The sequence below is a fragment of the Paenibacillus sp. 2TAB23 genome (genome assembly GCF_052115165.1).
In the GTDB taxonomy this organism is placed as follows: domain Bacteria; phylum Bacillota; class Bacilli; order Paenibacillales; family Paenibacillaceae; genus Pristimantibacillus.
The window spans coordinates 1-57,671 of record NZ_JBFRGD010000034.1 but is presented as its reverse complement, the minus strand read 5'-3'; the positions used below and the strand labels follow the sequence as shown (position 1 = coordinate 57,671).

The 57,671-nt window shown below is 48.8% G+C and carries 56 protein-coding genes, 1 other RNA gene and 1 riboswitch (1 of these 58 running past the window's edge); of the genes, 22 read left to right on the top strand and 35 right to left on the bottom strand.

The annotated features are described in order from the left end of the window. The 10 genes from dnaX to rpoE form a co-directional block, all read right to left on the bottom strand. A protein-coding gene (gene dnaX / locus AB4Z29_RS30175; RefSeq protein WP_441946610.1) for a DNA polymerase III subunit gamma/tau crosses the window boundary here: on the bottom strand, nt 1-359 show its start. The gene continues 1,435 nt to the left of window position 1, outside the view; only the first 359 of its 1,794 coding nucleotides appear in the window; it begins with the start codon at nt 357-359; its stop codon lies off the left edge, out of view. Between the two features lie 319 nt (nt 360-678). After that, nucleotides 679-947, bottom strand: an RNA gene (gene ffs / locus AB4Z29_RS30170) — signal recognition particle sRNA large type. Nucleotides 948-1,017: 70 nt separating this feature from the next. After that, the gene (locus tag AB4Z29_RS30165) at nt 1,018-1,437 is read right to left on the bottom strand and encodes a hypothetical protein (protein WP_441946609.1); all 420 of its coding nucleotides are present in this window, start codon (nt 1,435-1,437) and stop codon (nt 1,018-1,020) included. Nucleotides 1,438-1,520: 83 nt separating this feature from the next. Then, nucleotides 1,521-1,718: a 50S ribosomal protein L31 gene (gene rpmE, locus AB4Z29_RS30160; RefSeq protein WP_441946608.1), complete on the bottom strand. Its 198-nt coding sequence runs from the start codon at nt 1,716-1,718 to the stop codon at nt 1,521-1,523. A gap of 143 nt (nt 1,719-1,861) precedes the next feature. Then, nucleotides 1,862-3,115, bottom strand: a complete 1,254-nt coding sequence (locus AB4Z29_RS30155; protein ID WP_441946607.1) for a radical SAM protein — start codon at nt 3,113-3,115, stop codon at nt 1,862-1,864. Between the two features lie 21 nt (nt 3,116-3,136). Then, nucleotides 3,137-4,471 carry a transcription termination factor Rho gene (gene rho / locus AB4Z29_RS30150; RefSeq protein ID WP_183571057.1) on the bottom strand — a complete coding sequence of 445 codons (1,335 nt, stop codon included), beginning with the start codon at nt 4,469-4,471 and terminating at the stop codon, nt 3,137-3,139. Between the two features lie 123 nt (nt 4,472-4,594). Continuing rightward, nucleotides 4,595-5,857 (bottom strand): UDP-N-acetylglucosamine 1-carboxyvinyltransferase, encoded by a 1,263-nt coding sequence (locus AB4Z29_RS30145; RefSeq protein ID WP_441946606.1) that lies wholly within the window; start codon nt 5,855-5,857, stop codon nt 4,595-4,597. Between the two features lie 373 nt (nt 5,858-6,230). Further along, nucleotides 6,231-6,629 (bottom strand): response regulator, encoded by a 399-nt coding sequence (locus AB4Z29_RS30140; RefSeq protein WP_183571061.1) that lies wholly within the window; start codon nt 6,627-6,629, stop codon nt 6,231-6,233. A 157-nt stretch (nt 6,630-6,786) separates the two neighbouring features. Then, a complete protein-coding gene (locus AB4Z29_RS30135) occupies nt 6,787-8,388 on the bottom strand; it encodes a CTP synthase (RefSeq protein WP_441946605.1) in 1,602 nt (533 codons plus the stop codon). Between the two features lie 467 nt (nt 8,389-8,855). Then, complete coding sequence (gene rpoE / locus AB4Z29_RS30130; RefSeq protein WP_441946604.1) at nt 8,856-9,428, bottom strand: DNA-directed RNA polymerase subunit delta; 573 nt, start codon at nt 9,426-9,428, stop codon at nt 8,856-8,858. 461 nt (nt 9,429-9,889) lie between these two features. Between rpoE and AB4Z29_RS30125 the strand changes: the two genes are divergently transcribed. Then, entirely contained in the window at nt 9,890-11,026 is a 1,137-nt protein-coding gene (locus AB4Z29_RS30125) for a S8 family peptidase (RefSeq protein ID WP_441946603.1), read from the top strand. Between the two features lie 28 nt (nt 11,027-11,054). Here AB4Z29_RS30125 and argS read toward each other — a convergent pair whose 3' ends face one another. The 8 genes from argS to AB4Z29_RS30085 form a co-directional block, all read right to left on the bottom strand. Further along, the gene (gene argS, locus AB4Z29_RS30120) at nt 11,055-12,734 is read right to left on the bottom strand and encodes an arginine--tRNA ligase (protein WP_441946602.1); all 1,680 of its coding nucleotides are present in this window, start codon (nt 12,732-12,734) and stop codon (nt 11,055-11,057) included. Then, a complete protein-coding gene (locus AB4Z29_RS30115) occupies nt 12,731-13,198 on the bottom strand; it encodes a DUF1934 domain-containing protein (RefSeq protein WP_441946601.1) in 468 nt (155 codons plus the stop codon). The genes argS and AB4Z29_RS30115 overlap by 4 nt, the downstream gene beginning before the upstream one ends. A 79-nt stretch (nt 13,199-13,277) precedes the next feature. Beyond that, on the bottom strand, nt 13,278-13,787 hold the full coding sequence (locus tag AB4Z29_RS30110) for a DNA-deoxyinosine glycosylase (RefSeq protein ID WP_441946600.1): 510 nt from the start codon (nt 13,785-13,787) through the stop codon (nt 13,278-13,280). Nucleotides 13,788-14,220: 433 nt separating this feature from the next. Further along, nucleotides 14,221-15,240, bottom strand: coding sequence for a tyrosine-protein phosphatase (locus AB4Z29_RS30105; protein WP_441946599.1), 1,020 nt, complete (start codon nt 15,238-15,240; stop codon nt 14,221-14,223). 35 nt (nt 15,241-15,275) lie between these two features. Then, nucleotides 15,276-16,115, bottom strand: coding sequence for a phosphonate ABC transporter, permease protein PhnE (gene phnE / locus AB4Z29_RS30100; protein WP_441946598.1), 840 nt, complete (start codon nt 16,113-16,115; stop codon nt 15,276-15,278). Next, nucleotides 16,115-16,906 (bottom strand): phosphonate ABC transporter, permease protein PhnE, encoded by a 792-nt coding sequence (phnE, locus tag AB4Z29_RS30095; protein ID WP_441946597.1) that lies wholly within the window; start codon nt 16,904-16,906, stop codon nt 16,115-16,117. The genes phnE (AB4Z29_RS30100) and phnE (AB4Z29_RS30095) overlap by 1 nt, the downstream gene beginning before the upstream one ends. A gap of 2 nt (nt 16,907-16,908) precedes the next feature. Then, on the bottom strand, nt 16,909-17,709 hold the full coding sequence (phnC, locus tag AB4Z29_RS30090; RefSeq protein WP_441946596.1) for a phosphonate ABC transporter ATP-binding protein: 801 nt from the start codon (nt 17,707-17,709) through the stop codon (nt 16,909-16,911). A gap of 32 nt (nt 17,710-17,741) precedes the next feature. Further along, on the bottom strand, nt 17,742-18,704 hold the full coding sequence (locus AB4Z29_RS30085; protein WP_441946595.1) for a phosphate/phosphite/phosphonate ABC transporter substrate-binding protein: 963 nt from the start codon (nt 18,702-18,704) through the stop codon (nt 17,742-17,744). Between the two features lie 192 nt (nt 18,705-18,896). Here AB4Z29_RS30085 and AB4Z29_RS30080 point away from each other — a divergent pair, with 192 nt between their 5' ends. After that, nucleotides 18,897-19,544, top strand: a complete 648-nt coding sequence (locus tag AB4Z29_RS30080; RefSeq protein ID WP_441946594.1) for a GntR family transcriptional regulator — start codon at nt 18,897-18,899, stop codon at nt 19,542-19,544. 93 nt (nt 19,545-19,637) lie between these two features. Here AB4Z29_RS30080 and speB read toward each other — a convergent pair whose 3' ends face one another. Both speB and speE read right to left on the bottom strand, forming a co-directional pair. Next, on the bottom strand, nt 19,638-20,507 hold the full coding sequence (gene speB, locus AB4Z29_RS30075; protein ID WP_076271583.1) for an agmatinase: 870 nt from the start codon (nt 20,505-20,507) through the stop codon (nt 19,638-19,640). A 38-nt stretch (nt 20,508-20,545) separates the two neighbouring features. Further along, the gene (speE, locus tag AB4Z29_RS30070; RefSeq protein ID WP_183571079.1) at nt 20,546-21,373 is read right to left on the bottom strand and encodes a polyamine aminopropyltransferase; all 828 of its coding nucleotides are present in this window, start codon (nt 21,371-21,373) and stop codon (nt 20,546-20,548) included. A 551-nt stretch (nt 21,374-21,924) separates the two neighbouring features. On the opposite strand from speE, the gene AB4Z29_RS30065 reads away from it, so the two are divergent. The 7 genes from AB4Z29_RS30065 (at nt 21,925) to AB4Z29_RS30035 (ending at nt 30,029) form a co-directional block, all read left to right on the top strand. Next, the gene (locus AB4Z29_RS30065; protein ID WP_441946593.1) at nt 21,925-24,033 is read left to right on the top strand and encodes a transglycosylase domain-containing protein; all 2,109 of its coding nucleotides are present in this window, start codon (nt 21,925-21,927) and stop codon (nt 24,031-24,033) included. 183 nt (nt 24,034-24,216) lie between these two features. After that, nucleotides 24,217-24,498 carry a hypothetical protein gene (locus tag AB4Z29_RS30060; protein WP_441946592.1) on the top strand — a complete coding sequence of 94 codons (282 nt, stop codon included), beginning with the start codon at nt 24,217-24,219 and terminating at the stop codon, nt 24,496-24,498. 341 nt (nt 24,499-24,839) lie between these two features. Further along, entirely contained in the window at nt 24,840-25,829 is a 990-nt protein-coding gene (cyoA, locus tag AB4Z29_RS30055) for a ubiquinol oxidase subunit II (RefSeq protein WP_441946613.1), read from the top strand. A 62-nt stretch (nt 25,830-25,891) separates the two neighbouring features. Further along, nucleotides 25,892-27,862: a cbb3-type cytochrome c oxidase subunit I gene (locus AB4Z29_RS30050; protein WP_183571087.1), complete on the top strand. Its 1,971-nt coding sequence runs from the start codon at nt 25,892-25,894 to the stop codon at nt 27,860-27,862. Next, a complete protein-coding gene (cyoC, locus tag AB4Z29_RS30045) occupies nt 27,862-28,491 on the top strand; it encodes a cytochrome o ubiquinol oxidase subunit III (protein ID WP_441946591.1) in 630 nt (209 codons plus the stop codon). Before AB4Z29_RS30050 ends, cyoC begins: the two co-directional genes overlap by 1 nt. Nucleotide 28,492: 1 nt before the next feature. Then, on the top strand, nt 28,493-28,825 hold the full coding sequence (gene cyoD / locus AB4Z29_RS30040; protein ID WP_441946590.1) for a cytochrome o ubiquinol oxidase subunit IV: 333 nt from the start codon (nt 28,493-28,495) through the stop codon (nt 28,823-28,825). A 172-nt stretch (nt 28,826-28,997) separates the two neighbouring features. Beyond that, nucleotides 28,998-30,029: a GNAT family N-acetyltransferase gene (locus AB4Z29_RS30035; protein ID WP_441946589.1), complete on the top strand. Its 1,032-nt coding sequence runs from the start codon at nt 28,998-29,000 to the stop codon at nt 30,027-30,029. A gap of 173 nt (nt 30,030-30,202) precedes the next feature. On the opposite strand, the gene AB4Z29_RS30030 is transcribed toward AB4Z29_RS30035, so the two are convergent. From AB4Z29_RS30030 to AB4Z29_RS30010, 5 genes are all read right to left on the bottom strand, one after another. Further along, nucleotides 30,203-30,895, bottom strand: a complete 693-nt coding sequence (locus AB4Z29_RS30030; protein ID WP_441946588.1) for a hypothetical protein — start codon at nt 30,893-30,895, stop codon at nt 30,203-30,205. Next, nucleotides 30,892-32,064, bottom strand: a complete 1,173-nt coding sequence (locus tag AB4Z29_RS30025) for a hypothetical protein (protein ID WP_441946587.1) — start codon at nt 32,062-32,064, stop codon at nt 30,892-30,894. The genes AB4Z29_RS30030 and AB4Z29_RS30025 overlap by 4 nt, the downstream gene beginning before the upstream one ends. A gap of 26 nt (nt 32,065-32,090) precedes the next feature. Further along, the gene (locus AB4Z29_RS30020) at nt 32,091-32,669 is read right to left on the bottom strand and encodes a zf-HC2 domain-containing protein (protein ID WP_441946586.1); all 579 of its coding nucleotides are present in this window, start codon (nt 32,667-32,669) and stop codon (nt 32,091-32,093) included. After that, nucleotides 32,666-33,325, bottom strand: a complete 660-nt coding sequence (locus tag AB4Z29_RS30015; protein ID WP_441946585.1) for an RNA polymerase sigma factor — start codon at nt 33,323-33,325, stop codon at nt 32,666-32,668. The genes AB4Z29_RS30020 and AB4Z29_RS30015 overlap by 4 nt, the downstream gene beginning before the upstream one ends. A 100-nt stretch (nt 33,326-33,425) precedes the next feature. Further along, complete coding sequence (locus AB4Z29_RS30010; protein ID WP_441946584.1) at nt 33,426-33,950, bottom strand: YwhD family protein; 525 nt, start codon at nt 33,948-33,950, stop codon at nt 33,426-33,428. Nucleotides 33,951-34,055: 105 nt separating this feature from the next. Here AB4Z29_RS30010 and AB4Z29_RS30005 point away from each other — a divergent pair, with 105 nt between their 5' ends. From AB4Z29_RS30005 to AB4Z29_RS29985, 5 genes are all read left to right on the top strand, one after another. Next, nucleotides 34,056-36,071 (top strand): M1 family metallopeptidase, encoded by a 2,016-nt coding sequence (locus tag AB4Z29_RS30005; protein WP_441946583.1) that lies wholly within the window; start codon nt 34,056-34,058, stop codon nt 36,069-36,071. Nucleotides 36,072-36,098: 27 nt separating this feature from the next. Continuing rightward, a complete protein-coding gene (locus AB4Z29_RS30000; protein WP_441946582.1) occupies nt 36,099-36,914 on the top strand; it encodes a hypothetical protein in 816 nt (271 codons plus the stop codon). Nucleotides 36,915-37,044: 130 nt separating this feature from the next. Continuing rightward, a complete protein-coding gene (locus AB4Z29_RS29995) occupies nt 37,045-37,629 on the top strand; it encodes a hypothetical protein (protein WP_441946581.1) in 585 nt (194 codons plus the stop codon). A 359-nt stretch (nt 37,630-37,988) separates the two neighbouring features. Then, nucleotides 37,989-38,140, top strand: a riboswitch (cyclic di-AMP (ydaO/yuaA leader). 3 nt (nt 38,141-38,143) lie between these two features. After that, a complete protein-coding gene (locus AB4Z29_RS29990) occupies nt 38,144-38,620 on the top strand; it encodes a C40 family peptidase (protein ID WP_441946580.1) in 477 nt (158 codons plus the stop codon). A 160-nt stretch (nt 38,621-38,780) separates the two neighbouring features. Next, entirely contained in the window at nt 38,781-40,124 is a 1,344-nt protein-coding gene (locus AB4Z29_RS29985) for an FAD-binding domain-containing protein (protein ID WP_441946579.1), read from the top strand. Between the two features lie 133 nt (nt 40,125-40,257). Here AB4Z29_RS29985 and AB4Z29_RS29980 read toward each other — a convergent pair whose 3' ends face one another. After that, nucleotides 40,258-41,499 (bottom strand): MFS transporter, encoded by a 1,242-nt coding sequence (locus AB4Z29_RS29980; RefSeq protein ID WP_441946578.1) that lies wholly within the window; start codon nt 41,497-41,499, stop codon nt 40,258-40,260. A 117-nt stretch (nt 41,500-41,616) separates the two neighbouring features. Between AB4Z29_RS29980 and AB4Z29_RS29975 the strand changes: the two genes are divergently transcribed. Continuing rightward, the gene (locus AB4Z29_RS29975) at nt 41,617-42,138 is read left to right on the top strand and encodes a GNAT family N-acetyltransferase (RefSeq protein WP_441946577.1); all 522 of its coding nucleotides are present in this window, start codon (nt 41,617-41,619) and stop codon (nt 42,136-42,138) included. Here the strand turns inward: AB4Z29_RS29975 and AB4Z29_RS29970 are convergent. Together AB4Z29_RS29970 and AB4Z29_RS29965 are read right to left on the bottom strand one after the other, a co-directional pair. Further along, nucleotides 42,135-43,367: an EAL domain-containing protein gene (locus AB4Z29_RS29970; RefSeq protein ID WP_441946576.1), complete on the bottom strand. Its 1,233-nt coding sequence runs from the start codon at nt 43,365-43,367 to the stop codon at nt 42,135-42,137. The genes AB4Z29_RS29975 and AB4Z29_RS29970 overlap by 4 nt on opposite strands. Before the next feature lie 132 nt (nt 43,368-43,499). Then, nucleotides 43,500-43,793, bottom strand: a complete 294-nt coding sequence (locus AB4Z29_RS29965; protein WP_441946575.1) for a hypothetical protein — start codon at nt 43,791-43,793, stop codon at nt 43,500-43,502. 181 nt (nt 43,794-43,974) lie between these two features. Here AB4Z29_RS29965 and motA point away from each other — a divergent pair, with 181 nt between their 5' ends. Continuing rightward, nucleotides 43,975-44,775: a flagellar motor stator protein MotA gene (motA, locus tag AB4Z29_RS29960; RefSeq protein ID WP_183571181.1), complete on the top strand. Its 801-nt coding sequence runs from the start codon at nt 43,975-43,977 to the stop codon at nt 44,773-44,775. After that, nucleotides 44,759-45,607 carry a flagellar motor protein MotB gene (locus AB4Z29_RS29955; RefSeq protein WP_441946574.1) on the top strand — a complete coding sequence of 283 codons (849 nt, stop codon included), beginning with the start codon at nt 44,759-44,761 and terminating at the stop codon, nt 45,605-45,607. Before motA ends, AB4Z29_RS29955 begins: the two co-directional genes overlap by 17 nt. 70 nt (nt 45,608-45,677) lie before the next feature. Here AB4Z29_RS29955 and rluF read toward each other — a convergent pair whose 3' ends face one another. Genes rluF through AB4Z29_RS29940 form a run of 3 tightly spaced genes read right to left on the bottom strand, consistent with a single transcriptional unit; the run spans nt 45,678 to nt 49,039 of the window. Next, nucleotides 45,678-46,379 carry a 23S rRNA pseudouridine(2604) synthase RluF gene (gene rluF, locus AB4Z29_RS29950; protein ID WP_441946573.1) on the bottom strand — a complete coding sequence of 234 codons (702 nt, stop codon included), beginning with the start codon at nt 46,377-46,379 and terminating at the stop codon, nt 45,678-45,680. 7 nt (nt 46,380-46,386) lie between these two features. Beyond that, nucleotides 46,387-47,169 carry an NAD-dependent epimerase/dehydratase family protein gene (locus AB4Z29_RS29945; protein ID WP_441946572.1) on the bottom strand — a complete coding sequence of 261 codons (783 nt, stop codon included), beginning with the start codon at nt 47,167-47,169 and terminating at the stop codon, nt 46,387-46,389. A gap of 43 nt (nt 47,170-47,212) precedes the next feature. Continuing rightward, nucleotides 47,213-49,039: a PAS domain S-box protein gene (locus AB4Z29_RS29940; RefSeq protein ID WP_441946571.1), complete on the bottom strand. Its 1,827-nt coding sequence runs from the start codon at nt 49,037-49,039 to the stop codon at nt 47,213-47,215. Between the two features lie 200 nt (nt 49,040-49,239). Between AB4Z29_RS29940 and tadA the strand changes: the two genes are divergently transcribed. Further along, nucleotides 49,240-49,704, top strand: a complete 465-nt coding sequence (gene tadA, locus AB4Z29_RS29935) for a tRNA adenosine(34) deaminase TadA (protein WP_441946570.1) — start codon at nt 49,240-49,242, stop codon at nt 49,702-49,704. A 9-nt stretch (nt 49,705-49,713) separates the two neighbouring features. On the opposite strand, the gene AB4Z29_RS29930 is transcribed toward tadA, so the two are convergent. Next, nucleotides 49,714-49,905: a Spo0E family sporulation regulatory protein-aspartic acid phosphatase gene (locus AB4Z29_RS29930; protein WP_183571126.1), complete on the bottom strand. Its 192-nt coding sequence runs from the start codon at nt 49,903-49,905 to the stop codon at nt 49,714-49,716. Between the two features lie 311 nt (nt 49,906-50,216). On the opposite strand from AB4Z29_RS29930, the gene AB4Z29_RS29925 reads away from it, so the two are divergent. The 4 genes from AB4Z29_RS29925 (at nt 50,217) to AB4Z29_RS29910 (ending at nt 54,931) form a co-directional block, all read left to right on the top strand. Then, entirely contained in the window at nt 50,217-51,098 is an 882-nt protein-coding gene (locus AB4Z29_RS29925; RefSeq protein WP_441946569.1) for a LysR family transcriptional regulator, read from the top strand. A 263-nt stretch (nt 51,099-51,361) separates the two neighbouring features. Further along, entirely contained in the window at nt 51,362-52,549 is a 1,188-nt protein-coding gene (locus AB4Z29_RS29920; RefSeq protein ID WP_441946568.1) for a carboxylate--amine ligase, read from the top strand. Between the two features lie 43 nt (nt 52,550-52,592). Beyond that, nucleotides 52,593-54,062 carry a UDP-N-acetylmuramoyl-L-alanyl-D-glutamate--2,6-diaminopimelate ligase gene (locus AB4Z29_RS29915; protein WP_441946567.1) on the top strand — a complete coding sequence of 490 codons (1,470 nt, stop codon included), beginning with the start codon at nt 52,593-52,595 and terminating at the stop codon, nt 54,060-54,062. 152 nt (nt 54,063-54,214) lie between these two features. Beyond that, complete coding sequence (locus AB4Z29_RS29910) at nt 54,215-54,931, top strand: aspartate/glutamate racemase family protein (RefSeq protein WP_441946566.1); 717 nt, start codon at nt 54,215-54,217, stop codon at nt 54,929-54,931. Between the two features lie 73 nt (nt 54,932-55,004). Here the strand turns inward: AB4Z29_RS29910 and AB4Z29_RS29905 are convergent, their stop codons facing one another. The 3 genes from AB4Z29_RS29905 to AB4Z29_RS29895 form a co-directional block, all read right to left on the bottom strand. After that, nucleotides 55,005-55,418: an organic hydroperoxide resistance protein gene (locus AB4Z29_RS29905; protein WP_441946565.1), complete on the bottom strand. Its 414-nt coding sequence runs from the start codon at nt 55,416-55,418 to the stop codon at nt 55,005-55,007. A 295-nt stretch (nt 55,419-55,713) separates the two neighbouring features. After that, a complete protein-coding gene (locus AB4Z29_RS29900; protein WP_441946564.1) occupies nt 55,714-56,820 on the bottom strand; it encodes a tetratricopeptide repeat-containing glycosyltransferase family 2 protein in 1,107 nt (368 codons plus the stop codon). Nucleotides 56,821-56,886: 66 nt separating this feature from the next. Continuing rightward, a partial coding sequence (locus AB4Z29_RS29895) for a BclA C-terminal domain-containing protein (RefSeq protein WP_441946563.1) occupies nt 56,887-57,671 on the bottom strand: 785 nt, incomplete at its 5' end.

The window sequence follows — 57,671 nt, the reverse complement described above, 5'->3', positions numbered from 1 at the left end:
AACCGCACTTCCGAAGGTGCATATCGCACTTTGTCACGGATATCGCGAATTTCATCAATTCCACGATTAGAAGCAGCATCGATCTCGATTACATCCATAATATGACCAGCGGTAATCCCTATGCAAGCATCACATTCATTACAAGGTTCCTCAGCCGGACCGCGTTCACAGTTAACCGCTTTCGCTAATATTTTGGCAGCGCTGGTCTTGCCTGTTCCCCTTGGCCCGTTAAAGAGATAAGCATGTGACACTCGTTGTTCACGAATGGAATTCTGCAGCGTTTGGATAATGTGCTGTTGTCCAACCATGTCCTGAAACGTCTGCGGACGCCAGGCACGGTATAAAGCGATATGTGACACGCAGACCTTTCCTTTCATGTTGCCTTTTATTGCAATAAAAATTGCCGCATTCCTATTATACAACAACTGTGTAGCAAGCAAAACTTTCTTTTGCCTGCCAAATCCATATTCTATTACAAGAAGAAACGGCTTCGCCGTACTCTGCAGAAGGAGGGTATACGTTTCTCGTAGAAATAGAAGAATACCTTATCGCGTGAAACATATAAAGTCTTATATCTAAACAAAAACACCTGCTTCCGCTATTTCCGACTAGAGCATCGAACAGCGTAACCAGGTGTTGCTTCTGTTATTGAAATTCATGGTTTAAAAATGGTTAGTACCGTGCACCTACTCCTGATAAATGCGACCCAGGCGACATCCTTGCACTACAGCTCGAGTCAGGCACTCCCCCGGCACATGAACTAATTTGCTTATGGCTGCTTCCTTCCGGACCTGACCGGGTTCACAAACGTCCATTGCGGAGGACCCAACTGTCAACACTGCTCGCAAGTGCCAAGACCCTACATCAGCATAACCTCAAATAGGAATTCAACCTCGCTACAGCGGATTGCGAGTTACAGGGCACCGCTACCTCCCCATCTAGCACGGCAAAAATAAGTATAGCCGATTCGAGCACAAAGCGCAACTCGTACCGTTAATTGGAACCATATGGCGATTCTTATCGTTTGGCTTCCACATGAACGTTATACCGCGGCATATTATGCTGCACAACAGACTGAGCCTTCGCCCGCAGCTGCTCAACTTGCCCGTCCGATAAAGAACCTGCCACATCCAAGTTCACATGCAAGTCCGTACCGTTGAAATAAATTCTCGTATGCTCTATTCCGCTAATAGGCTTAAGCACCTGCTCGATCATATCGCCATCTGCGTTATAATTCAGATATTGAAGGCGGTTCGGCAAGTTTGGGTTGCTGTTCGAATACCCCATATAACCATCATGACCATATGTTTTCATTTTGTCCTGCTTGCTGCTGCCGCATGCCGAAAGCGTTGCGGCTAACAGCAGCACGAGTAACAGCATTAGCGATATTCGATATGAAGCCAATCGATCCGTAAGAACCGTTCGTTTCTTTTCCAATCAAAAAACCTCCCTTCTAACCAATAGGATGGCTGAGGGAGGCTCTTGTATTCTGCCAAATAAAGGCGGAACGATTGAATGGATTAAATACCGTATTTCTTCTTGAAACGATCGACGCGGCCGCCAGCATCCAGGAACTTTTGCTTACCCGTGTAGAATGGGTGGCATTGGGAACAAACCTCTACGCGAAGGCTCGATTTAATCGAACCAGTCTCGAAGGAATTTCCACAAGCGCAAGTTGCTGTAATGATGTGGTATGTCGGATGAATAGCTTGTTTCATCTCGTTCACCTCTTTCTGCCCTGAGTCGCATGCGGACCCAGAGTTAAATCACACATCTCGGATTATAGCATGAACTCTTTTACAGTTGCAATGAATAATCGCTCATATGTTAATATTAGCTAAAATTACCGAATAAGGAACTCTTATCGGCGCAAGGCGGCAGGCGGGACATGTGTATAGGAACCAATCACAACATCCGGTAGCTCCTCGCGAAAAATCTCCAGCATTTGCTTCATCCCATAAATTTCACCCTGGGCCTTTGGAATAATAGCCAAATAACTCTCGGGATCGATATTCAGATTACGCATTTGGATGAGCTTAAGTCCTGTTCGCTTGACGAAGCCGATCATCGCTTCAATTTCTTCCTCGCGATCGGTAACCCCTGGAAAAATCAAATAGTTAATAGAGGTATATACTCCATTATCAGACGCATATTTCAGCGATTTCTCAACATTCTTCAAGGTGTAGCCACGCGGCTTGTAATAAGCGTTGTAGTGGTCATCGAGGGCGCTAATCGTACTTACCCGCATCAGGTTTAGCCCAGCATCTACGATAGCACGCATGTAATCAGTCAAACCTGCATTGGTATTGATGTTGATATAGCCAAGCGAGTTCTGACTGCGAACGCGTTTCATCGCTTCCACAATAATTCTAGCCTGCGTTGAAGGCTCCCCTTCGCAGCCTTGTCCAAAGCTGATAATCGATTCCGGCTCACGAAGATGCTCCAGCATGATCTCAACAACCTCTTCAACGGTCGGTTTAAAGTTCATGCGAGTCTGCGGAGCGACAAAGCCGCTATCGTCAGGCTGCTCCGATATACAGCCAAAACATCCAGCGTTGCAAGAATAGGACACCGGAACGGCTCCTTCCCATCTGCCAAGGAAGGTGTTCGAGGAGGTCAGGCATTCGTAACCCAATGCACAATTGGATAAGTGCTTATACAGCCGATTTTCCGGGTATTTGGCAAGTATGCGTTCGACTTGGATGCCTAATTCGCCGCGGTCGCAATTGAGCGGATCCCATCTTTCCGGATCATCGCATTGCTCCGCCGTAACGTAAAAGCCTCCATCCTTCCACACCACTGCCGTATATCCGAACAAAGGCAGCTTCTCATTCTTATCGGCCTTCACGTACCCCGGCAGACATAGACGGGTAAAACCTTGCGGCAGCAGCGCGCCAACCGCTTGCGCGCCGCCAGGCAGCATTTGCATTTCGCCGGAATCCGGATTAAGACCAATCGGCCTAGTGAAAGGCAGGCTAACTAAAGTCGCGCCATTAGGAAGAGGGATCAATTCCTCCTCCATAATCTCGACAATCATATCGCCGCTTCTTCCAAGTGCTATAAAATCGGGATGGTCAAAAACATTGCCGTTCTCATCCGCATATACGAGATTCATGTTGTTCTCCCTCCTGCGGCCTTACGATCCGTGCGTCGTTCTAGGCGTTGGCCGCCTGCTGGTCGCTGTCGTGCTGCTTTTGATGCCGGACCGCTCCGGCTTCGCTTCTACCGTTGTATCGAGAGACATAAGGAACTGTTCGTTGTTCTCGCTGTCTTTTAGTTTTTTCAAAAAGTTATCGACATAGTCAGGCGTATCCGTCATGCCCCTGCGGATGGCCCAAACCTTCTCAAGCTCTTCCTTAGTAAGGAGCATTTCCTCCCGTCTTGTGCCTGATCTGCGTAGATCGAGCGCAGGGAAAATACGTCGTTCGGAAAGCTTCCTGTCGAGATGGAGCTCCATATTGCCCGTACCTTTAAATTCCTCATAAATAATATCATCCATACGCGAGCCCGTTTCGATTAGCGCTGTTGCTAGAATCGTCAAGCTGCCGCCTTCCTCAACGTTGCGGGCCGAACCGAAAAACCGCTTCGGACGGTGGAACGCAGCAGGATCGATACCGCCGCTAAGCGTACGTCCAGATGGAGGAATAACTAAGTTGTAGGCTCTCGCTAGACGAGTAATACTATCCATTAAGATGACTACATCCTTCTTATGCTCAACCAAGCGAAGAGCCCTCTCGAGAACTAGCTCCGCTACTTTAATATGATTCTCCGGCAGCTCATCAAAGGTCGATGCGATTACCTCGCCCTTCACTGAGCGCTGCATATCCGTTACTTCCTCGGGACGTTCATCAATAAGCAGGACAAACAATTTAATATCAGGGCGGTTCTCTGAAATGCTGTGGGCAATTTCTTTGAGCAGCAATGTTTTACCCGTCTTCGGAGGAGCAACAATTAAGCCGCGTTGCCCAAGCCCAACAGGAGCGAGTAAATCCATCATGCGTGTGGATAGCTTCGACGATGTCGTCTCCAGAACCAGTTTCTTTTCTGGATAAAGAGGAGTAAGCGCAGGAAAATGCAGCCGTTCCGATGCTGTCTCCGGATTCTCGCCATTTACAGCATTCACCTGGAGAAGGCCGAAGTAACGCTCGTTTTCTTTGGGCGGACGACACTTTCCGGATACAAGATCGCCGCTCCGCAGATCGAACCTGCGGATCTGTGAAGCCGAAATATAGATATCTTCCTTGCTCGGCAAATAGTTGATAGGCCGTAAAAATCCGAAGCCCTCCGGCAATATATCGAGTACGCCTTCCATGAACATGAGGCCGCTCTTCTCCGCTTGGGCACGCAAAATGGCGAAAATCAATTCCTTTTTCTTGAGCGTTCCGTAATAGGGAACCTGAAACTGCTTCGCTAATTTGTATAAATCAGTTAACTTCATCTCTTCTAGATCCGCGATCTGAAGGTCTGTCATGTTCTCACCACTTTATTCAATTTTCATTATGATTTCGTATATCTAGTAAAATCATAGAACTGATTAATCATCATTGCCGAATTAGACGCCGTCTATTCCACAGCGTCCGCATCATCCTATTCCTTAGGAGGTGGCTTCTGTCTCACGCCACACTTCAGCACCTAATCGGCATAGATTTTCTACTAGATTATCATAACCTCGGTCAATATATTCAACGCCTGTAATTTCAGTAACACCTTCATCTACTGTCAATGCAGCAACAACTAACGCAGCTCCCGCACGCAAGTCTGCAGCCTTTACTTTAGCTGCATTCAGCTTGCCGCCCTCAATAACGGCGGAACGGCCTTCAACACGGATGTTAGCGCCCATGCGAGATAGCTCCGGCACATGCTTAAATCTTGTGCCGTACACGTAATCCGTTAGAATACTTACTCCTGTCGCTTGCGTAAGCAGCGTGGTCATGGGAGATTGAAGATCGGTTGGAAAGCCCGGATACACGAGCGCTTTCACATCAATGGATGAATACTCTGGTCCACCAATAATGCGGATCGACTCATCCATCTCAATAACTTGAACGCCCATTTCTTCCAGCTTCGCTGTCATAGCTTCTAAGTGCTTCGGGATAACATTATCAATAAGGACATCGCCGCGAGTAGCCGCAGCAGCTATCATATACGTACCGGCTTGGATTCGATCAGGAATAATGGAATGGCGGCAACCGTGAAGCCGATCGACCCCTTCAATCCGGATCGTCTCAGTTCCCGCGCCTTTGATTTTTGCGCCCATAGCATTGAGGAGAGTGGCTACATCTATAATTTCAGGCTCTTTGGCCGCATTTTCAATAACGGTCAGCCCTTTAGCCCTGGATGCAGCAAGCATAATATTAATCGTAGCACCGACACTAGACACATCGAGGTAAATCTTCGCACCGCGCAGCTCTTTCGCTGAGATTCGTATAGAGCCGTGGTCATTGGTAACTGTTGCTCCAAGTGCTTCAAAACCTTTGATGTGCTGATCGATCGGTCTTGGCTCAAAGTTGCAGCCTCCAGGCATGCCAATCGTTGCTTCTCCGAATCTTCCGAGCATAGCTCCCATTAAATAATAAGAAGCGCGCAGCAGCTTTACCTTCCCATTAGGCATTGCCTTCGAAACAAGCTGAGATGGATCAATGCGCATCATATCCCCGTCGCGTTTCACAACTGCGCCAAGCTCCTGCAAGATTTCTCCATAAACGGCTACATCACTTATTATAGGCAAATTGTCGAGCACAACTTCCGATTCCGCCAGAATCGCTGCAGGCACAAGTGCAACCGCGCTATTCTTTGCCCCGCTGATCTGGACAGTTCCTCGAAGCGGCCGTCCGCCTCGTATCATTAATTTCTCCATCTAATTATATTTCCTCCCGTAGATTGGAAGAGAATAAAGGAAGAACCGCCAAAGCAAGCGAGTGTTCAACCACTGGCCGGTTTGAGGCGGTTTGATTCCTTTACTCCTGTTATTGCGCTTGAATATGACTATTAAGACAAGCGTATGGCTTCATTGAATACCAGCCTTCTTCGCATCGCGTAAGGGCTGAACATATATGCATCGTTCAAGTACTTTGCCTTTGAGCATAAAAAAAATCAAGGGTGCTGCTTGTCATTCTGAGCCATTATACCATACTGGAACTTGAAATAGTAACGCTTGTTTTCACGCTTCCAAAAAATGAAAAAAACGACACCGCCCCAAGCAAGCGACGATGCCGTTTTTATTGTCTGAATTAGGAACCTATTGCAAAGCGACTTGTAGAGTTTCCTCCGCGCAGCTGCATATTAACTGCAATTCGCATCTCGTCGATGTCGAAAGGCTTCGTAAAGTGCATCAATGCGCCGAGATCTGTCGCTTCTTTAATCATATCAAGTTCACCGTATGCCGTCATCATGATGACTTTAATGTTCCGGTCAATCGTTTTCACATGCTTTAAAATTTCCAGACCATCCATGCCAGGAATTTTCATATCCAGCAGTACAAGATCGGGAGACTCGTTCTTCACGATTTCCAAAGCCAGCTTGCCATTAGACGCTTGGAACGTATTGTAGCCTTCGCTGCTGAACACTTCCATTAGCAATACGCGAATACCGTTCTGATCATCAACGATCAACACTTTCTTCTTATCCAATTCCAAATCCCCCCGCGACTGAGTCCACCTACAAAAATGGCCAACTCTTCCATAATCGTTAATATATTCGCTAGGTGGGGTATATAATCCTTCTCACTCCGAGAAAAAGTTATCAGTTGCTGTTATGGAATATGTCATAAGCATTAGCGATGGTTAATTATTCGGAATAGCTAAGCGCAGCCTGTACGAATCCGCGGAATAAAGGCTGCGGACGGTTCGGTCTAGACGTGAATTCCGGGTGGAATTGAACAGCTAAGAACCATGGATGGTCAGCCATTTCCACCATTTCGACAAGACGTCCGTCAGGTGAAGTACCCGAAATCGTCAAACCTGCTTTCTCAATCATCTCGCGGTATTCATTATTGAACTCATACCGGTGACGGTGACGCTCATAAACAAGCTCATCGCCATACTCGCGTGCCGCAAGCGTGTCCGCTTTCAGCTTGCACGGATATAGTCCAAGACGCATCGTACCGCCCATATCTTCAATGTCCTTCTGATCCGGCAGCAAATCGATAACCGGATACGGCGTGGACGAGTTAATTTCAGAGCTGTTCGCATTAGCTAGTCCAGCTACGTTGCGAGCATATTCGATTACAGCAACTTGCATGCCTAAGCAAATACCGAAGAACGGAATTTGTTTTTCGCGCGCATACTTGATCGCCGTAATTTTGCCTTCGATACCGCGATCTCCGAAGCCGCCAGGCACAAGAATACCGTGAACGCCTTGCAGCTGTTCCCCAACATTCTCTTCCGTAAGCTCATCGGCGTGCAGCCAGCGAATCTTCACTTCTGAATCAGAAGCAATGCCCGCGTGCTCCAGCGATTCCACAATGCTCAAATAAGCGTCATGCAGCGCAACATATTTGCCGACAATCGCGATTTCCGTTTTCTTGTGAAGCGATTTGACACGCTTTACAAGCTCTTCCCACTCGCGCATATCCGGCGGATCGGTTTTTAGCTTCAGATGGTTCACGACGATCTCGTCAAGACCTTCCTCGCGAAGCATTAACGGAACCTCATACAAAGTCGAAGCATCACGGCATTCAACTACGGCATTAGCGTCGATGTCGCAGAACAAGCCAATCTTGCGTTTCAAATCATCGGCAAGCGGATGCTCTGTGCGGCAAACAATGACGTTTGGCTGAATGCCGATACTGCGCAGTTCTTTAACGCTGTGCTGGGTAGGCTTGGTTTTCACTTCGCCCGCAGCCTTGATGTAAGGGATAAGCGTAACGTGGATATACATCACGTTGTCACGGCCGATATCGCTTTTAATTTGGCGAATCGCCTCAAGGAATGGCAAGCTCTCGATATCTCCTACCGTGCCGCCGATTTCTGTAATGACAACATCGGAGCCCGCTTCTTTGCCCGCGCGGAATACACGATCCTTGATTTCATTCGTAATATGCGGGATAACTTGAACTGTTCCACCCAAATAGTCGCCGCGGCGTTCTTTGGTAATGACGTTGGAGTAAATTTTGCCGGACGTTACGTTATTGTTTTTGGAGAGATTAATATCGATGAAACGCTCATAATGCCCGAGGTCCAAATCCGTTTCTGCGCCGTCGTCGGTAACGAAAACTTCTCCGTGCTGGTATGGACTCATCGTTCCCGGGTCCACGTTGATATAAGGATCGAATTTCTGAATTGTTACTTTGAGGCCCCTATTCTTCAGCAATCTGCCGAGCGAGGCTGCCGTAATCCCTTTGCCCAAGGACGACACTACGCCGCCGGTTACAAATATATATTTGGTCACTGTGATGATACCCTCCAAGCTCCTATGGTTAATGTTTAGGTTTGCCCATTTACTCGATAAACATGGATGCGGATAAGCTCTGCTCGTCCATCCAGTTTGTGGGAATGCATCCTACAGACCCATCCCTCACAAACAAAAAAAGTGACACCCGTAGTAACGGGGCACTTTTCCATTTTGGCATATATAAAAATATAAGGAGCATTTGTATGGCATGCTGCTGCGCTTATATTTCGCCGCGCTGCGAGCTGACTGCCTCAATTGTACGGCACCCGTCGCCTGCGCATGTATGCATTATTAGTTAACCGAATCTTTAGCCCATGAGATAGTTTACTCTGCGCTTGCAGCACCTGTCAAGCTAAACCGACAGGATGCAACGCGTATCCGTGTTAATTGCTAGAGCCAAAGCTCGTACGAACAAAAAGGATAGACATAAACGAGCTGATTACGCTGACTTGGCAGCCTGCAGCCTACTTATCGTCGCTATCGTCGTCTTCGAAATCCTCATCGTCGGAATCCTCGTCATCCGCATCCAATTCGCCGTCGACCTCTTCCTCGTCCAGCTCCTCGTCATCGATGCCGACTTCCTCGTCCACTTCAGCTTCCTCTTCCGCTTCTTCGAAGTCCTCGCGGTCTTCGTCAAATACGTCGTAGTCCTCTTCGGCTTCAGCGTAAGTATCCTCTTCCTCGTCTGCGAACACGTCATCATCCTCAAGATCATCGTCATCGTTAATGATCCGGGTACGCTTCGCATTGCCTACAGGATCCTCGGAACGCTCAACAGGATACCAGCGTTTCAGTCCCCACATATTGCTGCCGACACAAGCAAAACGGCCGTCAATGTTGATCTCCGTATATACCTGTGCGATGAACTGGTTGATTCCCTCCGCGTTAAGACCGCGTATTTTAGCGATCTCCATCATGAGATCGCGATAGTAATAAGGTGTATTAGCCGCTTTCAGCACTTCAAAGGCCAAATCGACCATAGGCATTTCCTTCATACGTTCAGGATCCAGCTTTAACGTAAAATTGCTGCTGCTCATATGGACACATCCTCTCTTGCCAATCAAATTATGTACGCGTTCATTCCATTAGAAATGTAAGGACCGTGTACGTTTTCCTCGTATACACCGCTCACATATCATTGCGCGACGAGCGGTTGCTGCCAGTAGATGGCACCCGTCGATTACGCTAGTCAAAGTATAGTAAAACCTATTTCCTCTAAAAAAGCAAGCGGCCCTTGCCGCACCCATACAGCTTGGACTTAAATGCAAAAAGCGAAAGGATCATCCTTCCGCTTTGACTGTATCCATCCGGCCATGACACGAGGTAACGCACCTTGGACGTAAGAGCCCCTGAGAACTCTTTGTTCATGGTATGTCGCCAAGCGCATTTTGACACGGATTGTTGCCTAATTATGTGAAAAAAGGCAAGTGGCTCATGCGATATGGAGCGCTCGGTCATACAATAGTGCAGCACGGTCCGTCGGGAGGGGAAGCCAAGTTTGGACACCGCCGCTTTTATCCGCTTGTTGCAGGATACAACGGCTTGCACGGACAGATCAACTGTGAAACGAATCATTCGTTTCCAGCGTGCGAGCGACTACCGATACTTCCTGGAACAATTGCCGCAGGTCGCTTCGTCATCATCGCCACATAAAAGCATAAGACAAATGCCAAGCATTCGCGGAATTGCTTGCCGATTGCATCCCGAGGAGACGCTGGAGCGTTTCGCTGGCCGGGTGTGGATCGAAAAAGATTGCAAAATCAGCGTTCATTCTTCATCGCAAAAATCGATTACTGTAGATAAAGGCATTCCCTGGGGCGTTAATCAGATCAAGGCTCCTCAGGCTTGGGGCACAACAACCGGCCATCGCATCAAGATTGGCGTCATCGACACGGGGGCTGATTTCAGTCATCCCGATCTTCGCCATTCGCTCTCGCGGGGCATTAACCTATTGAACCGCAGCATGCTTCCTCATGATGATAACGGACATGGCACGCATATCGCGGGCACGATCGCAGCTGCCAATCAGCTCCAGGGCATGATCGGCGTAGCGCCTCGCGCTTTGATTTCGCCCGTGAAAGCATTCGACCATAATGGGAGCGCCTTCGTGTCTGATATCATTCTCGGAATCGAGTGGTGCATCCGAAATCGCATGAACGTGATCAATATGAGCTTCGGCATGAAAACTAGAAGTAAAGCCTTGCTCGGCGCGGTCAACAACGCCCATAATGCAGGCATCATTATCGTGGCCTCCTCCGGCAATGACGGAAAACGGCGATCGGTCGATTATCCGGCGCGCTATCCGCAAACCATTGCGGTCGGCGCAACCAATAAGCTGCGCCGCGTGGCGGCATTCAGCAACAGGGGAGCGTACATTGATGTCTACGCGCCAGGCGATAAAATCGTTTCGGCGTGGCTTCGCGGCAAATACAATGAAATGAGCGGCACATCAATGGCTACCTCGCATGTCAGCGGAGCGATCGCGCTGCTGCTTGCGCATAAGCCTGGGCTTACGCCAACTGAGATTAAGTCGATCATCAAACGCTCCGTACAGCCCCTTAGAGGCAACAAAGCCCGCCGAACGATCGGCGAGCTCGATGTGATGCGTATGATGCAGGCCGTGGACAAATCATGAGTCCATGGCTTGTTTTATGTGGATTATGTTACATCCGCTCCGGCGCGGATACGCCAACTAGGCGTAAAACGTTAGCAAGAGAGATACGTACGGCAGCCAGCAAGGCAAGGCGCGCATGAGACTGCTCGACATCCTCTGTGATGACGCGCTCTGCTCTATAGTAGCTGTGGAACTGGGAGGCCAGCTCATATACGTAACGGATGAGGCGATGCGGCGCATATTGCGCGGCAGCTTCCGTAATTTCCTGCGGCAGCTCGCCGATTTTACGCAGGAGGTCGAACTCGCCTTCCGCTGTCAGCTTGCTGAACTGAATCTCGTCGGCCGGTTTCAGCGCCAAGCCCTGCTCCTCGGCTTGCCTGAAGATGCTGCAAATACGGGCATGCGCGTATTGTACATAAAACACCGGGTTCTCATTGGAAGTCGAGATAGCGAGGTCCATATCGAAATCAAGATGCGAATCCATGCTCCGCATGGAGAAGAAATAACGGATCGCATCAATGCCGACCTCGTCCATCAGATCCTGCATCGTCACGGCTTTCCCCGTACGCTTGGACATCTTCATTTTCTCGCCGTTCTGGAACAGGCTCACCATCTGAGCGATTAAGACGGTCAGCTTCTTCGGATCATTGCCGAGCGCCTCCATGGCCGCCTTAACGCGCGGAATGTAGCCATGGTGATCGGCTCCCCATATGTTGATCATTTGATCGAATCCACGACCGTATTTGTCCCGGTGATAAGCAATATCCGGCGTCAAATACGTATATGAGCCGTCATTTTTTACGAGCACGCGGTTTTTGTCGTCACCGAAGGTCATTGTCGAAAGCCAGGTTGCGCCTTCTTCCTCATAGACATGCCCTGTCGCTTTCAACGCTTCAAGACCTTGCTCGACTTGCCCGCTTTCGTAAAGCGCGGTCTCGCTGTACCATACGTCGAATCCTACGCGGAACCTCCCTAGATCCCGTTTGATCTTGTCGAGCTCACGCTCCAATCCGAATTGCCGGAAAAACGCAAACCGCTCTTGATCAGGCAGTTCCAGCAGTTTGTCGCCTTCTTGCTCTACCAGCAGCTTTGCAAAACCAATAATATCTTCGCCGTAGTATCCGTCCTCCGGCATGTCCGCTGCTTGTCCCAGTGCTTGACGATAACGCGCCTCAATTGAGACTGCGAGATTCTCTACCTGCTTGCCGGCGTCATTGATATAGTACTCCCGCGTCACTTCGTAGCCTGCGTAATCAAGCACATTGCATAGTGCGTCGCCTACAGCAGCACCGCGTGCATGGCCAAGGTGCAGACTGCCTGTCGGGTTCGCGCTCACGAATTCGACCTGTACGCGTTTACCGTTGCCTACCAACGTCCGGCCGTAGTTTTCGCCTGCTTCAATTGCCGCGGCTACTACGGGATAAAGATAGCTGTTATCCATGCGGAAGTTGATAAAGCCTGGTCCTGCAATCTCAGCAGACTGAATCGATGCTTCCTTCGTATTCAAATGCTCGATAATCGCCTCTGCGATTTGGCGAGGATTTTTCTTCGCCAGCTTCGTTAGCTGCATAGCTGCGTTTGTCGCCAAATCGCCATGCGTTTTGTCCTTCGGCACTTCGATTACGAACGCGGGAAGCTCTTCCCGCGACGCAAGTCCTGCCGCTACCGCTGCATCCGCGATAGCTGCCTTAACCTGCTCGTACATGTTTTCCAATACATTTGCGCTCATTGATTTTTATCCTCCTGTATATGGAGCCTGATATGGAAACGGCCCGACTTTTGTTCTCCTACATGCATCTCGTATTCCCACTCCAGCGTAAAAGGCAGCCGATCCGGCAGCGATTCATCGTTCCTGCCCGGATTGTCAGGCTCCTTCAGCGATAGCTGCAGCGTATCCGTTTCAAGTGTAAACGAGGTCATCGAAGATTGATATTTCCCCGTTCTTCGGAGACCGGGCACGAACAGCTGCTCCGACTCAATCACGCCGCGCCTCGTAATAGACAGCTCGCCCTGCCTATATTTCACGAGCGTTCGCACCTCGCCGGCGTTCGGATCGCCTTCTACAGCGGGCTCAACGTATCGGATAAAGATGGACCGCTCCTTGCGGAACCATTCGCCCCCATAAACGTGAACGTGCGAGCTTCCATCCTGCATGCTCTCCAATGTAATTCGCACTTTCCTGTTCTCTGCCATTATCTTGCTCCTGTTATCAGTCTAATCTTATGTAACTACTATATACAGGTAGACTCCTAATTTCAACGATAGAACGCGGTTAGTTTGTCGCATATGGCACGATGGCGCTCCATGCGCCTACGCGATCCTCCAGCGTTCGCATTTTTGGTGTAGGAATCGGACTGGAAGAAGGAAGCTTCAGCAGCGTGATTTGCTTAAAGCTCTCATGCCCCCGATAAAACTTATGAAAGGTGTCATATGCCTTCGCTCCGTTAAAAGCAAAACAGCGCAGCTCCGGATAATCAGCAACAAGCTCCGGCAATTTCTGCGGCACTTCCGCGCGTATATTCACGTCCAAGCTGCCTTCACGCTCGCAGGACTCAATGACGTCCCAAAGCGCTAAACGATGCTCTTTTAGAAAAGCAAGGCGGTTTTCATACACGGGGTCCATATCCGAATCATTGAACAATCGATATATAATCCGCCACATAAAGTTTTGAGGATGCCCGTAAAACTGCTGGTGCTCAAGTGATTTCACGCTTGGTGCCGTCCCTAAGATAAGCACGCGCGCACGTTCATCAATAACGGGGGGAAACGAATATATGCGCATAATGATTCTCCTTTATGTTCGTTCTTACTAAGATTCATGCAATAGAAGTTCATTAAATCCCTGTTTAGTGTACACATTGGAATCTTTCCTTAATCTTATAAACGCCAGATCAGACCGGCGAGCCGTATCAGAAAATATCAAAGAGGCTGTCCTCCTCCGGCATTTCGCCTTTTGCGACAGCCGCATTGGATCAACGGACGCTACGGTTAGGCTGAAGCTGTCGTGATTCGAATCTCATATATTAGCTTGTGTTCTTCAGATAATTATAGCACGTCGACTTCAGCTGCTCTTTAAGCTTTAAGCTCATCCGCCGTGCGAACAAGCAGAATGCTCATTCGATGATTTCGAAAGTGAATGGCGAATCTTGTCGAACGAATCAGGGCAATGCAAAAAACCGCTCGGCTGCTGCCGGCGGTTATGATCTTTATCGCCTTTATGAGGTGAGGTACATATATTGAAGCTTCTCCCGATCTGCCGGGGTGAGACCCAGCCCCTGCTCCCAGTATTGCTCGAAACCGCCATAGCGCGCGTCGATTTCATCAAAGGATGCCTGCAGATACGCCGGCCTTGCTTCCATGAGCGCTTGCGCTACTTCAGGCGAGAGCCTGCTTATCATCGACGAATGAGCTTGGCTAGCGCCCTGCATTTGCTCTTTGAAGCGATCGGCGAACATATTCGTCATTGCATAGTCATTCAGAACCGTGCTGCGCGGAACGCCTATCGCTTGCAGGATGACAGCAGACACAAAGCCCGTTCTGTCCTTGCCTGCCGCGCAGTGGAATAAGGCTGGAGCCCCGCCGCCCTCGATCAGCTTTTGCAGAATAATAGCCGTAATCTCTGTGTTGCTCACCATATGGCGGTTCATATCAACCAGCATCGATTCCGTTATGTCATTCATTGCTGCCATCAGATCCGGATTGGCAGTCGGCATGAAGGACAAATTATCATTCCGTTCCGAACCAATTTGCGGGCTCGGGCTAAGCGCGACCTCTGCGGCCGTGCGCAAATCACAAATCCATTGAATGCCCAGCTCCTGCAGATAAGGCAAGTCGCTTTGCGACAAGCGCGACAAGTCAGCCGAGCGGAACAGCGCGCCCCATTTCACTCTTCTTCCATCCTCTGTTACGTATCCGCCCATATCACGGAAGTTCAGAGCACCCTCCAGCGGCAACACGCGATCCGCAACGGCTATGATCATGCTCTCGCTGAACTTGACATAATAATAGCCTCTCGCGTTCGGCTTTGGATCCTGGAACGTCCACTGGCTCCCCTGCGTTACGACCGCGATGAGATGCGACTCTGCTTCATTAAATGTAGGAGCTGCGCTTCTGTAAATAGCAACCTTCTCCAGTTTGACCGGCGGATGCCATGAAACTTGAATTTGATTTTGTCCGATACGCACCATTTTTAATTCGATCGACTGAGCGTTGATTTCCGTCTGTTGAAGATTCATCCTTGCTCTCTCCCTGTCTTTGAGAACATGCCGCGTTAGGCACGCTTTCTCATTTTTAATTTAAGTCGGTTAGACACAATCTCCACGCTGAACACCATCAGGAAAATAACAAGGCCTACGAATAACGCCTGGTCAAAATGATAGCTTCGCATCGCATGCGTCAGCTCAAATCCGATACCGCCCGCGCCAACCGCGCCTAATATCGTCGATTCAGCAAGATCCCCCTCAAAACGCATGACGCACCATGCAAGCAGTGCCGACAAGGCACAAGGCAGCACCCCTTGCAGCACGATTTGCAGCCAGCTTGCCCCTGTAGCACGCATGGCCTCGATAACCCCTTCATCTACTTCCTCAAGCGACTGGGCGAACACCTTGATCAACCCGCCGACCGCATGCACCATAATCGCAAGCACTCCGGGCAGCGGCCCCATGCCAACCGCAACGATAAAAATCAGCGCCCATATTAGCGTCGGAATGGCCCTAAGCAGAGAAGCAAAGCTGCGAATCAGCCAGCTAACCATTTTGTTAGGCGCGATGTTGTCGGCTGCCAGAAAGGCGAGAAAGAAAGCAATGACAATACCAATAACGGTGCCTAGTATCGCAACCTGAATCGACTCCACGGCAGCCAGCAGCACATGCTTCCACTGCGAGGCATCAGGAGGGAACATAAGACCTACTGTCTTCGCGAACTTCCCGATTCCCGGCAGCAAGCGGCTGTAATCGAGCTGCAGCTGAACCAGGCTGAAGACAAAAAACAATGCAGCGAATATACCGTACAGCTTGAGCGTCCGATTCCTTTTTGATTGAATCCGCACACTTCGCGCCGGCCTTGCCTCCTGCTTGGATAATTCATCCGGCCGTATCACAGTAGCCATTAAATAATCCGCTCCCTAATCCGATTCGTCATAAATTCCGTCACGAGTACAATGGCCAGAACAAGAAGCACGGCCATGCTTACTTCTTTGTATTGGAACAGCTTCAGCCCCGACTGAATCGTAAAGCCTAATCCGCCACCGCCTACCATGCCCACAATCGTGGACGCCCTAACGTTAATTTCAAGATTATAAAGCGACCAGCCAACAAAGCTTGGCAGAAACTGCGGAAGCACCGCTTGTGTCATGACCTGCGCATAGCTGGCGCCCGTTGCCCGCAGCGCTTCTACCTGTCCCATATCAATTTCCTCCAACGACTCCGCAAAACAGCGCACCAGCATCCCAATTGACACAATAATGAGCGATAATGTACCGACTAGCTTGCCGAGGCCAAAGGAAGCAACGAGCAGAATCGTCCAAATAATAACCGGGATATTGCGAAACAAAGCCGAGGAAGCACGGAGCCCGATTTGCAGAATAGGATGCGGCGACGTCGTCGCTGCGGCAAAAATCGACAGAAAACCCGCTACGACTGCGCCAATGACCATGGCTACGAAGCTCATATAGATCGTATCAAGTGCCGGCTCGATCAATCCAGGGAATGAAGCTGCTTCGGGCGGCATTAAATCGACGAACAAAAATGTTGCGCCATCGCCAATGCCGCCCCAGAGCGCGCCTGGTGTGAAGTCCGTGCCAACCGCAGACCAAACGGTCAGCGCAGCCAAGAACAGGGCTATGACGATGAGTTGATTCCGCTTGCTGCGCTTTACCATCCGAAGCTGCTCTGCGTTCATGCTTATGCCGTCTCCTTCTGCTGCCTATTAATAGGTTCCTCATGCGCTATGTTAGCTTTCTTATTCTGGTTATATATAAGATCAATCATATCGTCGGTCAGTTGCTCCGGCGTGCCGTCAAACACCTTTGTTCCTTTGTAGATGCCTATAATGCGAGTCGCGTATTTTTTGGCCATATCGACCTGATGAAGATTGCACACGCAGGCAATGCCGTCCTCCTTGCAAAAGGTATACAAGCTGTTCATGACGATATCCGACGACGCTGGGTCCAGGCTTGCTATCGGTTCATCTGCCAAAATCAGCTTCGGCTTCTGCGCGAGCGCTCTAGCGATCCCGACCCGCTGCTGCTGTCCGCCGCTAAGCTCGTCAGCTCGCTTATGCACTTGTTCGCCTAGACCTACTCGCTCCAAAAGTCGAGTCGCCTCCCGCACATCCGACTTGGCGTACATGCCGAGCGCCCCCCGCCAGCTGCTCATATAGCCGAGCCTGCCATGTAGGACATTGGTGAGAACGGACACACGCTCAACCAAGTTAAATCCTTGGAAAATCATGCCCATTTCCCGGCGTATGCGCTGCAAACTGCGATTGCCCGCTCCGATTGTATCTGTTCCTTGGAACAGCACCTTGCCCGAGGACGGCTGTACCATCTGGTTCAAGCATCTGAGCAGCGTACTCTTACCCGCTCCGCTCGGTCCAATCACGACGATGAATTCGCCTGCTTCCACCTGCATATCTATACCGCTTAACGCAGCCGTACCGTCGGCGTACACCTTTTTCAAGTTCTCAACCTGAAGCAATGCCATGTCACTTATCCTCCTTCATCCTCGCTCGATCTCTATTTCAGCATTTCCTCTGGCGACATCTCAAGCAGCTTCGCTACCTCGCGAACGCCATCGAATTCCGAATCCTCCGCAGGGAAGAAGCCGGCTGCTCCCATCGCTTTGAAATACTCCTGATGCTCCTTGCTGTAGCCAAGCGCGAACTCGCGCATTTTCTCAACAAGATCCTCCGGCAAGCCATCGCGGTAGGATAACGCTCCGCCACCCGCAATCGGGTCAGATTCCGCAATAACGCGTACGTCTTCTTCTTTAATCAAACCAGCATCCGCAATCATTTTGATACACTGGCTGCATGTGGCTGCCCCATCGGCATCGCCATTCGCAATGGCAAGGAGCGATTTGTCATGACCGCCAGAGAACGATACGCTGCTGAAGTAGGTTTCGATCTCGTCTTTGGTGATGCCCAGCTTCTTCATTAATGTCGCACGCGGATACAAATGTCCGGTCGTAGAAGCCGGATCAGCGAACAAGAAGCTCTTGCCCTTCAAATCTTCAACCGTTTGGGCCGGGGAATCCTTCGGCACGACGATTACGCTGGTGCCTTCGGTACCGGGACCGTTGTTCATCGCGGCGAGCAGCTTGGCACCGCTTCTCTCAACCGCAATGATGTAACCGAAGGGGCCAAACGTCGTAACATCTATTTTTTTGGAGCGCATCGCTTCAATCATCATATTGTAGTCCTCGCCCTCGAACGTCTCCACCTTGATGCCAAGATACTCGCCAAGATCCTTGGCAAATTGATCAGCGTTTCGGGAGGATTCACCATCCTCCATGGGAAGACTTCCAATTCGCAGCACTTCCGGCCATTTAGTCGAGGCTGACGCTTCTTCCGCGTTCGTTTTCCCATCCGCACTTACGCTGCCGTTATCCGTGTCGTTCGATTTCTGCCCGCACCCTGCAAGCACCAACATTAACGCTGTTATCACAAGAGCCATGTGTACACCTGTTTTCTTTAGCACCGTATAGCCTCCTATTTTCTATTAAACATTCATCTGGTACACAACTAGAATACAAGTTGAATGTCAATGCAATGTTCGCGCAGTTTTGAGATATTGTTAAATTCGAATTCATATTGCGGAGGGGAAAGCAGGACTGTTAAGATGGGGTTAACCAAATGAAAAGCAATTATGAACGTGAAAGGAAGCAACGCCATGACATCGCAATCGCTCATGAATACGGCATACACGACACTGCGTCAGAGAATCGTAGGCGGAAGCCTGATGCCAGGAACGCTATTATCGGAAAACGAACTGGCAGAGGAACTGCAGATGAGCCGCACGCCCATCCGGAACGCCATTACCCATTTGGAATCGGAGGGCTTCGTCGTCTCGCTCAAAAACCGCGGCGTGCTGGTAAAGGAAATCAGCGGCAAAGAAATGCTTGATATGTATGAAGCGATGATGTCCTTGCTCGTCTACGCCATAGACGTTAAGACGGAAAGAAACAGCAGCATAGACATGGCGAAGCTGGAGGATTGCTTGGAGCATCAATTCAAAGCGGAGCAAGAAGATGATTATTTCACGTATATCCAAAACAACTTTATGTTTAATCGCATCATCGTATCCTCTATCAACAACCACGCGATGATTGCAATTATGGACATGTACGTCGATAAATTGGCTATGGCCTCTTATATCAATTACAAATTAACCCCTCATATTAAGCATTATTCGGCCAACAAGCTGAACAAATCGATTTATGACGCCTTGAAAGCTGGGGACGATGAAGAAGCCAAGCTTATGGCGAAGGGTGCTTATGTATACGCGCGCAGCCGCATGTTCGACAACGGACGTTTCTAACGACTGCATCAACACACAAAGGCTTCGCCTCCATGCGGAATGTTTACCGCTGGCGGCGAAGCCTTTTTCGAATATATGGTGTATAGCGAACGACTATTTCAAAAAGCCAAGCAGCATCTCGCGGATAACCTTAGCCGCTACGATCTGCGTTTGCTCCGTCGGATCATAGGCAGGCGCTACCTCAACGAGGTCGAATCCGACAATGTTCACGCCGGAACGGGCGATCGCATGGACTGATTCGATCAGCTCTTTCGACGTAATGCCGCCTGCTTCTGCCGTACCTGTACCAGGCGCTGCAGAAGGATCAAGCACATCGATATCGATGGTCAGGTAAACAGGACGGCCTTCAAGCTCAGGAAGCACCTTTTTCAAAGGCTCCAAAACCTCGAATGGATGGAAATTAATGTTCTCGCGCGCATATTGCCATTCCTCGCGGGAGCCTGAACGGATACCGAATTGGTAAATGTTCTGACCGCCCATTAGGCCAGCTGCTTTGCGAAGCGGCGTAGAGTGCGATAATGGCTCGCCTTCGTACGATTCGCGCAGATCCGCGTGTGCGTCGAAATGGATGATCGCCAGATCAGGGTATTTCTTGTACACCTCTTGGAAAATCGGCCATGAAACGAGGTGCTCGCCGCCGAGTCCAACGGGGATTTTGCCATCGTCCAAGACGCCGCGTACGAATTCACCGATAATTTCAAGGCTGCGTGCTGCGTTGCCGAACGGAAGCAGCAGATCGCCAGCGTCGAAATATTCAATATCCTCCAGGCTGCGGTCTAGGTAAGGGCTGTACTCTTCAAGTCCGATGGACACTTCGCGAATGCGCGGAGGCCCGAATCGGGAGCCTGGGCGGAAGCTGACCGTGAAATCCATCGGCATGCCATAGATGACCGCTTTGGAGGCTTCATAGTTGTCCGAGCTCAGAATGAAGACATTGCCGGAATATTTTTGATCCAATTTCATGAGGGCTTGTCCTCTCTTTCGTATAGCGTAGCCGCTGGTTACTTAATCAGGTCTTCAACGAATTTCGGCAGCACGAAAGCTGCTTTGTGAAGGCGCGGCGTGTAGTATTTGGTATCGATTTCCGGAATGGCTGTCTCGTCAACAGCTGTCGGATCATATTTCTTGCTGCCCATTGTGAACGTCCAAAGGCCGCTCGGGTAGGTTGGAATATTAGCGCCGTATACGCGAACGATCGGGAATACTTCCTTCACGTCTTTGTTTACGCTTTGGATCAGGTCAGCCTTGAACCAAGGGTTGTCCGTTTGCGCAACGAAAATGCCGTCTTCCTTCAAGGATTCGTAGATGCCTTGGTAGAAGCCTTTCGTAAACAGGTTGGCAGCAGGGCCAACTGGCTCTGTGGAATCAACCATGATGACGTCATACGTATTTTTATGATCATGAATATGCATAAAGCCGTCGTTCACAAGCACTTCAACGCGCGGGTTGTCGAGCTCGCCAGCGATGGATGGCAAGTATTTTTTGGAGTACTCGATTACTTTACCGTCGATGTCGACCAGAACAGCCTTCTTCACCTTCGGGTGCTTCATTACTTCACGAATGACGCCGCCATCGCCGCCGCCTACTACTAGCACGTTCTCCGGGTTCGGGTGCGTGAAAAGAACAGGATGCGCAACCATCTCGTGGTATACGAACTCATCCTTAACTGTAGTCATAACCATGCCGTCAAGCACGAGCATCGTTCCGAACTCTTCCGTTTCGATCATATCCAGCTGTTGAAAATCCGTTTGTTCATTTACATAAGTTTTCGTAATCTTCGCCGTAATGCCGAAGCTATCTGTTTGTTTTTCCGTATACCACAATTCCATGTCGTAAAATCCCTTCTTTCCTTCAATCGTTCAACCTGTATTATATGCAAATTATTCATTCACTACAAGTATTCCTTGGCACGCTTTTTATTAAGGTTTTCCGAACGTTTCAATGGTTGTTCGATTCTCGATTGCGCTATACCTGTCTTTGAAAGTACTGCCTCTATGCAAAAAATGTTAGATTTGAACGTTGGCCGTTTGCAGCTGTTCGGTTAGCGAAGCTTCATATGAAGAGCTCGGCGAATCGGTCCCGCGTAAGCTTCAGCAAAGCCTCAACTGACGTGTACCCGCTGCTGCAATCTACCTTGAACTATTTTGTGAAGATCTTGGCATGGTCCTCTCTTCAACCGCGTCGCCCCTGTCCCTCCTTGTTACACGGATCGGGTTGTGAATTAGCTAAGTGCAAACCATTAAGTTTCTCTTTCAACACTCCTATTTGCCAACATCATCTAACAAATATTTGCACGAATACGCGCGGCGTATGAATAGGGAGCTTCCCCTTTTTCCATACTAAGGAAAAGCGAAGCATTGCATTGAAGGGAGTCCGCTCCATGACCAAATCATCCAAACGGCAGCGCAAGACATGGCGTCGGCCTGCTTTTCCCATGCTATCCGAGAAGTTCCTTCCCCAAATCCTGCACATGAGAAAATGGCTTCGATGGTCGATTGCCGCAGTCTGCCTGCTTTTCCTCCTTATGGCTGGCACGCTGATCTACCTTCGTACACAATCGCTTCCGGTAACTGCCATTAGCCAAACCTCACAAATAGTTGATTTGCAAGGCAACGTCATTGATACTTTTCATGCGGGTGAAAACCGGCGCTCCGTTCAGCTCTCGGACATTAACCACTATCTCCTCGACGCGACGCTCGCCATTGAGGATAAGCGTTTCTATGAGCATCGGGGTTTCGATATGAAGGGCATGGCGCGTGCGGTTGTCGTCAACGTGCAAAGCCTCTCTAAACGGCAAGGCGCAAGCACGCTCACCCAGCAGCTTGCACGCAACCTGTATTTAACGCATGAGAGAACCTGGCAGCGCAAAATGAAAGAGGCCATGTATACGGTTCAGCTCGAAATGAGCTACTCCAAGGATGAGATTCTTGGCATGTACTTGAATCAAATTTATTACGGACACGGCTCCTATGGCATTGAAGCAGCGTCCATGATGTACTTCAACAAGCATGCCTCCGAGCTATCGCTGGCGGAAAGCGCTATGCTGGCCGGGATTCCGAAAGGGCCCAAATATTATTCTCCTTATTTGAATATGAAAAACGCCAAAGATCGCCAGCTGACCATTCTGCAAGCGATGCTCGAGGGCGGATCCATTACATCCGAGCAAGCGGATGCCGCTTATGCCGAGGTTTTAGCTTTTCAGCCGCTTGGAACGGGCTCCCATGAAGGGTTCGCACCGTATTTCCGCGATTACATCCGATATATTGCCGTCGACAAGCTTGGGATCAATGAGCAGCTGCTGAACGAAGGCGGCATTACGATCTATACGACACTGGATCCCGAAGCACAGTCAACCGCCGAGGAGGTTATCGCCGAAGGTATTCCCGAGAGCTCCGAGCAGCAGGCTGCTCTTATCGCTATCGATCCGCGGAATGGGTACATTAAAGCAATGGTTGGCGGCAGAGACTACAAGCAGAACCAATATAACCGCGTATTCGCCAAAACAAGACAGCCGGGCTCTTCCTTTAAGCCTTTTCTATATCTCACTGCGCTGCAAAGCGGTTATATGTCGCCAATTACTAAATATAAAAGCGAGCCGACGATCTTTACTTACGATGAAGGCCGCAAAACCTATGAACCCCGCAACTACGGCGATAAATATGTCAATGAGCTCATTGATATGCGCAAGGCGATGGCAAGCTCAGACAACATTTATGCCGTCAATACGATCATGACCGTAGGCGCTGACAAGGTTATTGAAACGGCGAGAAAGCTCGGCATTGACAGCCCCATGCAGCCCGTGCCATCCCTTGCATTAGGCACATTCCCTGTCAGTCCCTTCGAGATGGCCTCAGCCTTTGGGACATTTGCCAGCGGCGGCCTGCGGATTGAGCCTACTGCGATTATTCGCATCGAGGATCGTAAAGGTCAGGTATTATATGAAGCGAAATCTGAGACCGAGCAAGCTATCACGCCTGCCGAGGCCTATGTGATGACCAGCTTGCTCGAGAGTGTGTTTGATGAAGGAGGTACCGCGCATCGTGTATCTTCTATTATTAAGCGCCCAGTCGCAGGCAAGACAGGCACAACGTCTACGGATGCGTGGCTAGTCGGTTATACGCCTGAGCTTGCCACGGCCGTATGGGTCGGTTACGACAAAGACCGCAAGCTTACTGTTGCCGAGGCATACCGCGCAGCTCCGATCTTCGCCAAATTTACGGAGCAGACGCTAGCCAGCGTGCCGCCGAAGATCTTTCCAATCCCTGACGGTGTCGTTAATCTATTCATCGAGCCCGCCAGCGGCAAGCTTGCGATCGGCGATTGTCCGGATAAGCGGCTGGAGAGCTTTTTAATCGGTACGGAGCCTACCGAGGTTTGCGGCAAGCCCGCCTCAGCAAACGAGAGCGGTAACGATGGTACCAAAGACGGCAGCAAAGGAGCCGGAGGACATTCCTGGTGGACTGATCTGAAGCGGTGGTGGACAGACTAATGGAGCAGAAGCCTTTTGGGCAAATGTAAGGCTTCTGCCTACTGCCGATCATGCTGCCAGCCGTGACCTTTGCACATTTTTGTCCGATTTATGATCAAAAAGTGAATTTTCTTTGAACAAAAGCATAGTGTTGTGGTATAGTAAACATAAGAAAACACTTACAATTGACCGGGAGTGTTCAATATGACAACAAAAACAGCAACTATTAGCCAAGTTCAACATTCAAAATCAGATGTCAAGCGTCTTGTCAAGGCAATGACCGCCATTGCATGGGTCGTTCTAGCCGTTGGCGTTCTGCTTAGCCTCGTTAATCTAAGCCATTTCAGCGATCGAAATGTTGGGCTCATGGTCGGCATCGGGTTCCTAATCGGCAGCGTTCATATTTATGTAATTGGTACAGCGATTGGACTCGTTCATGCTCGCCTAAACCAAGAACAATCAACGAATCATTCGGACATGGAGTGACATCAAGCTTCAGTTCAAAATTACTTCATTAAATAGACAGCTCCGCTCGGCTAATGCCAAGCGGAGCTGTCTATTTGTATGTAAGGAAAGGACAGGCTTCTCCATGACTTTCCTAATCCTCAACTTTTATGTCCGGCATGAGACAAATCACGGCCTTTTGGGTAATGATAGGTATGAGGATACTTGGATTTGAATGCCTTCATTTTAACAGTTGTCTAAGCCGTGAACTTTGTATTACAGAATAAAGACGAATTATTGACGTAATTGTTAACCCCGCAGTTATTCGCTTGAAGATCTGTTATTGTAGTCGTAAGCAGTAATTTTGAGGAGTTGAACTGATGATGAGACCGTTTCTTCGTGTGCTGACACCCGTATTTATTATGCTAATGGCCGTATTGCTTTCCGGCTGCGGCGAGCAGTTTATTGTGCTCGATCCCAAGGGGCCAATCGGCGAGTCTCAAAAAGATTTAATTTATTTCTCAACCATATTATGCGCGGTCATTATTGTGCCCGTACTCATCCTGACAGCTGTTATCGTCTGGCGCTATCGCGATAAGCCCGGCAGCAAGGCTTCCTATAAGCCGAACTGGGAACACAGCACGAAGCTTGAGATTACTTGGTGGAGTATTCCGATTGTAGCGATTCTCATTCTTGCGATCGTTACCGTTAAATACACGTACGCGCTCGAGCCTTCCAAACCGATTGAATCGGCCAAGGCACCGATTACGATTCAAGTAACATCACTGGATTGGAAATGGTTGTTCAAATATCCGGAGGAGGATATCGCGACCATCAATTATATTAAAATACCGGAAGACGTGCCGATTAAGTTCCAGCTTACCTCCGATACGGCAATGAACTCCTTCTGGGTACCACAGCTTGGCGGCCAAATTTATTCCATGTCTGGCATGGCGATGACGCTCTTCCTGCAAGCGGATGAGCAAGGCAGCTATTACGGTTCAGGCGCAAACTTTACGGGCAAGGATTTCGCGAAAATGACGTTTAAAGTCGACGCCACTTCCGAGGAAGACTATAAAGCTTGGGTCAATGAGGTGAAAGCAACTTCTCCTGCCCTTACTATGGAAGGCTTTGAGAAATTGACGGAGCCAAGCACATCTGAAGTGCAGCTATTCTCCAGTTTCCCTGAAGGCTTGTTCCAAAAAGTAGTCATGCAATATGTAAACGGCGGCGGCGGAGCTCACCAGCATCATGGCAGCAGCGAGACAGAAGCCTCCGGCACGACAGATACAGAGGCCGCTCCAGCGGATACGACTGAGTCCCATGACCACCATGCCAGTAATACGGATTCAAATACTCATGCGGGCCATTAACCCGCTAACAAGCGAATGCTTAAGAAGCGAGTTTGTTCCACAAACTTTTAGGAGGACCCCTCATGTTAGACAAAATTAAAGAATTCGCATCCGAATTTTTCGTCACTGGCGATCCGCTTATTCTAGGGGCTCAAGTGTCCATCGGCTTGTCGCTCGTCGCGATCATATTCGTGCTTACGTTCTTCAAAAAATGGCGCTGGCTCTGGACCGAATGGTTGACCAGCGTCGATCATAAGAAAATCGGCATTATGTATATCATCGCATCCATCCTTATGCTGTTCCGCGGCGGCGTGGATGCACTGCTCATGCGGGTTCAGCTTGCCGCCCCAGAGGTGGAGTTCCTGCAGCCTGAGCATTACAATCAGATATTCACCACGCACGGCGTTATCATGATTTTGTTCATGGCGATGCCACTGATGTTCGGTTTGTTCAATATCGTCGTTCCGCTCCAGATCGGGGCACGCGACGTTGCCTTTCCGTTCCTGAACTCCTTAAGCTTCTGGATGTTCTTCTTCGGAGCCATGCTGTTCAACGTATCATTCATTATCGGCGGATCGCCGGATGCAGGCTGGCTGGCTTACCCGCCGCTGTCAGAGCTTTCGGGCAGTCCAGGTCTCGGTCAGGATTTCTATATCTGGGGTATCCAAATCTCGGGTATCGGCTCCTTGGCAACCGGTATTAACTTTGTCGTCACGATTCTAAAAATGCGCGCACCAGGCATGAAGCTTATGCAGATGCCAATGTTCGTATGGTCCGTACTGTCATCTTGTATTACGATCATGTTCGCCTTCCCGATCTTGACCGTAACCTTATTCCTGCTATTCATTGACCGCTATCTTGGCGCGCATTTCTTCACGCTCGACGGCGGCGGCAATCCGATGATGTACATCAACCTCATCTGGATGTGGGGACATCCCGAGGTATATATTGTTATTCTGCCAGCGTTCGGTATATTCTCCGAGATCGTATCGGCTTTCTCTAAGAAAAAATTGTTCGGCTACAAATCAATGGTATTCGCCCTTATGTCCATCAGCTTCTTCTCCTTCTTTACTTGGGCGCATCACTTCTTCACCATGGGCTCCGGGGCCAACGTTAATGCGTTTTTCGCTTTGACGACGATGCTCATTGCCATCCCTACCGGGGTCAAAATATTCAACTGGCTGTTCACGATGTACCGCGGCCGAATTACATTCACGACGCCAATGATGTGGACGATTGCCTTCATACCGTGCTTTGTCGTGGGCGGTATGACCGGCGTGCTGTTATCCGTGGCGCCAGCAGATTTCCAGTTTCATAACAGCTATTTCTTAATTGCGCATTTCCATCAGGTACTGATCGGCGGCGTCGTGTTCGGATACTTCGCAGGCCTTTACTACTGGTGGCCAAAAATGTTCGGTTTCCGCCTTCATGAAGGCCTTGGCAAATGGGCTTTCTGGTTCTGGAACATCGGCTTCTACGTCTGCTTCATGCCGCAGTACGCACTTGGTCTAATGGGAATGACGCGCCGCTTCAACGCCTATGACTTTGATATGGGCTGGCAGCCGCTTAACGTCGTTTCCACTGTCGGCGCATTCTTGATGGGTATCGCATTTATTTTCCAAGTGTGGCAGATTGCCCATAGCATTCGATTCTTCAAAAAAGAAAAAGACGGTGACGCATGGGATGGCCGCACGCTTGAATGGTCTATTCCGTCACCTGCGCCGCTCTATAACTTCGCCCGCTTGCCGCAGGTTACAAGCCAAGACGAGTGGTGGGAAGAGAAGCAGCGCATTGCGAACGGCCAGCCTGCCAAGCCATTGGCACCGCTTGAGCCGATCCATATGCCGAAAAACTCCGGCATCCCGTTCATCATGTCGCTCTGCTGGTTTACGGCCGGCTTCGGCTTCGTATGGGATTGGCTGTGGATGGCCATACCAGGCCTGATCGGCGTAGCCATATGCATGCTCGCCCGTTCGTTCTCCTATGATACCGATTATTATATTCCGGTGGATGAGATTGAACGTACGGAAGCCGCATTAAGGGGGACAAAATAATGGCACATGCAGTATCCAACCCGGCAGGAGCACATGGCGGACACGGCGACGGTCACCATGAGGAGCATCACGATCAAGAATCGATGAAAATGTTTGGCTTCTGGCTGTTTCTCATAACAGACGTTATTCTATTCGGTACCTTATTCGCCACCTTCGTCGTCCTCCGTCTCAATACAGACGGAGGCCCGACAGGCGCAGAGCTGCTTGAGATGAACGGGATTATTATCTCGACCTTCATCCTGCTAACAAGCAGCTTCACGAGCGGAATTGCGGTGCTTGAAATGAACAAAGGCAATAAGCGCGGGCTAATCTTGTGGCTTGCTATCACCGCCTTGCTCGGTGCTTCCTTTATTTTTCTTGAGGTTAACGAGTTCATCCATTTGGTGCACGAGGGCGCGAATATCGGCACCAGTGCTTACTGGTCCGCATTTTTTGTTCTAGTTGGCACGCACGGACTTCACGTTTCGGTCGGCCTTGTGTGGATGATTGCGCTTATGCTTCAGCTTAGCCGCCGGGGAATTACTCCCGTTACGAAGCGCAAGGTCGGCATCATCAGCTTGTACTGGCATTTCTTGGACGTCGTTTGGATTTTCGTATTCACTATCGTTTATTTGATGGGGGTGATGTAGGATGTCGAACCATAACTCACATGGTCATGATGCGCAGCACGAGTCTCATGGCGGCTCAATGAAGTCCTATGTCATCGGCTTCCTGTTCTCCATCATTCTGACGATAATCCCGCTCGTCGTCGTCATGAATGACATGCTCGGCAAAACAGCGACTACCGTGCTCATTCTCATCATGGCCATTCTGCAGTTCGCCGTTCAGCTTATCTTCTTCATGCATATCCGCGATGAAGAGAAGCCTCGCTTTAACCTAATGGCGCTCATTTTTGGTCTCGTGATTCTGCTCACGATCGTAGTCGGCTCCATTTGGATTATGACCTACAATGCCGTTGGCTAACGCCAACTGAGCTTAATAAGACCGTACCGAAGTCATTGCGACTGGTACGGTCTTTTTCGTTCATTACAAGGCCTCCCACTGTTCTATAATGGCTATAACCAAACTCTCCCTAGCATCTTCCGCAATAAATATGCCACAATCTCCCTATACACGAATTAACTAAAATCATGAGGTGATCCAGATAGCCATTATTCTTCGCCCTTTGCAGCTGCCGGGTGACTACGAGCAGCTAGCCCAGTTACTGAATCAAGTGTGGTCGGAGCCGACCACCGCGCAGCGCCTTCTAGAAGACGATCAGAAGTTATATGAAGTAGGACACACGTGGATGGACGAGACTGGACTGCTTGGCGGGTACGACCGAGAGCGCCAAGCAGCCGTTAACGAGCACGGAGAAATCGTAGGTTTTGCATGGTCTTGGCGGGCGCCATGGACAGAGCCCGGCTACCTGTGCAACACCCTCATTGTAGATGAAGCTTACCGCAATCGCGGTATAGGCGGCTTGCTGCTGCGCCATATCACACAATGGGCATTGAAGCTCGGTGCAGCCGCGCTGCTCGCAGAGGTGTGGGACGACAATGCGGAGGCTAGACAATTCGCGACCAAACGCGGCTTTGCGATTGAACGCCATGCCTTCCAATCGCTGCTTCAGCTCGATTCCGAAGAAAGCCGTTACGCCGCTCTTAAGCCAGAACAGCCCGATCTGCGCTTTCTCACCCTTGCCGACGAGCCGGGCGAGGAAAGCGAGCATAAGCTTTATGCGCTGTATAAGGAATCGTTAGTTGATATTCCAGGATTTATAGGCGAGGTGCCTGCCTATGAAGAATGGCTCAAATGGTACCTGCGAGTCGACGGCTACGCTCCCGAACGGGTAATAATAGCAGCAGACGGCAATACATTTGTCGGCGTAACCAACGTGCTGCATAATCTTCAAACGAACGGCATGTATCACGAATATACGGGCGTGAGCCGCGAATATAGAGGCAGAAAAGTCGCTCTGGCCTTGAAGATAAAAGCGATTGAGCTTGCCCACGAGCATGGGGCTTCCTACATTCGAACCGATAACGATTCGTTGAATGCGCCCATCCTCTCCATTAATCGCAAGCTAGGCTACGTACCTCTGCGCGGCTCTTACCGAATCCTCGCTCCTCTTGAGACCGTAATAGCGAGTCTGGATCAACAAAGCCCGCTTCATAAGAGTGTATAATGACCAATTCTACAAAAGAGCGTGTAGTAACCAACCCTAAAACGTACAGTTCCACACACCTACACGAATGAGAGTTGCAGGCCATGGCCATTTTCTCAGTGACCGATAAAGCAAAAAGACCTTGGAGAGAATGAGAATTCCCCAAGGTCTTTTACTCGCTATTTGAGCCAGCATTAACGCCCTTTCTCCACTACCTCAACGCCCTTCGGCACAATCAAAGTCAGCCTAGTATCAACCGAATCAGAGATGAGCCCGCCATCACGCCGATCGACCGCACCGACCATAACATACATGGTTGTGCCAACGATATCGGTTTGCATGATTTTGCTGTCCAGCCGCTCCAGCTTCTCCGAAGAGCGATAGCGAACTTGGCCAATGAGCTGCAGCTCCCGAGCAGCCGTCTGGTCAAATTCAATCCCATCCCATGCTTGCACGACGATCTTATTGATATCCGCAGGCACCTTTACCGTTTTGGTCTCGATGAATGCCGTACGCTGCGTCATATTCAGTCCTCTTTGCAGCTCATCGAATAGTCCCGTGGACATGAGAAGGGCAAGCCCTAAGCTCACCGTTCCGATTGCACCAACAAAAAACACACTCATCCAATCGTAGCGAACGACCGTACGATTGCTATTCGAAAACTTCAAATAAAGCAGCAGCTCAGCTCCGAGCATAATAAATACAACCGGAGCCACCCACATAAGCACCTCGAATGCCTCCATGTCCTGCCACAGCGATACGGCGAGCGCCGTACCGATGAGGATCAACGTTACACCCATGGATAGGGAGCCTACGCGCCATGTTCGGACATTTACCGGCTCATGAACGGCTGCTTGAGCTGCATGCGGCGGGATTATCGAGTTCAATGCGACTCCTCCTCACGCCTTGGAATATGCGACTTTGGCAGCTCAGGCGGCTTTCCTCTGAATATATCAGTGGATGCTCGATTGCCGAAGGCAAGGCGCAAACCTACAATAATCATTATAAAAGCAACGACAGCAGTCGGAACCATGTATTTCACCTGCATATATTGATTGTACAGCTGACTCGAGAAATGAGATGTAACCTCGGCAGCGACACGGTCCATTAAGTAATAAACACCGAATCCGAGCAGCCCGATCCCAAACCATCTTTGATAAGGAACCAGCTGCGTAAGGACTGGCTCGTCCGTAAGCTCCTCCCGCTCGTAATGAGAAGCCTGCTGCAGAGCATCAAAGAACGCATAACACCAGAACAGCGGGAGCAGGAAGAAGAACAGCGACAGTCGCAGATTGTCCATAATGAAAATGGTCAGTAGAAAACCGCCCATTAGCTGCAGCCCTCGTTTTTGCAGACCCAAATAAAGATGTCCCGCTCCTGGGAAAATAGATAGTGCAATCGCCAGCACCTTGCTCTTGCGTCCAGAAGCGATATACGATTCCATATCCTCGAAGATAGCCCGATCCATAAGAAGCTCGCCGCGATGCTTGGCATTCAGCTGGCTTATCGCATCGAACATGCTGTAGATCCAAATCACGGGCAAAGCAAGCAGAAATACAAGCAGCTCTCCTCTATGAATAATCGCACTCAGAAATACGATGATCGCAAACCATCCGATAAAGGAAATAAGTATCGTAATGCCGCGCTGCATAAGGCCCATATTCATATGGCCCAGTCCAGGTACGAAGGAGAACAGGATCGTTCTCGTTCTCTCTCTTTGCTGCTCAAGCGCAAGCGGTACGAATCCTGGACCGAAGTGATCGGCAGGGTGTTCGAAAGGATGCTGAACCGCCTGCGGCGATACGCCTTTGCCAACTAGCAGCGTAAACAGCATATCCATCATGTTCACGATCCATGTGAGGAGCGCCACGAAAACCAAGAAAAACATAAACCCGTCGTCCATGCTAGCGCCGGTAATCGCAATAAGCAGCATCAGACCAAGTGAGCCAAAAAATCCACCACCGTACAGCACTGCGCGTACGGGACGATTGATATATCCATGCCCGACACCAGGCAGAAATGCGAGTAAAAATGCCAATAATGGGCTTTTGTTCATGCTGTATCATTCCTTTCTATTATGGTTTATGGTTTGAAACGGGTCGCCTTCAAGCTGTCCAACCATGACCCGGTTTGATCAACGATTCGATCCGACCATGATTCCGAATATTTATTGTCGCCAGCTTCCGGCTTCGGTTCCACGATCTGTTGACGATTCTCATTCAGATCATGTTGAACCAGCTTCTGAGAGAAGGAGGCGAAAGTTCCGCTTATTAGAAGCAGCAGCGTAATGGAGGCCGCAATCGTATAGTGTGTGACGGGATGCTGCAGCCAGGTGCGTAGGCGCGGCGCCTTCTCCAGCTTGGCTTCGGATGAATCCTGCTTAGAAGGAACGGCTTCTTCCTGCCGAAGCTCTTCCATTAGCTGTCCTACCACACGCTGCTCGAGCAAAGCCATGTCAGGAAGGATTAAGCGAGAAACGCTATCCTCGGCGAATGAGGCTGAAAGCTCCTCTTCCTCAGACCATGCAATGGCATCCATCAAAAGCTTCAAGCACAAATCGCAGCCGGCCAAATGCTGCTCAGCCTCTGACCGCTCTACACCCGTCAACATGTCCTTCACATACAGAATCATTTGATCTTGCGCGATATGCTCATTTCTCATTCGAAATCCTCCTTCCGCCAGTGGCGCCTCATCCAGCTTCTAGCCCGGTACAGCCTTGATTCAACGCTCTTAAGCTCCAGTCCGGTTTCAGCGGCTATCTGCTCGTACGACTTATCTTCCATATAATAAGCCATGACGACCTCGCGATAATTATTCGGCATCTCGTCTACCCGGTCTCGGATATGCTTCCGATCCGCTTGTTCCATTGCAACCACCTCGGCAGCGGGCATGACCGCGTTATCCTCTTGCTGCTTCTCCGATAGGGTGTCGCTGTCCCCAAGCTCTTCCGGCCTTCGTGCCCTGCTTCGTTTGAAATCAATCGATCGGTTAACGGCAATGCGCGTTATCCATGTTTTCAATCCATCTAATCGGCAATCCGGAAGGGAGCGATAGATTTGCAGCAGCACTTCCTGCGTAACGTCCTCCGCATCATGCGGAGAATGAAGCACTGCGAAGACTGTTCTATATATATAAGGACCATATGCTTGCACAAAAGGGCCATAATGTTCGGGCCCGCCCTTCTGCACCGCCTTGATCCAATCTTCATCTTGAATGTCGCTCCCCTCCTTCCCAATCCAATAGACGCCAGCCAGTCCTTCTTCCCCTGCACTGCCGTCAAAAATAATTTCAACCCTTGCGCAAATGTATCCAATCACGCAAAAACCTCATCATTCGCAAGGCATGCTCCTGCGAACGATGAGGTTTTTATCCTTTATTGCCGCAAGCGCTCTTTGCTTCTTGCACAGCTGCGAATCACTACCCGCCAAGCGTCTGCTTAAGCTCTTCGGGCGAGCGGTCCCACCACTCTTGGTTGTGCTCGACCAGAAGCTTGCGCAGCGCCGCTCTCTCTACCTCGCCAAGCTCAGTCAGGTTGTAGCGGCGTTTAATGGAATGATCCAGCTTATTCACGTGGTCAGCCAGAATCTTCCAACCCCGGCGCGCCTCGGAATCAATCAGCATTTCGCATGCCGTTGCGCCGGCGTAGTAGGATCCTTCCTCGTTGCGGTCAACGGCAACCCAAACGATCCAGCACTGGCGTCCGTTTGGCGTATCCTCTTTGTTTGGCGTGAATTTGATGCCGCGCTCCACCTTGCTTTTGGCATGCATCGCACCGACATCAATATAAGCGACTCCGTCATCGATAATGATACAGGATACGGCGCTTAGATCGATCGTCCCTGCACCAAAGCCTTTATGTTGTTTGCTGCTCACTACGTTGAGCGACAGTGATTTCTTTTCCTTTTTTTCCGGCTGAGCCGGCTGTCCTTGTTCTTCCGTCATGCGTATTCACACCTTCCCCATACAATAATTCCATTTTAGCTAATAATCATCGAAAAGCAAACATATACATGCTGTAGATGCTTGTCAACGGGAGGGAAACGTTCAATGACTCCACGCTATTTCAAACGAATTTTACTCGTAATACTCGCAGTCGTCATGCTCGGCTTATCGGTGCACTACGGCTTCGGGAATGCTTGGCAATCCCAATATACTTATGCTTTTGCCCCCGCCGCCAAAGCCAAGCAAGCACCTGCTCCTGCGCCGAAATCGGCCAAGCCGCCAACCGTGCAGGAACCAAACACCGTCATGACGCCAAAGCCGCAGGAGCTCAGCAATCGTGTTGTTGAGTACCATATTAGCGTGCATTTAGTTGATGATGCCAAAGGATTGAACGGGGACCAAACGGTCACTTGGAACAACCCTGGGAAAAAAGCGGTGTCCGAGCTCTACTTCCATCTATACCCGAATGCCTTCCAGTCCGATCAATCCACATTCATGAAGGAATCGGGAGGCAAGCTGCGGCAGGATGAGGCAACGCTGAACAGCAAGGGCTACATGAAGCTTCTTACGCTGGAGACGCTTGATGGCGAAAGCCTGCTGCCACGCCTGCAATACGTTCAGCCTGATGACGGCAACGATAATGACTTCACCTTGGCCAAAATCCGGCTGCCAGAGCCCGTAGACCCGGGGAAATCGGTTACGCTTCGCATGGGCTATGAAGTTAAGCTGCCAGAGGTGTTCGCAAGAATGGGCTATTCCGGTGATTTTGTGATGGCGGGGCAATGGTTTCCCAAAATTGCGGTCTATGAGCCGACCGGAACGCGCGGACGAACGGCCGAGGGCTGGAATGTTCATCAGTATCACGGAAACTCCGAATTTTACAGCGACTTCGGCATTTACAGCGTAAGAATTAAAGTGCCGGAAGCTTACACCGTGGCCGCTACCGGCTTTCAAACCAAGCCTATCGAGATCAAGGATCAAATGAAGGTCTATCAGTTTTATGCAGATGATGTGCATGACTTTGCATGGTCGGCCTCGCCCGACTTCGTCTATGAAGAAACGGCCTACTCCGATACAGGAATACCTGGCGTACGCATAAAGCTCTATCTCGACCCGTCGCATGCCGCCTTAAAGGACCGCTACATGCATGCTGCCAAATCAGCTCTCTCGAGCTACGCCAAATGGTATGGCGAGTATCCCTATAGCACGCTGTCGATTGTCGTACCGCCTAAAGGAGCGAACGGCGCCGGCGGAATGGAATATCCAACGCTAGTCACAGCCTTTGCTGCGGAGAAACAAAATCCAGGCTACGATCTGGAACGTACAGTCGTTCACGAGATCGGCCATCAATATTGGTACGGAATGGTCGCCTCCAATGAATTCGAAGAAGCCTGGCTGGATGAAGGCTTTACTTCCTACGCCGAGGATAAAGTAATGGAGACCGCGTATGGCGTAGAATCTAATCTGCGTGTGGAGGCCAGCTACATGACCGATCCCGCCCCACTGAAGCAGCCTTCGTGGGCGTACGGCAGCCATTCGCAATATGCCGAAAACGTCTATATGCGTGCCAAGCTTGTGCTTATCGGCATCGAGAATCAGGTCGGCTCCCGAACGATGCAGAAGATTTTGCGAACCTACTTCCAGAAGTATAAATTCAAGCACCCTACTTCCTCCGATTTCCAGCGGATCGTAGAACAGGTGACCAAGACCAAATGGCATGATTATTTCAGCCAATACGTATATGACGATCAGATGGCAGACTTCTCGATTGAATCCATTCATGTTCGTCCTGTCACGCAGGATGGCGCCAACATGTACGAGTCCATCGTTCTTGTCAAAAAGAACGGAGGCACTAATGGCGATATAAGAATTCTCATGCGCTTTAAAGACGGCTCCGAGGTCACAAAGCTATGGCATGCGGAAGAATCGCATATGCAATATAAGCTCCTGCATTCCGCTCCGCTCGAATGGGCGATGGTTGACCCAAAATACAGCAACGTGCTCGATAACAAGCTCATCAACAACTATATGCAGGCCCAACTGCCCGAAGACACGCGAACGAGATGGAGCCTCGGTACGGTCAAGCTGATTGAAGGTCTGCTCGGGTCGCTGAGCTGGTAAGTAACTGCGTTCAAGGAGCGATAAACGATGAAGATACATGTGAAGCAAGGCTGGCAACTGGCAGTCAAGCATTTCTACCTAGTCATTTTATTATTTCTATACCAGCTGCTGTGGGGATTTTTCCTCTACCGTTTTATTGATTCGGTCGTGTCGCCTTTGCTGCGAAGATATCCGGGCTCTTATCCGTCCGACACGGCAGCTCAGGTCTTCATGACCGAGGCGCAGTTCCAGCTGTTCAAGACCGACGTCATTTCCCCCTATGTATGGATGCTCGGCGGCCTTTTGGCGGCAAGAATGCTGCTCACCCCACTATTCAATGCCGGGCTTTTCTACTCGTTTAATCAAGCACGCTCAGACGGCAGCACGCGCTTCCTGGAGGGCATTAAAAAAACGTGGAAGCCGGTCGTCCTGCTTTACTGGATAGAAGCTATACTTTCCATTGCACCTGCTTGGTATGTGCTGCCGCGCTCGTTAGACGCTCTCCTTGAGAGCGGCTCCACGACTGAGCTGCTGCAGACTGTGCTTCCTGGGGCAGCATTGTGGTTGCTCTGGGGCACTGTACTGCATTTGATATTCCTCGCCATGCAGTTCGGGGCCACATCGGGAGAAGGCGTATTCCGTTCCCTGTGGCGCGCACTCCGCAACTTCCTCTCCTATGCGGCTATCTCGCTCATCATGTGGGGAATCGGCGCTGCTGCCGGGCTCGTGGTAACAAGCTTATCCATGCTGTGGGCTGGACTGTTCGCACTCATTCTGCATCAGGGCTATCACCTCATTCGCACACTTATGAAGGTGTGGACGATAGCCGCTCAGTACGATTGCCTTCAAACCAAACAGCTTTAGCAGGAACAAGCCTTCTTCTCCACTAATAAAGTGGAAATGAAGGCTTTTTATTTGAAATTGCAGCGCAACTAAATGATGTCATTTCTGTATAATTAGGTGTATGAAATTAAAAGTTGGAGGATACACGCTAATGATGCGTAAAAAACTGGTAATCCTATCAATGGCCCTGCTCCTAGCCGGCGGTTCTATCGTTGCAGCAGACAAATTAATGCAGAAAGTTACGCTGCTTTACAATAATAAGCAATCGCTGGAAGACGGTCTTCTTGTCGACGAAAAAGTGTATATCAACATTCGCTCGTTATCCGACTCCTTGCAGGCTTTTATCCAATGGAAAGGCAGCGAAAAGAAGCTTGTCATCCAAAAACCGAACGTCCACATGTTTATGATGAACGAGAAAAGAACCATGTTCGGGCAGGTGGAAAAGGGAAGCGTCCAGAAGTTCATGGTACAAGCGCAAATCGACAATTTAAATGTAGCGATAACGGAATTCAAGGTCACGCTCACCGATCCTAACGACAAAGAAATAACGATAGATCGGCGCAGCCAAACCGATGATGATTTCAAGGAATTTGTCGAGAAGGACTCCTTCTGGTTCAGCTCTAAGCTTGTCTCGTATGATTTCAAATACGCCGGAAGATACAAGCTGCGCTTCTGGATGGAGCAGAAGAATGCCGAGCCTCAGCTGATATCGGAGAAAATCATTACAGCCAAATAGAACACTGCATTCAAACGCAGATATACGAATCACAACAAAACCTCTGTTCATTCAGAGGTTTTTTGCATGAAAATTTTCTAATCTTTTTCTCGCAAATCATTCATTTACCGCCAACTGCGGGACTTTAGACTTGTCTATGCCATTTATAGCTGGAGGACGAATCGGTATATTTTACAACGTATTCACATAATTAATGAAATTGAGTGAACTCATTTAGTAAGAAAGAACTAGTAATGATCGTTTATCTTACACAAAAAACGGTTAAACGAAGGAAATAGTCAAAAGGTTACATGAGAATTATTAGAATTTGCAATTAAAGGCAGGAGATCAATGAAAATAATCGAATAATTCTCAAGAGCAATAAAAAACGGCCTAATTCCCTATCGGGAAACGGGGGAACCACTCTGGGTGAATTGATTCCGACGTCTGATTTATCGCAGCGCCTGAGGAATCATAGGGAACCTTCAACCGAACCCCACAGCTAACCTCGTCGGCATTGGAAGGAGTTTCACAATTGAAAAAGATTACCGCAATACTCCTGGGTCTCGTTCTCGTGCTCGCTTTCCAAGCGGGAAGCGCTTTCGCAGACTCAAAACTGAACGGATTCATCAATGATGTTATTGGTAGTCCGTACAAAAGCGGCGGAACAACGTCGAGAGGTTTTGATTGCTCCGGTTTTACGAGCTATGTGTTCGATAAAATGGGCATCGAACTTCCACGCACTTCCGGTTCGCAAGCAAAATCAGGCACGAAGGTCGCTAAGGCTGACCTAATTCCGGGAGATCTTGTGTTCTTCGACACAGTCGGTGGCAATAACAGCACCGTATCCCATGTTGGCATTTACATCGGAGACGGCAAGTTTGCACATTCTTCCTCCAGCCGAGGCGTTGTGACAGACAAACTTAGCTCCTCTTACTATGAAGACCGTTATGTGACTGCACGTCGTGTCATGGACGCGGATTCTTTCCAATCGTATGCCGACGCACAATAGAGCAACCTATCCCCTCTCTTAGAGAGCTGCACAGGTAGACTCACTTCAGCAAAGCCGCAGTTTTTTGTCCTCTGACGACAAATGACTTGCGGCTTTGCTGTTTCATTTCAAGCTGATTGCAGTGTGCATGCTGCCGCATTCAGGGAAGGAGAAATACCCGATGTATTTGTTTATTCACCGCAAGGACCTGCGCACCTCGGATATGCGCGCTTTTGATTATATAAATAAAAAACATACGCAAGGCATACATTTGCTGATCATAGATCCCATCCTAATTGGAGAAGGCCGGCTGACAAGCCATAGCGGCCGCAACTTTATGGCGCAAGCCGCTTCCTTGCTCTACAGCTATTCTAGCGCCGGCAAAGAGCTTCATGTGCTTTATGGCGATCCTGCTGCGATTACGGAGTCGCTCCTGCTCGCCCATCCTATTGAAGAGGTTATCGTCCATGCGGACTATACCCCTTATTCGAGGCAGCGGGATGACCAAATCGGACAAACCGTACGCCGCTTAGAGCGTCGCTGGATGCCCATTGCCGACGCACCGCTTGCCGATCTTGAAGCTTTCCCTGCCTACGCAAGAAGATCGGAGCCATACAAGGTATTTACGCCATTCTACCGGATGTGGGGCAGCTTTATGCTGGAGTCGTACAGCCCTATGGGCAGCACCACAATCAACGACCTCTCCACCATGCAGGAAATAGACCAGAGCGCTTGCCTTGCATTCGCGCTTCCAGAAGCGGTATCATGCGCGCTTGGAGGCACGAATGTGGAGGGCTCACCCAAATCGCTTGCTAGGCTGGATCGCTTTGTACGGGAACGCCTCGCTTCTTACGGGGACGTCCGCGACGCGTATGCCAATGATCAAACTAGCGGACTTGCACGCTTTCTGAATACAGGAGCCATTTCAGCACGCCATGCATATGAGCTTACGCAGGGTTTGCATGGATCTGAAGCTTGGATACGCCAGCTCGCATGGCGTGATTTCTACCTGTACCAGGCGATGTATCATGAAGACTTTTTCAAATATGAGCAGCTTGCTGATTTGAGCCCGCTAACAGGCACGAATTTCAAGGCGTGGTCGACGGCTGCAACAGGCATTCCGATCATAGACGCAGCCTTGACGCAATTGAACCGGACGGGTGAAATGCCGAACCGCTTGCGAATGGTCACCGCCATGTTTTTGACTAAAAACCTGCTCTGTCCATTTACTCTCGGCGAGCAATATTTCCGGCTCCACCTAAGCGACTACGACAACACCCTTAACCGCGGAGGCTGGCTTTGGTGCTCCTCGCTTGGCTACGACGCCGCACCTTATTTCCGCATTATGAATCCCGCGATTCAATCGCAGACGCATGATCCGAGCGGAAGCTATATTCGGCGCTGGCTTCCTCATCTGGACCATTTGTCCGATAAAGAGATTCATCTGCCGCAAAGCGGCGCAATCGTGGACTTGAAGGCTTCGCGCGCAAGGGCGATTGAAGTGTATAAAACGATATTGAAATAGACAACAGGTAATTCGACTAAATATTGGACAAACAAGTAAACTATTTCTTGTATTTACTAATAAATAAACCTCCGCATTTGCTTTGAAACAGCAAATGCGGAGGTTTTTCAATTTTTTTAAGGCTTGTTTCATTTCAACCTTCGGCGTTTATTGCCCGCATCTGCTTCCTGCCCAGGATGAGCATGACTGAAAGCAGCAGCAGCATACCTACCACTAATGAAGTGATGTACCATAAAGTTGATTGCACATTGAATTGATCCATGAACCAGCCTGTTACACGGGGGAATATCGCTCCTCCAAGGCCGCCGCAAGCTACAAGCAGGCTCGTCGTTCTTTCGGTCATCCCCGGAATGAGCTCGTTCGCGTACACGAGGGCGATTCCGAAGATGCCGGAGAAAAACAATCCACTAAGCGCTATGAGAGCCAGCATCCAGCTCAACTCGCCCATTACTGCCATGAGAACAAAGATAACGGATGCCCCTGCCGTAGCGATCAACAAATACTTGGAATAGCCCATTCGGTCAGCCAGCACGCCTGCGAACAGCCGTCCAAGCACCATAGTACCCCAGAACAGGCTGAGTGCTGCTGCAGCACTGGACTCTCCCACTTCCGAGCGTACGATTAGGATGGAAGGCAGATAGTTAGAGAAGCTCATTTCCATGCCTACATAAATCATAAAGAACAATGCTGATAACAACAGAAAAGGAAGAGCCTTGCGCGGATAGCCGAAAAAGAACGATGCGCCTGCCGTGCGCGTATTTTTGTTCATTTGATTGTCTGCATGGGCTGCACGATCTTCCTTATTCTGCGGAATATAGCCTAATTGATCGTCTATTTCTCCAAATGACATCGTTAGCCATAGAACAAAGGTAATGCCTGACATTGCGGCTAGTATCGGAAAAGATACCTGCCAAATGCTTTGCTTAATCAGATACGCTGCTGCGATGGGAATCAATAGTGCACCTACGCCGAAGAAGGTTTCGAGGCGACTCATCGCCGATGCTTTGCCATTCTTCGCCATATCAATAATCATAGCGCCAACTACTGCTTCGGTCATTCCGAAGCCCAGCCCAGCAAGCGGAGCAATCGCAAGCATCCATCCCCACGGGAGCAGAAGGCTGTAAGCCGCTTCACTCAGCGTAAGCACTCCCATGGCGATAAGGACCGCGCCACGTTTGCCCACTCTCGCCGTAATGGACGGCGCAAGCAGAACGCCGACCAAAAACCCGAGAAATTGGTTCATGATCCATTGCCCGCCATCTTTATATTCGAGATGATAATGCGCGATAAGCTGCTCTAATATAGATCCGCCCACAACATGGGCAACCCCGATAATGAGGTAGGACAGACAACCAAGCCATATTAATTTCTTCATATTCTTGTTTCTCCTTATGTACGCACGATCTTCTTGCGCCTATCTGATATAATAAACCTATTTGAAGCCTTTTACCCATTAAATAAGGCCGTTCAGCCAGACGGAGGTGCCGGGTCTATGACAAATAAACAAAGCTCCCACCATTATAATCGAGAAATACTCGATATGACCATACACCCGCTCGAGATCTCTCATGCGATGGAAATATGCCACTGGCGTTATGAGGCTCCATTTAATTGTTATAATTGGCCGGCCTGGGAGCAAATGAAAAAAGACGAAATCGAATTTGGCGATTCCGTCCTTCGTGCTTCTCAATATGCAGCTGTATTGGATAATCAGCTTGAGCTGATTGGCTTCGCGCAGTTCTTCCCTATTGCCGGCGTCACCCGCCTTGGGCTTGGGCTTCGTCCTGACCTCTGCAGCCGCGGACTAGGGCCCTCCTTTACCAAGCTGATTGTCTCGGAAGCAAAGCGCCGCACCCCGCACAATGAAATTGATTTGGAGGTCATCGCCTGGAATACGCGTGCCATACGCGCCTATCAGCAAGCAGGTTTCCAGATAACAGACACTTACTCGCGTTCTACCCCAGCCGGCTTCGCTGAGTGCCACTGCATGGTTTACGGGATTGCGGAGCCTTAAATCCGCTGGGCACCTCGCTCCGTATCCTTTAAATCCATAAATAATATAAGTCCAGGCGCAACCAGCACGGACACAGTCCGAATCCAAGCATGAGAGTCGAGATCCGTGTAGGCGCGCGATACGATTGCCCTTCTCGTTTCATTTAACTGCACCAAGTTAGGCACAAAATAAGGACGCCAGCTCCAGTTGGCTCCTCTATACTGCTCTTCACAATGCCATTCTTGATCCGAGTCGCGCCCATAATTCGCCGAAAGCTGGATACCATCCTCATTGCACAAATAGACCCTAATACAGTGTCCGTACAACTTTGGAAGCAGATCCTCTATCCATTCATCCTTCTGGCCCCGATACTCCGCTTCCTTCACGAGCTCAACCAGTTGCTCGGCAAGCTGCTCCGATTGCCTCTGCCAATAGCGCTCTGATCCCAGATAATGCATCAGATGCTGTTCAAGCTCAGCCTCTATAACTGCCGAAAAACATGCAGGATCACGGAATTCAGGCTCAGCTCTGGCAAACATAAAGCCCTGTATATACCTTGCTCCAGCTTGTATCGAACGCGCCAAATCTTCTCGCGTTTCAACACCCTCTACAAGCAGTGATGCGCCAATCTGTTCCGCGAGATCTGAGTAGGAGCGCAGCACGCCGAAATAACCGTCATGCGTCGCGCTCTTTTTGATCATATGGATATCGATTTTGAGCAAATTCGGTTGAATATGAGCAATGCGATCCGTACTGCTGAATCCGCTGCCAACATCATCGATGGCAATCGAGCATCCTTTTTGGCGATAAATATCGACAACGGAGCGCAGCCTCTCCATGGAACCTTGAAAGCTTTCTTCCGTTATTTCGATTACAATCCGCTTAGGATCGATATCGTACTTATCAAGTAAAGACAATGTATAAAGCTCGCCATTATCCTCGTAACGGTAGATCCAAGAAGGCTTCAAATTTATGAAAAGCATTGGCGGCTCTTCCATTGAAGACAGCTTGGAGAATGCTTGCTCGCGGAGCAGCCGGTCCACAAGGATGTGATCCTCCTCTGCAATCTCCGCATTGCAGAAAAAAGGACCCAAGCTGCGTACCGAATCACCCTTTACTGCTCGGCCAAGCACCTCATAGCCCATAATTCGTCGTGTATCCATTGCAATAATGGGCTGATAAAATGCAGCTAACGTTTCACCTTCTAACCCAAGCGCCTTTGGCAGCAGCGATGATGAGCACTCATTCATAGCGATCTCCTCTATGTTATATCTGTGTTAAATTATCTATCATGCTTCGATGAATAACATTGTAATAGAGTCGACAATAAATGTAAAGATCCGACAGGAATCTTCACCCATACGCTGAATAGTTGTCGAAAATTATATCAATCGAATAATCTGCGTAACCTTATCATCTTGGGAAACCTCGATTACGTGATGCTTATTATTGTAGGTAATCACGCCTGTGCCCACTTCAATGACCGGATTTTCACCTAAACCAAAAAATACGTCATCGGCTAATGCTTCCATAACCTCATGTCGATCCTCCACCGGCAGCGCCGCCCATTCATCCGCTTCCATCTCGAAAAAAGTAAAGCTGCTCTCTATTTCGGCTACCGCTGCTGTCAAATCCTTCAATATATCCGCATATTCCCTTGCATGTCTTACGCCCATTTGTGTTTACCACCTTTATCATTGTTCATTTTTGTGTGCATCTCTCTACTATTCTACCGCATTTTAGAAATTTTAACGTGTATGTCATCAAAACGTTTCATTTACTCTAACTTCAGAATGCCCATTTGACGATAATATAAGAAGTAGAGAAATGTCGAAAATGATTTGGACGGGGTGTATGATGAAAAATTCAACAATTATCGGTCTTGTACTAGGGTTAGTCGCTGTGCTCGGAGGGATGGTTTTAAAAGGAGCGCATCTATCGTCTCTTTTAAATCCAGCTGCCTATATGATTATTATATTGGGAACCGTGGCATCGGTTATGATCGCCTTCCCAATGTCCGAGCTCTCCAAGGTCGGTAAGCTGTTCAAAATGGTTTTCTCCGAGCAAAAGCTGCCGCAGCGTGATGAGCTTATCCAACGATTCATGGAATGGGCATCCATTACCCGCCGAGAAGGCTTGCTCGCTCTTGAAGCTAAAGTCGATGAAATTGAAGATACATTCCTTCGGAACGGCATGCGTATGATTATTGACGGCAACGATCAGGACTTCGTTCGCGATGTATTGCTTGAGGATATTGCCGCAACGGAAGACCGCCACAAAGCAGGAGCACTTATCTTCACGCAAGCCGGTACATATGCACCAACACTCGGGGTACTCGGAGCGGTTGTCGGGCTAATCGCAGCACTGGCCGATATGAGTGATATGGCTAAGCTCGCCCATGCGATTGCGGGCGCATTCATCGCGACGCTGCTAGGTATTTTTACAGGTTATGTACTATGGCATCCCATTGCGAACAAATTGAAACGTATGTCTAAAAAAGAAATTCAAATTCGTTTGATGATGGTAGAAGGACTTCTCTCCATTCAATCCGGCGTTTCAACCATTGCAATCAATCAGAAGCTATCTGTATTCCTTACACCTACGGAAAGAATTAAGATGAGGGAGAAGGAGGAAGGCGCCGTTGAGCAGAAAGCATAGGCATGAAGAACATGAGGAGCATGTAGACGAATCCTGGCTCATTCCTTACGCCGATTTGCTCACCCTGCTGCTTGCGCTCTTTATCGTGTTGTACTCCATGAACTCAGTCGATGTAAAGAAGTTCGAAGAAATGTCCCAGGCGTTCAGCGTTGCCCTTAGTACGGGGAGCGGTATTCTAACGGAAACAGCTATCGTAAAATCCGGTGATGACGACGGCAAGAAACAAGACGAAGCCGGCGGCGTTATCGACTCGAAAGATGAGAGCAAAGAAGACAGCGAAGATAAAGACCAGACCGCTGAAGAAAAAGCCCGCGAGGCCATTATGGAGCAAGAGCAGAAGGATCTGGAAGATTTAAAAAAGAAGATTGACGCTTATATTGAGAAAAACGGTCTCACGACTGATTTGGAAACAAAGCTTAATCTCTCTCAGCTCATGATCACGATTAGCGACAATGCCTTATTCCCTCCGGCACAAGCAACGGTTAAGACGGAATCGAGAGAGTTAGCCGTTGCGATCGGCAAAATGCTTCAACAATATCCGGATTATGAGGTCATTGTGTCCGGTCATACCGATACGACTCCTATTTCGACCGTGTTTTTCAAATCGAACTGGGATTTAAGCTCCATGCGTGCTATTCGATTTATGGATATCCTGCTTGAGAACAAGCAGCTAAAGCCTGAACGCTTCAGTGCAATCGGCTATGGTGAGTATCGCCCCGTTGCCGATAATAAGACAGCGACAGGCAAATCCAAAAACCGTCGTGTAGAAGTGTCGATTATGCATTCGTATTCCAATGAGGCCAACGCTCAGAAGCTAGCCGTTACCAAATAACATAACAAAAGCCTTGAATCCACTCCTCATCAAGAGTGACATTCAAGGCATTTGTATTTAATGGTCATCTTTAGACCGGTTTATAATTCAGTGTTTCGAATAACGCGGACTTCTCGGCATCCGTCAAATCTCTCCACTTCCCAACGTGTAGACCGGCAAGCTGGACGTTCATAATGCGCTGTCGCTGCAATCTTCTTACATGATAGCCAAAAGCCTCGCACATTCTGCGAATCTGACGGTTGCGGCCTTCCGTTAGAATAATGCGGAACACACGGTCCGTCACTCTTGTAACCACACAAGGCAGCGTCATACTGCCTAGAATATGAACGCCGCTCGCCATTCCTTTCAAGAAGGCATCCGTTACAGGCTTATCTACCGTCACTAAATATTCCTTCTCATGCTTGCCTTCCGACCTCAGGATAGGATTCACGATATCGCCGTCATTCGTGAGAAGAATTAAGCCCTCCGAATCCTTATCCAGCCTTCCAATCGGGAATATACGCTCCGAATGTCCGACAAAATCCACAATGTTTCCTTTAATATGAAGCTCAGTCGTGCTTGTAACGCCAACTGGCTTGTTGAGTGCAATATAGACATGGTTTTTCTGCTCTCCGATCTTCTGACCGTCAACGCGTACATCGTCGCCCAGCTCTGCTTGGCTGCCCAGCTGCGCCGTAGCTCCGTTAATCGTAACGCGGCCGCTGTCAACCAGCTTGTCTGCCTCGCGTCTAGAGCAGTATCCCGTTTCACTTATGAACTTGTTGATTCTCAAAACTGATTCACCCCGTTGTATGAACTGCCAAATCGGCAATTTGGTCCGATGGAAAATACTGCATGGCTGCTTGCCTTTTGTCTAGAGGGCTTGCCGCGACTCTGCCCAATACCTCTTCTGCTGCCTTTACCATTGCCCGTGCCACATCCTCGCCTTTAATGGGACGATACTTGCGCAATGGGCCAACCATTGCAAATGCAAGTCCTTTGGAGGCAATCGCCCCAAAGGCTTCACCCGGCCGTACGTCATGTCGCTCACCAAGCAGCAGGGAAGGCTGAAAAACATGAACGTTTGGCAGGTGCAGCCCCGCAAGCGCCTCTTGCAGCTCCCCCTTCACGCGACTATAAAAGATACGCGAGCCTGAATCTGCCCCCATCGCCGTAACGACAGAGAACACCGAAGCGCCGATGCGCTGAGCGTACTCTGCCAGCTTAAACGGATACTCGTAATCGACCCTACGGAAGGCATCCCTCGTTTTGGCTATCTTTATGGTCGTGCCTAGCGTACAAAATACAACATCCGCCTCTACCTGCGCTAATGCTCCATCCATGCTCGCAAGATCCGCCACGATCAAGTGCAGCTTCGCCTTTTCGCTTGCCGAGACTGAGCGATCCATATCGAATGATCGCCTAGAGAGTACCGTTACCTTCCTAACCAGAGGATTGCGAAGCAGTTGAACAAGCAAAGCATTCCCAATCAATCCGGTAGCTCCTACCAACACGACACTATATCCGGTTAATGCGTTGCCAGAGGAGCGGCTTTGTGTATCCCTAGATGATTCAAGCTTCAATGAAATCCCTCCTTGCCCGCCTATATGAAATCCGTACCGCAACTCATGCTTCCAGTATACCGCTCTCTCTCGCTTCTTTCAAAGCCGGAAGCATTAAATTTATCGTCGTTCCCACATTGACCTGACTTTTGATCTCCATCGTTCCTCGATGGCTATTAATGATACGCTGGGTAACCATAATCCCTAAACCGGTACCCGTCTCTTTTCCCGTAAAAAACGGATCACCAATCTTCGAAATCATTTCCTCCGGTATCCCCATGCCTTCATCCGTAATCGCTATCGTGATGAACTCGCGCTTATGCGTAATGTGGATATGAATCCTCCCGCCGCTTGGCATCGCTTCAATTGCATTCTTAATGAGGTTGATAAAGACCTGCTTCAACTGATTCTCCTCACATGAAATCAAGCATCCCTCTTCAGTCAGGGAGACACGGAACTCAATGTTGTGCAGAAGCGCTTCGCTATTCATTAGGGCAATGACGTCCTGCAGCACGTCTCTCAAGTCCTTGGTGACGAATCTTGTTGCCTGCGGTTTGGCCAAAATGAGAAACTCCCCGACAATTAAATTGATACGGTCGAGCTCTGACAGCATCAGCGCGACATGCGAGAGAGCAAGCTTCTTGCTCTCCTGCTGCAGCTGAAGAAACCCGCGGAGCGTTGTGAGCGGATTGCGTATCTCATGAGCTACGCCAGCCGCAAGCTGCCCGACCGTCGTCAGCTTCTCCGACCTGCGCAGCAATTCTTCCATTTTATTACGGCTTCTCATGTCCCTTGATATACTGGCAAATGCGCGTATGGTTCCGTCCGAATCACGGATAGGTGATATGGTCACGCTAACGGGAATCAACTCGCCTAGCTTGGTCATGCGCATCGTTTCTTGTGTGGGAAGCACCTTCCCCGATAAAATTTGATTCAACATTTGCCTAAGCTCAGCTTCATGCGAGATCGGAAGAATGGGATGAACGAGCCCGATGGCTTCCTCCTCTTCATAGCCGAATAGCAGCTCGAATGCTCGGTTAACCTGAATCACTTTGCCATCTAAATCAATCAAGTGGATTGCATCGCTTGTATGGTTAATAAATGATTCCAAGTGCTCCTTCATGCGCCTGTTTTCTTCAAATGCTTTGCGCAGCTTATTCATATAGATGCTAAGATTCTGCGACATCGCATTGACCTTAAGGGCGAGCAAGCCAAATTCGTCCTTCCGCTTTATCCGAATTGGCTGTTGAAACCTGGCAGAGGAAACCTCATTAACCTTCCATAAGATATCCTTCAGCGGCCTGATCATGACGCCAACCAATGAATAGCTAATGACGAATACAAGTACCATCATTATCCCCGTATACATTAAGGTATCGCCGCGTTTCTTATTGATAATCTGTTTAATGCCCACTCCGTCATAAACAACGCTTATTATATAATTGTCAGTTGGCTTTGTATAATAGAAGCTTCTATAGTAAGGCTTCCCGTTGATTACCATTTTTCTCAACTCGAAGCCGCTCTGCCTTGCTTTAGATATAATGGAATGATCGCCTATAGCATCTATATATGTATATGAGCCATAGGGAACGGACAAGGCGTCTTGCTCAAATACCGTTATTTCCTTTATATTTGGATTTATTGTTTTCACTATTTCAAAGATATGCTCGGGTGTTGATGGATTTCCTTCTTGAAATAGCGTGCCAGGCCCAGGCTTCTGCTCATATGCAGAAAATGATTGGGCAATATGCATGGAGGTATCCTGCATCGTTTGGCGCGCTTGCTCCCTCATACCCTGCATCATGGAGTACTCGCTTAGAATGTGGTGTATGATGAAAAAGGTAAATACAATAAGCGTAATCAAGACGGAAAATTTCATCTTAATCGACAATGACCGACACATCCTTTTACACTAAAACGTGTTTATTAACAACTTATACACATTATCAACAGTTACTGTACACATGCCTGAATAAAATGTGAGTATATTTGTGCATATCGTCACACTTATCCACAATGTTATCCACTACATGTTAACAACAGAATATTTGTTCGTTGTATAATGATTAATTTGTAAAGGAGCTTTAATTCATGCTGAGAGAACAAGAGGACGAAATATGGATGCAAGAAGCGATTGCAGAAGCAAAAAAAGCCGAGCAAATTGGTGAGGTACCTATCGGAGCGATAATTGTCAGAAACAATGAAATCATAGGGAGAGGCTACAATTTGCGAGAAACGCAGTTTGATCCAACTGCGCATGCCGAGATGGTAGCTATCCGTGACGCCTGCGATCGCATCGGCGCTTGGAGATTATTGGATTGTACATTATATGTCACGCTGGAGCCTTGTCCAATGTGCGCGGGCGCCATCGTCCAGTCCCGTGTAAAACGTGTGGTGTACGGTACTGCTGATCCAAAAGCAGGATGCGCCGGCACGCTTATGAACTTACTGCAAGAGCCCCGTTTCAACCATGAAACGGAGCTCACTAGTGGAATTCTGCAGCCTGAATGCGCGTTATTGCTCAAACAATTCTTCCGCCGACTTCGGGAAAAGTAATATGGCCTACTAGTCGTTGCGGCTTATCGTAATGTGGGTTAGCTCATCTCTTTGTATATACTGTAACGCAACAATAAGCTGATCGGCCTCTTCGCTAATTGCTAGAACATCCGGATCTGTCAAGCTGCCGCGTGCTTCGGCTATTTCATGAAGCTTTAGCCGCAGCGACTGCAATTGTTTAAGCAAGTGTTTTTTGTCCATAGCTCGCTTCGGGGCACGCTCCTTATTTAGCACTCGTGTGGTAATGCTTCTATTATACTCGTAGCATAATAAGGAGTTTGTAAAATCTTGTCGATGAAGGTAGACAATTTTCGGGCATTATTCGACAAAATGAAGTTATTTATTCCAATTAATAGTTCTTTGTGACTAAAAAATTCAATTATTTTCTGAAAATTAAATCGCTTGTGGTTAGCGCCTAGTTATATATGCATAGTGATTAATTGATATTGATAATCATAATCAATTAATATATAATTAACCTAATTACTTTTTTATAGCGGAGTGTATGCCAAATGAGTTCTGCCGATAAGCTTCAAACCTTTTTGACGCTCGTTGAATGCCGCTCGTTTACCGAAACAGCAAAGCGGTTGTATACATCCCAGCCTACAGTAAGCAACCATATTCAACAGCTGGAGAATCAGTATGGTGCTGCTTTGTTTCATCGATCCGGTAAAAGTGTCATTCTTACGAATAAGGGTAAAGTTCTTTACGATTATGCTCAAAGAATTATGTCTCTCTACCAGGAAGCTGCTTCCGAGCTTCAGAATGATACGCAGCAAGGCTTACCTATATACATATGCAAGGATTTAAATACCTATTTACTGTCCGATATGATCAAACGTTTTATCGACAAATATCCCGACAAATCGTCCCCCTTGCAGATCGTCGAAAATGTCGAAATACAGAAAAAGCTTCAGCAAAAGAAAACAAACCTTGCCATTATGCCTTTGACTGAAACCAATGACTATAGGGAGTACGGTTACGATAGCGAGACCTTGTTCGCAGAAGACTTGCTGCTGGTCGCATCGCCGGAGCACCCATGGAGCAAGCGAAAAATGCTTTATTTAAGAGATCTAAGCCATCAGAAGCTTCTCGTTCCTAAGAATGAGCAGCTTCAAGCTGTGATACTTAAAGCGCTAAACCGGAGTCAAATCCCCATAGAAATCATCTACATGAAGAACTTCGATGAAATCAGCGAAGAGCTCAAACACAGCCATGCCCTTGCCTTTTTACCATATTATGCGGTCAATAAGGGCATTTCGAGCGGCGAGCTGATTACACGGCCGGTAGCAGGCCTGCAAATCAAACGTCGAAATGGCTTCGTTATTCGGAAGAACACCGTTTTGACCGAGCTTGAGCAGGCCTTCTATTCCTTTGCTAAAGAAGCTTTCTAGTCTGTATCCCCCATGACTGTCTCCTTCTGTCCGAACTGTCCGAACGATTCCTCCCCACATGTTCTATACGCCAACTCGAATACAGATGCAAACAGAGCAGGTACATCCCATGTACCTGCTCTTGCCTTTCGCAAGCTTAGTTTTAGAGGTTAAATCCGTCATCCTGCCGCTATTTATGAGGATAAATCCATTTGTATTATAAGAATCTATGAAGTAAAATTATTTAAACTGAACATAACTACGGATGTCGGGATGTGCCCTTTTTGAATAATAAAGCAGTAATCTTGGGTTGTAATTATTATATTGGGTTGAGCACGATTCGTTGCTTGGGCATTAACGGCGTTCATACGGTGGCTGTTGATTATTCAACAAAAGATACTTATGGCGCGGATTCAAAATACACGTCGGAGAGATTGATTTCTCCTCACTATAAAGAAGACACTGCAGCATTCATACGCTTTTTGAAGGACTATGCGAGCAAGCAGAGCGCGCCTCCCGTTCTGATTCCTTGCCACGACTCCTATCTGGAGGTCATCGATGAGCATTTGGAGGAGCTGAGGGAGCATTACCTTATTCCGCAAAACATACCTGGCATATATTCGGATATGATGAATAAAGAAGTACTACAGCGGTTGTCGCTAGAAAACGGTGTTTCCGTTCCGGAAACGGTCCGTTTGAACGAAGATGGTTTTTTCGAGAAAATTGATCATGCCATAAAGTATCCATGCATCGTAAAACCGACCGACTCGCCTTCCTTTGTTGCCAAATTCAGAAGAAAGCTATTTAAAGTAAACAACCGCACAGAGCTTGAACAAGCCTTGGCCAAAGCGAAGGAAGCGGATTTGGAAGTTATCGTAAAGCGCATTATTCCAGGCTTTGATGATCATATGTACACGTTTGACGCTTATTTGGACCAGAACTCCAAAGTAACACACTGGGTAACTTGCCAAAAATTCCGCCAATATCCGATAAATTTCGGTGCATCGGTATACACGGGACAGCGCTATGTACAGGAGCTGTTTGATATTGGCGCGCCGTTTCTTGAGAAAATGAAGTGGAAAGGCTTTGCAGAGATTGAATTCAAGAAAGATGCCGAGACGGGGCGCTTTTATTTAATTGAGGTCAATTGCCGCATCACAAACCTGAACAATCTGTTGTATAAGGTAGGCGTGAACATTCCTTGGATTACCTACCAAGAGCTGACTGGCGGCAACCTAGTGCCTCCTAAAGCCGTCAAAGAGAATACGAACCGCGTATTCTGGTACGGTTACGAAGATATGCTTGCCGTACGCGATTACGTCAAGACGGGCCAGTTGACGCGCAGGCAGGTATTCCTCTCGTTGTTCAAACCGAAGGCTTATGCCATCTGGGATTGGAAGGACCCTAAGCCAGCTTTTTCTTATGCTGCTATCATCGGTGGCAAGCTAACGAAAAAGCTCCTTAGAAGATAGTCAAAGCAAAACGGGTACAGGTGACTAGAATGGAGCTGAACGTATGTTATTGAATGCCTTACTTACTGATCTTGAATATACGCTTGTGAAAGGTGATTTACATAGAGAAGCCTCTGCTATCGCCTATGACTCCCGAGAAGCTTCAGAAAATTCCGTATTCGTTGCGGTTTCCGGCTTCTCGGTAGACGGTCACGAGTACATTGATAAGGCGATTGCGCTTGGTGCAACAACCATTATCCTAGAGAAGGATATTACTGTCCCAGAGGACGTAACCGTTCTTAAGGTTGCGAACACGCGCGAGGCGCTGGCCCGAGTATCTGCCAACTTCTATCATCGTCCAACGGAGCAAATGAATCTCCTAGGCATCACCGGGACAAATGGAAAAACATCAACCACTTATTTTCTGCAATCCATATTTGAACAAACGGGTACCTCGCTCGGGATCATCGGTACGATTGGGACAGTGATTGGCGATAAAGTGTTCCAGAACAAAAACACAACGCCTGAATCACTGAATCTTCAGCAAATTTTCGCGGAGATGATTCAGTCGGACATGAAGCACTGCGTCATGGAGGTCTCTTCGCATGCGCTTAATTTAAGCCGTGTAGCTCATTCCAGCTTCAATACGGGCGTCTTCACAAATCTTACGCCTGATCATCTCGAGCTGCATCATACGATGGAGGAATATTTCGAGGCTAAGGCAAAGCTATTTGACATGACAACGGACTATAATATTATTAATGCTGACGATCCTTACGGCCGTAAGTTAATTGATCGCTTGCAAGGCAGAGCGCCAAAGCTGCTCACCTACGGCATCGAACAGGAAGCAGATATCCATGCGGCTGATATTCACTATTTTGCAGACTACACCACTTATACCGTTCATACGCCAAGGGGCAGCGCGACCATTAAAGTGAATCTCCCAGGAACCATCTACGTATACAATAGCTTGGCCGCAGTCGCAACCGCGTATGCCAACCAGTTCAGTCTTCAGCAAATCGCCCAAGGCATAGCAGCTGTAGAAGGCATCAAAGGCCGCTTGGAAGTCGTTTATGAGGATGAAGACAGCAAGATCATTGTCGACTTCGCACATACCGAGGACAGCTTGGAGAAGGCTTTGACGACGATTAGACCATTTGCCAAGGGCAGAATTATACTCGTATTCGGCGTATATGCTTCTGATGGAGAGTCCGGTACAGAGAAACGCAGGGCAATGGCCAAGGTTGCTGCTGCATTTGCTGACTTTTCCGTCATTACTTCAGATAATCCAAAAATGCAGGACAACAATCTTATTATTCGTGAGATCGTAGAGGGCATGGAAGCCTGCAATGGGGACTACGAAGCGGTCGTCGATCGCCGGGATGCCATTGCTTTTGCCATTAACATCAGTCAAAAGGGCGATGTGGTCCTCATTGCGGGCAAGGGCCATGAAACCACGCAAATTATCGGAAAGACCGAGTACCCTTTTAACGAAGCGGAGATTGTTAGGGAAATTAAGCTAAAAGCGAAATGACTCTGCGGCAACCACAATAAACCTTTTAAAAGGTCAGGCAACTCTGATTAGGAATACTTTTTTTATCAGCTATGAGGAAATGGGCAGCCATGTTATGATGGTCGGTACTTCAATGTTTTCAGTTATATAATTCATTAAAAGTAGGTTGAACAATGGAAGCTAAAAGCTTAGGCGTCATAGGCGGGATGGGACCGAAAGCAACATCCGTATTTTTCGACATGATTATCGAGCAGACCGAGGCGGACAAGGACCAAGACCATATCAATATGGTCATCCTGAATCATGCTACATTACCCGATCGAACAGGTGTTATTCTAAGCAAGAACGGCGAGTTGTTTCTTAAGGCGGTTGCCAAGGATTTGAAACTGCTGGAATCCTCTGGTGTATCCAACATCGCCATTCCTTGTAACACCTCGCACTATTTTTATGACGATATGCAGCAGATGACTAGCGTTAACATCATCAATATGGTAGACGAGACCTTAAAGGAAATCCACAACAGGTTCGGTGAACACTGCAAAGTAGGCATATTGGCTACCAACGGTACGGTGAGCAGCGGTGTTTATCGAAAAGGCTGCGGGCAGTATAACATGCAGCTGCATGAGCCCGATGCTGTGGTACAAGAACATGTTATGGATATCATCTACAACAAAGTGAAGCGCAATTTGCCAGTTGAACCCGCTGAATTCGAGGGCATTATCAACCATTTGCTTATTCACGACGAATGCCAATGCGTTATAATTGCCTGTACAGAGCTTTCTTGTATTCCCATTCAAAACGAGGTTGCCAAAAATTGCGTGGACGCGATGTCCGTACTTGTTCAGAAGTCCATTGAGCTGTCCGGCAAACGTTCTATATCTTCTAAATAATAAGATAGAATAAAAAATCCGGAGAAGGCTCTCCGGATTTTTTTGGCATTAATGGACGAAGCAGTGGCAGCACTTACAGAACATTAAGCTCTACGTTTATGTTGCCGCGAGTCGCTCTCGAATACGGACATACCTGATGCGCCGCCTCAGCCAGCTCCTTCGCAACCTCCGGTTCAACGCCTACGATTGAAATATCAAGCTTCGCTTCGAGCTGATAATTCCCGTCATCTATCTTTCCTAACGTTACGTGAGCGGTTACTTCGGTTTTTTCTACTTTGATTTTTTTCATTCGGGCCACGACATTAAGTGCGCTCTCGAAGCAGGCTGCGTACCCGCCGGCAAATAGCTGCTCAGGGTTTGTTGCGCCCCCTGGGCCTCCGAGCTCCTTCGGCGCTCTCACTTCAACACTTAATATGTCGTCGCTCGATACAATCTTACCGTCTCTTCCACCCGTTGCCGTTGCTGTTGCTGTGTATAATTTCTGCATAATAAATTCCTCCATTGTTATAGTGGTGTGTGTAAATCTGGACTTCATTGTCGACCCTTGTTCATGCCTTGGCTGGCAACAAGAAATAGCATCCTGATTTCTTATTGCCCGAATGAGGCTATTCTATTCCATTTGCGAAGGACGACTGTCATTCTTTTTAAATTGTATATAACTTAATTTTATAAAATTTAATATACGCCTATTGAATTACGTTGTCAACAAATAAACAAGCTCCCTTTCATTGTTGCTGAAAGGAGCTTGTTTATTTAGAAACATTATTTTATCTAATAAAATCTTACTGCAACGCCTTTTCGTTCGTTTTCTTACCTAAACGATGAGTCAGATAGGAACGATTGGCTATTATCCGTTCATCCGTCGGCCTAAATTGTGCTGCTTTCTCGTTATGCTCATGTGCCTTCTCATACTCGCCTATGCGGTCAAAGCAAACGCAAAGCTGAAGATGGGGCAGCCATGTAGAACAGGCCAGGTTCTCAAAACCCCAGTTCTGCTCCGGCTTCTCCACGTCGAGTGCCAGTTTATACCAATATATCGCCAATTTAGGCTCATTTTGTTGAAGGAAATGATAACCGAGTCGACAGCAAAATTCCGGACGCGGCTTATCATAATGAAAGGAGCGGAGGATGGAGTCCAGCGTATTCCTTGCTTCTTTAAGCTCGCCATAACAATCGGCCAGCCTGCTGCAGGCGGCTACGTTGTCCTCAATCCAACCTTTTCCCGTTGCCAGAAATTTATCGTAGTACCTTATGGCTGCTTCGTATCTTCCATGATCCTTAAGCTCATTGGCATAATAGAATAAGTCGCGTGGAGAAAAGATTTCTCCCTTGGCGAGCCGCTGCTCATAAATGTTTAAATTTCGGTCGCTGTCATGGTGAATACTGCTGTGCGTTACGGCAACATCGCTGTGGAAAATATCCCCGTACACTTCGAGGTATTCATGAACCGGTCCGATCCACTGAAAGGCCCGCTCCCGCTTCACAATTCGATTGCGCCTTAGCTTCGAGGTGACATTGCCGAATTCGTCGAATGCCAGATGATATTCCATCGAGACAGAGTCAACGGCAGGACTCAGCTTTTTCTTTAATGCTTTGAGTTTTCTTCGGTCAGACTCCTTCAATATATCATCGGCATCCAGCCACATGACATGCGATTTCGTTGCCAAAGAAAAAGCATAGTTGCGAGCAGCTGCGAAATCATTGATCCACGTAAAGTGTTCAATTCGATCTGTAAATTCACTCGCAACCTGTATCGTTGTATCCGTAGAACCTGTATCTACAACAATAATTTCGTCGGCGATGTCTTTCACGGATGAAAGACATCGCCCGAGCGTTTCTTCTTCATTTTTGACGATGAGGCACAAGCTGATGGATATCAATTTAACCACACCCCCGCGAGTTGATTGCATGGATTCATCATATTCTTGTGCCGCCGTCCTGTTACTGTCAGGCAATTAGCTTAAGCGGATGATTGTCAGTGCTGCGCCTGCGCTTCCTGCAAGCAGTGTTGCGGTACCGAGCAAGCCAAACATTTGAAGCGTAATTGTGCTGTTCGCGGTTAATGTTAATACAACATCGTTATTGAAATTGGATAAGCTCAGAACTGGCGCGATCGTGGATGCGGTATTCGCTGCGCCGTTGATTAGCAGCCTCGTGCTGAGAAGCAGTGCGGCAGTCGTGTTGATTTGATAGCTTATAAAATATCTGCCCGCATTGGCAACCGTGAAGGTATCATTGGCTCCATTGACGGTAATACCCGTACCCAAGCTTTGTGCACTTGGCAGCGCTACGTTTGTTCCTCCAAGTACGACCGCAATAATAGCTCCCGTCGTATTCGCAGCAAACCCTGACTGCTCCGTTGGGGAAGTACCTGTCGCGCCTGTTGCTCCTGTTGCTCCTGTTGCTCCTGTTGCTCCTGTTGTGCCCGTAGCTCCAGTCGTACCGGTTACTCCCGCTCCTGTCGCACCTGTAACACCAGTCGCTCCCGTTTCACCTGTTGCTCCTGTTGTACCCGTAGCTCCAGTCGTGCCGGTTACTCCTTCTCCTGTCGCACCTGTAACACCAGTCGCTCCCGGTTCACCYGTTGCTCCTGTTGYACCCGTAGCTCCAGTCGTRCCGGTTACTCCTTCTCCTGTCGCACCTGTAACACCAGTCGCTCCCGGTTCACCTGTTGCTCCTGTTGCACCCGTAGCTCCAGTCGTACCGGTTACTCCCGCTCCTGTCGCACCTGTAACACCAC

What these genes read in the sequence shown, in the direction of transcription:
- rpmE (WP_441946608.1), bottom strand. Translation starts at nt 1,718, where the DNA reads ATGAAACAAGCTATTCATCCGACATACCACATCATTACAGCAACTTGC.
- AB4Z29_RS30155 (WP_441946607.1), bottom strand. Translation starts at nt 3,115, where the DNA reads ATGAATCTCGTATATGCGGATGAGAACGGCAATGTTTTTGACCATCCC.
- rho (WP_183571057.1), bottom strand. Translation starts at nt 4,471, where the DNA reads ATGACAGACCTTCAGATCGCGGATCTAGAAGAGATGAAGTTAACTGAT.
- AB4Z29_RS30145 (WP_441946606.1), bottom strand. Translation starts at nt 5,857, where the DNA reads ATGGAGAAATTAATGATACGAGGCGGACGGCCGCTTCGAGGAACTGTC.
- rpoE (WP_441946604.1), bottom strand. Translation starts at nt 9,428, where the DNA reads ATGAGCAGCAGCAATTTTACGTTAAAGCTGGATCCTGAACGTATGAAG.
- argS (WP_441946602.1), bottom strand. Translation starts at nt 12,734, where the DNA reads ATGAGCGCAAATGTATTGGAAAACATGTACGAGCAGGTTAAGGCAGCT.
- AB4Z29_RS30115 (WP_441946601.1), bottom strand. Translation starts at nt 13,198, where the DNA reads ATGGCAGAGAACAGGAAAGTGCGAATTACATTGGAGAGCATGCAGGAT.
- AB4Z29_RS30110 (WP_441946600.1), bottom strand. Translation starts at nt 13,787, where the DNA reads ATGCGCATATATTCGTTTCCCCCCGTTATTGATGAACGTGCGCGCGTG.
- AB4Z29_RS30105 (WP_441946599.1), bottom strand. Translation starts at nt 15,240, where the DNA reads ATGAATCTTCAACAGACGGAAATCAACGCTCAGTCGATCGAATTAAAA.
- phnE (WP_441946598.1), bottom strand. Translation starts at nt 16,115, where the DNA reads ATGGCTACTGTGATACGGCCGGATGAATTATCCAAGCAGGAGGCAAGG.
- phnE (WP_441946597.1), bottom strand. Translation starts at nt 16,906, where the DNA reads ATGAACGCAGAGCAGCTTCGGATGGTAAAGCGCAGCAAGCGGAATCAA.
- phnC (WP_441946596.1), bottom strand. Translation starts at nt 17,709, where the DNA reads ATGGCATTGCTTCAGGTTGAGAACTTGAAAAAGGTGTACGCCGACGGT.
- AB4Z29_RS30080 (WP_441946594.1), top strand. Translation starts at nt 18,897, where the DNA reads ATGACATCGCAATCGCTCATGAATACGGCATACACGACACTGCGTCAG.
- speB (WP_076271583.1), bottom strand. Translation starts at nt 20,507, where the DNA reads ATGAAATTGGATCAAAAATATTCCGGCAATGTCTTCATTCTGAGCTCG.
- speE (WP_183571079.1), bottom strand. Translation starts at nt 21,373, where the DNA reads ATGGAATTGTGGTATACGGAAAAACAAACAGATAGCTTCGGCATTACG.
- AB4Z29_RS30065 (WP_441946593.1), top strand. Translation starts at nt 21,925, where the DNA reads ATGACCAAATCATCCAAACGGCAGCGCAAGACATGGCGTCGGCCTGCT.
- AB4Z29_RS30060 (WP_441946592.1), top strand. Translation starts at nt 24,217, where the DNA reads ATGACAACAAAAACAGCAACTATTAGCCAAGTTCAACATTCAAAATCA.
- cyoA (WP_441946613.1), top strand. Translation starts at nt 24,840, where the DNA reads ATGAGACCGTTTCTTCGTGTGCTGACACCCGTATTTATTATGCTAATG.
- AB4Z29_RS30050 (WP_183571087.1), top strand. Translation starts at nt 25,892, where the DNA reads ATGTTAGACAAAATTAAAGAATTCGCATCCGAATTTTTCGTCACTGGC.
- cyoC (WP_441946591.1), top strand. Translation starts at nt 27,862, where the DNA reads ATGGCACATGCAGTATCCAACCCGGCAGGAGCACATGGCGGACACGGC.
- cyoD (WP_441946590.1), top strand. Translation starts at nt 28,493, where the DNA reads ATGTCGAACCATAACTCACATGGTCATGATGCGCAGCACGAGTCTCAT.
- AB4Z29_RS30025 (WP_441946587.1), bottom strand. Translation starts at nt 32,064, where the DNA reads ATGAACAAAAGCCCATTATTGGCATTTTTACTCGCATTTCTGCCTGGT.
- AB4Z29_RS30020 (WP_441946586.1), bottom strand. Translation starts at nt 32,669, where the DNA reads ATGAGAAATGAGCATATCGCGCAAGATCAAATGATTCTGTATGTGAAG.
- AB4Z29_RS30010 (WP_441946584.1), bottom strand. Translation starts at nt 33,950, where the DNA reads ATGACGGAAGAACAAGGACAGCCGGCTCAGCCGGAAAAAAAGGAAAAG.
- AB4Z29_RS30005 (WP_441946583.1), top strand. Translation starts at nt 34,056, where the DNA reads ATGACTCCACGCTATTTCAAACGAATTTTACTCGTAATACTCGCAGTC.
- AB4Z29_RS30000 (WP_441946582.1), top strand. Translation starts at nt 36,099, where the DNA reads ATGAAGATACATGTGAAGCAAGGCTGGCAACTGGCAGTCAAGCATTTC.
- AB4Z29_RS29995 (WP_441946581.1), top strand. Translation starts at nt 37,045, where the DNA reads ATGATGCGTAAAAAACTGGTAATCCTATCAATGGCCCTGCTCCTAGCC.
- AB4Z29_RS29985 (WP_441946579.1), top strand. Translation starts at nt 38,781, where the DNA reads ATGTATTTGTTTATTCACCGCAAGGACCTGCGCACCTCGGATATGCGC.
- AB4Z29_RS29980 (WP_441946578.1), bottom strand. Translation starts at nt 41,499, where the DNA reads ATGAAGAAATTAATATGGCTTGGTTGTCTGTCCTACCTCATTATCGGG.
- AB4Z29_RS29975 (WP_441946577.1), top strand. Translation starts at nt 41,617, where the DNA reads ATGACAAATAAACAAAGCTCCCACCATTATAATCGAGAAATACTCGAT.
- AB4Z29_RS29970 (WP_441946576.1), bottom strand. Translation starts at nt 43,367, where the DNA reads ATGAATGAGTGCTCATCATCGCTGCTGCCAAAGGCGCTTGGGTTAGAA.
- AB4Z29_RS29965 (WP_441946575.1), bottom strand. Translation starts at nt 43,793, where the DNA reads ATGGGCGTAAGACATGCAAGGGAATATGCGGATATATTGAAGGATTTG.
- motA (WP_183571181.1), top strand. Translation starts at nt 43,975, where the DNA reads ATGAAAAATTCAACAATTATCGGTCTTGTACTAGGGTTAGTCGCTGTG.
- tadA (WP_441946570.1), top strand. Translation starts at nt 49,240, where the DNA reads ATGCTGAGAGAACAAGAGGACGAAATATGGATGCAAGAAGCGATTGCA.
- AB4Z29_RS29930 (WP_183571126.1), bottom strand. Translation starts at nt 49,905, where the DNA reads ATGGACAAAAAACACTTGCTTAAACAATTGCAGTCGCTGCGGCTAAAG.
- AB4Z29_RS29925 (WP_441946569.1), top strand. Translation starts at nt 50,217, where the DNA reads ATGAGTTCTGCCGATAAGCTTCAAACCTTTTTGACGCTCGTTGAATGC.
- AB4Z29_RS29915 (WP_441946567.1), top strand. Translation starts at nt 52,593, where the DNA reads ATGTTATTGAATGCCTTACTTACTGATCTTGAATATACGCTTGTGAAA.
- AB4Z29_RS29910 (WP_441946566.1), top strand. Translation starts at nt 54,215, where the DNA reads ATGGAAGCTAAAAGCTTAGGCGTCATAGGCGGGATGGGACCGAAAGCA.
- AB4Z29_RS29905 (WP_441946565.1), bottom strand. Translation starts at nt 55,418, where the DNA reads ATGCAGAAATTATACACAGCAACAGCAACGGCAACGGGTGGAAGAGAC.